The 40,538-nt window shown below is 72.4% G+C and carries 34 protein-coding genes and 1 riboswitch; of the genes, 24 read left to right on the forward strand and 10 right to left on the reverse strand.

Annotated elements, in window-relative coordinates:
* The first annotated feature begins 229 nt into the window (after positions 1–229).
* Positions 230–757, forward strand: coding sequence for a GNAT family N-acetyltransferase (locus ACWDCZ_RS25220; RefSeq protein ID WP_449817028.1), 528 nt, complete (start codon positions 230–232; stop codon positions 755–757).
* A 167-nt stretch (positions 758–924) separates the two neighbouring features.
* Here ACWDCZ_RS25220 and ACWDCZ_RS25225 read toward each other — a convergent pair whose 3' ends face one another.
* Complete coding sequence (locus ACWDCZ_RS25225) at positions 925–1,629, reverse strand: hypothetical protein (protein ID WP_449817029.1); 705 nt, start codon at positions 1,627–1,629, stop codon at positions 925–927.
* Positions 1,630–1,892: 263 nt separating this feature from the next.
* Between ACWDCZ_RS25225 and ACWDCZ_RS25230 the strand changes: the two genes are divergently transcribed.
* Together ACWDCZ_RS25230 and ACWDCZ_RS25235 are read left to right on the forward strand one after the other, a co-directional pair.
* Positions 1,893–3,050 carry an AAA family ATPase gene (locus ACWDCZ_RS25230; protein ID WP_449817041.1) on the forward strand — a complete coding sequence of 386 codons (1,158 nt, stop codon included), beginning with the start codon at positions 1,893–1,895 and terminating at the stop codon, positions 3,048–3,050.
* Between the two features lie 370 nt (positions 3,051–3,420).
* Positions 3,421–4,482, forward strand: a complete 1,062-nt coding sequence (locus ACWDCZ_RS25235; protein WP_449817030.1) for a methyltransferase domain-containing protein — start codon at positions 3,421–3,423, stop codon at positions 4,480–4,482.
* A 302-nt stretch (positions 4,483–4,784) separates the two neighbouring features.
* Here the strand turns inward: ACWDCZ_RS25235 and ACWDCZ_RS25240 are convergent, their stop codons facing one another.
* A complete protein-coding gene (locus tag ACWDCZ_RS25240; protein WP_049649075.1) occupies positions 4,785–6,044 on the reverse strand; it encodes a chymotrypsin family serine protease in 1,260 nt (419 codons plus the stop codon).
* 561 nt (positions 6,045–6,605) lie between these two features.
* Between ACWDCZ_RS25240 and ACWDCZ_RS25245 the strand changes: the two genes are divergently transcribed.
* Together ACWDCZ_RS25245 and ACWDCZ_RS25250 are read left to right on the forward strand one after the other, a co-directional pair.
* On the forward strand, positions 6,606–7,469 hold the full coding sequence (locus ACWDCZ_RS25245; protein WP_449817031.1) for a DMT family transporter: 864 nt from the start codon (positions 6,606–6,608) through the stop codon (positions 7,467–7,469).
* A gap of 1,027 nt (positions 7,470–8,496) precedes the next feature.
* Positions 8,497–8,997: a hypothetical protein gene (locus tag ACWDCZ_RS25250; RefSeq protein WP_449817032.1), complete on the forward strand. Its 501-nt coding sequence runs from the start codon at positions 8,497–8,499 to the stop codon at positions 8,995–8,997.
* A gap of 29 nt (positions 8,998–9,026) precedes the next feature.
* Here ACWDCZ_RS25250 and ACWDCZ_RS25255 read toward each other — a convergent pair whose 3' ends face one another.
* The gene (locus ACWDCZ_RS25255; RefSeq protein ID WP_387822111.1) at positions 9,027–9,641 is read right to left on the reverse strand and encodes a hypothetical protein; all 615 of its coding nucleotides are present in this window, start codon (positions 9,639–9,641) and stop codon (positions 9,027–9,029) included.
* A 90-nt stretch (positions 9,642–9,731) separates the two neighbouring features.
* Between ACWDCZ_RS25255 and ACWDCZ_RS25260 the strand changes: the two genes are divergently transcribed.
* Together ACWDCZ_RS25260 and ACWDCZ_RS25265 are read left to right on the forward strand one after the other, a co-directional pair.
* Positions 9,732–10,505 carry a class I SAM-dependent methyltransferase gene (locus ACWDCZ_RS25260; protein ID WP_117489609.1) on the forward strand — a complete coding sequence of 258 codons (774 nt, stop codon included), beginning with the start codon at positions 9,732–9,734 and terminating at the stop codon, positions 10,503–10,505.
* A 297-nt stretch (positions 10,506–10,802) separates the two neighbouring features.
* Entirely contained in the window at positions 10,803–11,285 is a 483-nt protein-coding gene (locus ACWDCZ_RS25265; RefSeq protein ID WP_449817033.1) for a nuclear transport factor 2 family protein, read from the forward strand.
* Between the two features lie 55 nt (positions 11,286–11,340).
* On the opposite strand, the gene ACWDCZ_RS25270 is transcribed toward ACWDCZ_RS25265, so the two are convergent.
* On the reverse strand, positions 11,341–12,096 hold the full coding sequence (locus ACWDCZ_RS25270) for a TetR/AcrR family transcriptional regulator (protein WP_387822119.1): 756 nt from the start codon (positions 12,094–12,096) through the stop codon (positions 11,341–11,343).
* Between the two features lie 150 nt (positions 12,097–12,246).
* Between ACWDCZ_RS25270 and ACWDCZ_RS25275 the strand changes: the two genes are divergently transcribed.
* A complete protein-coding gene (locus ACWDCZ_RS25275) occupies positions 12,247–12,900 on the forward strand; it encodes an NADPH-dependent FMN reductase (RefSeq protein ID WP_117489613.1) in 654 nt (217 codons plus the stop codon).
* A gap of 22 nt (positions 12,901–12,922) precedes the next feature.
* Positions 12,923–14,530 (forward strand): MDR family MFS transporter, encoded by a 1,608-nt coding sequence (locus ACWDCZ_RS25280; protein ID WP_449817034.1) that lies wholly within the window; start codon positions 12,923–12,925, stop codon positions 14,528–14,530.
* Between the two features lie 69 nt (positions 14,531–14,599).
* On the opposite strand, the gene ACWDCZ_RS25285 is transcribed toward ACWDCZ_RS25280, so the two are convergent.
* The 4 genes from ACWDCZ_RS25285 to gcvT all read right to left on the reverse strand — a co-directional run bounded on the left by ACWDCZ_RS25285 (position 14,600) and on the right by gcvT (position 19,079).
* The gene (locus ACWDCZ_RS25285) at positions 14,600–15,967 is read right to left on the reverse strand and encodes an L-serine ammonia-lyase (RefSeq protein ID WP_074001486.1); all 1,368 of its coding nucleotides are present in this window, start codon (positions 15,965–15,967) and stop codon (positions 14,600–14,602) included.
* 161 nt (positions 15,968–16,128) lie between these two features.
* Positions 16,129–17,397 (reverse strand): serine hydroxymethyltransferase, encoded by a 1,269-nt coding sequence (gene glyA / locus ACWDCZ_RS25290; protein ID WP_049649095.1) that lies wholly within the window; start codon positions 17,395–17,397, stop codon positions 16,129–16,131.
* Between the two features lie 80 nt (positions 17,398–17,477).
* Positions 17,478–17,858, reverse strand: a complete 381-nt coding sequence (gcvH, locus tag ACWDCZ_RS25295; RefSeq protein ID WP_049649096.1) for a glycine cleavage system protein GcvH — start codon at positions 17,856–17,858, stop codon at positions 17,478–17,480.
* A 99-nt stretch (positions 17,859–17,957) separates the two neighbouring features.
* The gene (gene gcvT, locus ACWDCZ_RS25300; RefSeq protein WP_049649097.1) at positions 17,958–19,079 is read right to left on the reverse strand and encodes a glycine cleavage system aminomethyltransferase GcvT; all 1,122 of its coding nucleotides are present in this window, start codon (positions 19,077–19,079) and stop codon (positions 17,958–17,960) included.
* A 230-nt stretch (positions 19,080–19,309) separates the two neighbouring features.
* A riboswitch (glycine riboswitch) is annotated at positions 19,310–19,411 on the reverse strand.
* Positions 19,412–19,620: 209 nt separating this feature from the next.
* Between gcvT and ACWDCZ_RS25305 the strand changes: the two genes are divergently transcribed.
* From ACWDCZ_RS25305 to ACWDCZ_RS25335, 7 genes are all read left to right on the forward strand, one after another.
* Positions 19,621–20,424 carry an enhanced serine sensitivity protein SseB C-terminal domain-containing protein gene (locus ACWDCZ_RS25305; RefSeq protein WP_049649098.1) on the forward strand — a complete coding sequence of 268 codons (804 nt, stop codon included), beginning with the start codon at positions 19,621–19,623 and terminating at the stop codon, positions 20,422–20,424.
* A gap of 116 nt (positions 20,425–20,540) precedes the next feature.
* On the forward strand, positions 20,541–21,464 hold the full coding sequence (locus ACWDCZ_RS25310) for an enhanced serine sensitivity protein SseB C-terminal domain-containing protein (protein ID WP_079271895.1): 924 nt from the start codon (positions 20,541–20,543) through the stop codon (positions 21,462–21,464).
* Between the two features lie 446 nt (positions 21,465–21,910).
* Positions 21,911–22,897 carry an ABC transporter permease gene (locus ACWDCZ_RS25315; RefSeq protein WP_049649099.1) on the forward strand — a complete coding sequence of 329 codons (987 nt, stop codon included), beginning with the start codon at positions 21,911–21,913 and terminating at the stop codon, positions 22,895–22,897.
* Positions 22,898–22,983: 86 nt separating this feature from the next.
* The gene (locus ACWDCZ_RS25320; protein WP_449817035.1) at positions 22,984–24,750 is read left to right on the forward strand and encodes an ABC transporter substrate-binding protein; all 1,767 of its coding nucleotides are present in this window, start codon (positions 22,984–22,986) and stop codon (positions 24,748–24,750) included.
* Between the two features lie 97 nt (positions 24,751–24,847).
* Entirely contained in the window at positions 24,848–25,858 is a 1,011-nt protein-coding gene (locus ACWDCZ_RS25325; RefSeq protein ID WP_049649101.1) for an ABC transporter permease, read from the forward strand.
* Positions 25,855–26,922, forward strand: coding sequence for an ABC transporter ATP-binding protein (locus tag ACWDCZ_RS25330; protein WP_049649102.1), 1,068 nt, complete (start codon positions 25,855–25,857; stop codon positions 26,920–26,922). Before ACWDCZ_RS25325 ends, ACWDCZ_RS25330 begins: the two co-directional genes overlap by 4 nt.
* Before the next feature lie 34 nt (positions 26,923–26,956).
* Complete coding sequence (locus tag ACWDCZ_RS25335) at positions 26,957–28,009, forward strand: ABC transporter ATP-binding protein (protein ID WP_449817036.1); 1,053 nt, start codon at positions 26,957–26,959, stop codon at positions 28,007–28,009.
* A 71-nt stretch (positions 28,010–28,080) separates the two neighbouring features.
* On the opposite strand, the gene ACWDCZ_RS25340 is transcribed toward ACWDCZ_RS25335, so the two are convergent.
* Positions 28,081–29,436, reverse strand: coding sequence for an acyltransferase family protein (locus tag ACWDCZ_RS25340; RefSeq protein WP_449817037.1), 1,356 nt, complete (start codon positions 29,434–29,436; stop codon positions 28,081–28,083).
* A gap of 129 nt (positions 29,437–29,565) precedes the next feature.
* Between ACWDCZ_RS25340 and ACWDCZ_RS25345 the strand changes: the two genes are divergently transcribed.
* The gene (locus ACWDCZ_RS25345; RefSeq protein ID WP_049660599.1) at positions 29,566–30,225 is read left to right on the forward strand and encodes a trimeric intracellular cation channel family protein; all 660 of its coding nucleotides are present in this window, start codon (positions 29,566–29,568) and stop codon (positions 30,223–30,225) included.
* On the opposite strand, the gene ACWDCZ_RS25350 is transcribed toward ACWDCZ_RS25345, so the two are convergent.
* On the reverse strand, positions 30,131–30,898 hold the full coding sequence (locus ACWDCZ_RS25350) for an IclR family transcriptional regulator (RefSeq protein ID WP_380781443.1): 768 nt from the start codon (positions 30,896–30,898) through the stop codon (positions 30,131–30,133). The two genes, ACWDCZ_RS25345 and ACWDCZ_RS25350, sit on opposite strands and share 95 nt — an antisense overlap.
* Positions 30,899–31,079: 181 nt before the next feature.
* Here ACWDCZ_RS25350 and ACWDCZ_RS25355 point away from each other — a divergent pair, with 181 nt between their 5' ends.
* The 7 genes from ACWDCZ_RS25355 to ACWDCZ_RS25385 all read left to right on the forward strand — a co-directional run bounded on the left by ACWDCZ_RS25355 (position 31,080) and on the right by ACWDCZ_RS25385 (position 40,512).
* Positions 31,080–32,261 carry a cysteine desulfurase family protein gene (locus tag ACWDCZ_RS25355; RefSeq protein ID WP_074001490.1) on the forward strand — a complete coding sequence of 394 codons (1,182 nt, stop codon included), beginning with the start codon at positions 31,080–31,082 and terminating at the stop codon, positions 32,259–32,261.
* 88 nt (positions 32,262–32,349) lie between these two features.
* The gene (gene mnmA / locus ACWDCZ_RS25360) at positions 32,350–33,486 is read left to right on the forward strand and encodes a tRNA 2-thiouridine(34) synthase MnmA (protein WP_049658857.1); all 1,137 of its coding nucleotides are present in this window, start codon (positions 32,350–32,352) and stop codon (positions 33,484–33,486) included.
* Positions 33,487–33,602: 116 nt separating this feature from the next.
* Positions 33,603–34,160: a Uma2 family endonuclease gene (locus tag ACWDCZ_RS25365; RefSeq protein WP_049658858.1), complete on the forward strand. Its 558-nt coding sequence runs from the start codon at positions 33,603–33,605 to the stop codon at positions 34,158–34,160.
* A 45-nt stretch (positions 34,161–34,205) separates the two neighbouring features.
* Positions 34,206–34,730 (forward strand): LOG family protein, encoded by a 525-nt coding sequence (locus tag ACWDCZ_RS25370; RefSeq protein ID WP_074001491.1) that lies wholly within the window; start codon positions 34,206–34,208, stop codon positions 34,728–34,730.
* A gap of 13 nt (positions 34,731–34,743) precedes the next feature.
* Entirely contained in the window at positions 34,744–35,433 is a 690-nt protein-coding gene (locus tag ACWDCZ_RS25375; RefSeq protein ID WP_049658860.1) for an SDR family oxidoreductase, read from the forward strand.
* A gap of 297 nt (positions 35,434–35,730) precedes the next feature.
* On the forward strand, positions 35,731–37,995 hold the full coding sequence (locus ACWDCZ_RS25380) for a right-handed parallel beta-helix repeat-containing protein (RefSeq protein WP_449817038.1): 2,265 nt from the start codon (positions 35,731–35,733) through the stop codon (positions 37,993–37,995).
* A 249-nt stretch (positions 37,996–38,244) separates the two neighbouring features.
* Positions 38,245–40,512: a right-handed parallel beta-helix repeat-containing protein gene (locus ACWDCZ_RS25385; protein WP_449817040.1), complete on the forward strand. Its 2,268-nt coding sequence runs from the start codon at positions 38,245–38,247 to the stop codon at positions 40,510–40,512.
* The last annotated feature ends 26 nt before the right edge of the window (positions 40,513–40,538 follow it).

Genomic DNA, 40,538 nt, shown 5'->3' on the forward strand with positions numbered 1-40,538 from the left:
TTGCGGTTAACGTCGCACGACGGGTTCGGGAGGAGGCCGCTGGGAAAAGGACCAGCCCACAGGCTGGCACCTCGCCCGGCGGTCCACCTCACACTCGCCCTCCCCACCCCGGCCAACCCGCACGGCTGAGCCCGCGACCTGCGGAGACGCGCAACTGGCGCTCCGCCGGAGCGCGTCCTGATCTTCGACGGCGTCGGCAACCGGCGCCCGAGAGGATCAGGAGACCTGTATGCGCCCGCTGCCCTGGCCGCCCGCCCCGATCAGGACCGAGCGGCTCGTACTCCGCGAGCCCGAGGCCCGGGACCGTGCGGCGTTCGTCGAGCTGCTGGCCTCGGCGGAGGTGAACACCTACCTCGGTGGCCCCAAGCCGCGGGACGAGGTCGAGCGCGAGATGCCCGGGGCGCCCAGCCGGAGCCCCGGGGTCTTCGCCGTCGATCTCGACGGGGAGACGATCGGCCAGGTCCTGCTCCGCAAGGAGGCGGGGCGCGTCGGCCGGGTCGGTGAGCAGGCCGAGCTCGGCTACCTGTTCCTGCCGCAGGCCTGGGGTCGCGGCTACGCCGCCGAGGCGTGCGCGGCGGTCCTCGACTGGTTCACCGGCGTGCTGCCCGGCGAGCCGGTGGTGCTCGCCACCCAGACCGCCAACCTCCCCTCGATGCGCCTCGCCGCGAAGCTGGGCTTCACCGAGGTGGAGCGCTTCGAGGCCTTCGGCGCCGACCAGTGGCTCGGCCGGTGGTCCCCGGAGCCGCACCGGGACTGACCGGCCCCGCCGCCGGTCCTGTCACCGGCCGCGCGAGAAGTCGGGTGGGCCGACTTCTCGCGCTCAACCCCCGTGGTGGGGGCGTCAGTTCCAAGGCTCCCGGTCCGGCTCCTCGCCCAGCATGTGAGCGGCGGCCCGGGCCACGGCGGTTCCGGCCGGACCGTCGATCAGTCCTTCGCCTCGACCTCGACGGCCGCCCGGATGTCCAGCGTGCGCCGGGCCAGTTCCCCGGGCTCGCTGGCGCCCGTCTCGTCGACGACGATGCCGACGGTGCTGCCGTCCGCCCAGGCGCAGGTGGTCTGGGGCACGGCCGGGAAGTCGAGCACCGCGCAGTCCATCGCGCCGCCGAGGGGGCCGGCCGGGTAGTCCTGGCGCCCGACCACCACCGGGTCGTCCGACGGGGCGCCCGCCGTCTGCGTCTCCGTGCCGAAGTACTTGTCCAGCTCCCGCCGGACGTCCGGGAAGCTGCCGGTTAGCCCGATCACGGTCAGCGTGGTTTCGGTCGACCCGGCGGGGCCGTAGCCGGCCACCGTCAGCTCCCGGTACGGCCGCAGGGCCGTCATCTGCCGCTCGTAGTCGGCGCGCAGGGTCAGGATGCTGTCCTCGTCCGGGAGCCGCACCTGGTCGCCGATCCGGTCCGCGAGCACGATCCGGTGCCGCGTCGGCGCGCCGAACCCGGTCACCGCCGCGACGGTCACCGCGGCGAACAGGCCGACGACCACGCCCGCCGCGATCACGGCATTGCGGGGCACCCGCCGGTACCAGGGCAGCGGAGCCACCGGCTCCAGGGTGTTCGCCCAGATCGCCCGGAGGCCGCTGGGCTCCTCGGCCCCCTGGACACTCTCGGACCCGGTCGTATCGTCACTCTGCACGGGCCCGGATCCTACGGCAGCGCCCAGAAGGCCCGCCGGGGTTTTCGCGGCGCCGACGCCACCGGTGGCACCCGCATCCCCGACCTCACGGGACGGAACACCCGGGGCCGTCGTGGGTGGCGCGGCCATCCGCCGGCCGCGCGAGAAGTCGGCCCGGCCGACTTCTCGCGCCAGTCGGGGGCCTCGGCGAGTGAGGTCTGTTCACTTGCACAGAAAGGCCCCACAGCCCGCGAAGGGGGGATCACAGATGCCACCGCTCGATCATCGATGCCCTGGCGTACATGACCAGGATGGTCGTCAGCTCGCATCGCGACGCGGAGCCGGACGGGGGCGTGGCCCGTCAACCCTTCCGGCTCGAAGAGGCGGCGCGCGGGGAACCGTCCTGGTACGTGGTGGACCTGCTGATCGACGGGATCCGCTACACCTACGGGTTCAGCGTGGACGACGACCGGGTGGTCGACGAATGGCTGCACAGCTTCCCCCACGGCAGGAAGCGCAAGATCTTCGAGCGTTCGGTCGACGGGCTGGAGATCGGTGACTCGCAGCACCGGCGAGAGCTGGAGCTGGTCGAGAACATCACCGAGCCCAACGTCCTCTTCATGTCCCTCGCGGCACGCTCCCGGCAGGACGACTTCCGCCCTGTGTACGACTGGTTCGCCCGAAGCCTCCAGTTCAGCCGGCGAATGCAGGGCCCTGGCCGCATCGGTACAGCGCGGATCCTCGAAAACCCGGACCGGCACCCTGAGTTCATCGCGCTCCTGCGTGCCGCAGACCTCGGGATCGCGGAATGCGGCACGGAGCGCGTGCTGCTCGACGAGGAAGAGCTGCGGAAGCGCTACGGTACGCGCATTCCGCCGTGGCGGCTGGAGGAACTCGAAGAGCACGGACCGCGTGAGGTCATGCGCCCCTGGATAGGCCATCGCGGGCGCGACGGGATCGTCAGGATGGACGTTTCCGAGGAGTCCGAGGGCACCCAGGCCCTCCTGCGGCAGGCACCTCTCTTCATGGGGGCGCTCCGTCGGGGTGGCACCTTCGTGGTGGACGAGATCGATTCGAGCCTCCACCCGATCCTGACAGCGCGCCTGATCGGGCTGTTCCAGAATTCCGCGACCAACCCGAACGGTGCCCAGCTGATCTTCACCTCGCACGATGCCAGCCTGCTCGGCCGAACCGACGGCGAGGACGTCCTGCGGCGGGACCAGGTCTGGTTCGTGGAGAAGAACGAGCACGGCGAGACGGAGCTGTTCGCCCTCGCCGACTTCAAGCCGCGCCAGGAGGAGAACCGCGAGCGGCGGTACCTCGGCGGGAGTTACGGCGGCGTGCCGTACATCGACGACGATTTTGCCAGCGCTGTGGCGGCGCGGGGGGACGATGATGGCAAGGGCGGCGAAGCCGAGCGGACGCAAGCATCCCTGTTTTGACACGTCACGGGCCTGATGCGCAGGAAGTCGGCCGGGTCGACTTCCTGCGCGCACGCGCCCCTGGCAGCTCCCGCACGCCTCTACCTCCTGGTGCGGTGCCGCGCCAGAGTGATTGCCGACCGTTGCACCCGACCGAAGGGGAAGCCGGGATGGGTGAGCACGAGAAGCCGCCGCCGGACCCCGGGCAGGGAACGCCCCCGCCCGGCAACGCCGATGGCGAGGTCCCGCCCCAGCCGCCGTCCGACGGAAAGCACCGCAAGTAGTGGCCGCTGACGAGGACTTGGCCGGGTGCCGGACGCGCCTGGACTCGGCGATGGAGCGGGGCGGGGCGTGGCCGGTCGACTCGCCATGGCTACGCGACGCCTTCGCCGTGCTGCCGCGTGACCGGTTCGCGCCGGACCGGTTGTGGCGGTGGGACGGTCGGGCCTACGTGCCGGTCGACCGCGCGGTGGATCCGGCCGGTTGGGCGGACGAGCTGTACTCCGGGGTCTACTCGGCGGCCGTCACCCAGCTCGACGGCGGCCGGCCGTCCTCGTCGCTGTCCGCGCCTTCCGTGGTGGCGGACATGCTGGACAGCCTCCGCGTGGAACCGGGGCACCGGGTGTGGGACCTCGGCACCGGCCAGGGCTGGACGGCGGCACTGGCCGCCTGGCGGGCCGGGCCCGGCCTGGTGGTCGGCACCGAAGTCGACGAGCGCTTGGCCGCGTTCGCCCGCACCCGGCTCGCGGCCGCCGGGCTCGACGCCGAGGTGACGGCGGGCGACGGCACCGACGGCGGGGTGCCGGGGGGTGGCCAGGTCGACCGGCTGCACGCCACCTACGCCGTCGAGACCGTCCCCTGGTCCTGGGTGAAGGCGGTACGACCGGGCGGACGGATCGTCTACCCCTGGGGCCGGCTCGGACACATCGCCCTCACCGTCGCCGACGACGGACAGTCCGCCACCGGCTGGGTCCAGGGCCTGGCCCAGTTCATGGGCGACCGGCACGCTCCGGCCCAGCCGGACGGTGGGCCCGCCGCCTATGCGCAGGTGCGCGGTGACACCGAACCCGAGACCAGCAGGGCGTTGAACCGCGACCCGGTCGGCCTGGAGGACTGGCACCTCCGGTTCGCGCTGCGCGTCGCCGTCCCGGACGCCGTGCTGCTCACCGCCCGGGATGCCGACGGCACCAACGCCTGGATCCACGACGGCCACCGGTCATGGGCCACCCTCGTCGCACGGAGCGACGGTGAGCTGCCGCAGCTCCTTCAGGGCGGGCCGCGCCGCCTCGGCGACGAGGTGCTGGCCGCCTGGTCCCAGTGGGAGGCGCTGGGCCGCCCCGACCTGTACGACTACGGCATCACCGTCACCCCTGACTCCCAGTGGGCCTGGCAGGGCGCCCCGGACACCGGCCCGAGATGGCCCATCGTCGGCCTGCACCCGGCCGCGCGGTGACCGTGCGACCTGCCAAGGAGCCCCGGCGCTCACGCCCGGGGCGGCCGCCGCGTCGCGCTGGTCGGGCCGCCCCCTCGGGCAACGGAGCCGCGCTGAACGACGTTCTCCGGCGGTTCGGGCCGGACGAGGGCTTCGCGGCGGATGTGGCGTCCGCTCGCGCCGAGTTCGCCGTGCTCGCCGTGTTCGCCGACGACGCGGCCAGGGCCGCCGTCACCGCCGCTGACCCTCTCTCCACCTGAGGGGCCTGCGCGAGAAGTCGGACCGGCCGACTTCTCGCGCTTCGGGGCGCGTCGATGACGCCCTCAGGAGATCGAGAAGCCCATCTGGTTGACCACCGGCGTCATCGGCACGTACAGCACCTGCGCGTAGCAGGTCGTCTGGTGCGCCGTCGATCCGGGCGGGCAGGCGACCTCCGAGCGGGCGGCGACGATGACGCCGCGGGCCTCCATGTCGCCGTTCGGGCCGGACGGGTTCGCCAGTGCGGGGCCGCCGCTGTCGCCCTTCGCGGCGACCGCCCGGCGGTCGCCGCCCTTCGACTCCGCGATGTCCACCGGCTTGATCTTGGTGCCCTCGTCGTTCGTCGTCTCCACGTCGACCCGCTTGACCTGCACGTCGCACCTCCACCCCGACTGGGCGCCGCTCAGGCAGATCAGGTCCCCGACGTTGTTCCGCCCGGCGCCGTACGTGTGCCGGGACGAGCCGCCGTTGTCCGACCAGGAACCGTCGTAGAACCGGCCGCCGCCGTTCCCGTTGACCGCGATCATGCCGACGTCCAGGCCGTTGCCGACCGCGGCCAGGTCGCCGATGTAGCTGCCGGTGCCGTTGTAGTACCGGCCGCCACCGCAGTGCGCGGCGGTCAGCACCACCTTCGTCCCGCCCTTCCAGCCGCTGAACGCCGTCGAGCAGAACGACGCCTTTCCGGTGTTCACCTCGGCGCCCGCGTAGTACGGCGCGCTGTCGGAGTGCCGGTTGCCGGACAGCGCCACCGGTGTCTCCTCGACGCCGGCCGACACCGGCATCCCGGCGATCTCGGCGGCCCGCGAGGAGTACGCCTGCACGGTCGCGTCGCCGCCGGTCAGCTGCTTCGCCGGCGCCGGCGCGTACGTGATCGCGATGGCGGTGCCGTCCTCCTGCGGGCCGATCGACGTCCACGCGTCGCGCGCCACCGCGGCCGTGAACCGGTCGATCGCGGCGCGCATCTCCGCGCGGGAGTACGGGCTCGGATGGACGTCGACGGTGTAGCCGGGGCCGACGTCCGCGGCGTTCGCGTCCAGCAGGGAACGGACCTGGGCCGGGGTCTCGCCCTTCCAGTAGATGTCGGCGTGCTGGTTCGCCGCGTCGATCACCGTCCCGGCGTAGCCGGCCGCCGCCGGATCCCGGGACTCCACCCACTCCTGCACCGGGTCCGTCATGTGGTGGAGCAGCTGCTGGGCCTTCGGATCGCGGAGCACCGGCAGGGTCACGGACAGGTAGGGCTCGTCCTTCACGACGTCGGCGGCCATCAGGGCGGAGGCGACCACGGTGGTCAGGGCCAGGGACAGCACGAGGCTGGAGCGGCGCACGAGCGGGTCCTTCCGGTGGGCCGATGGGGTCGACACTCAGCGTAGGGAGGAATGAACGGTCCGCTATGGTCCGGAAGTCGAGGGCGGGCCGCCGGTGGTTGCACGGCCGAGGAGACGCGCCCCCGGGAGGGGCGTGACGGCCTCCCGGGGGCGCGTGGGGCGGGCGGCCACCATCGCCCCGAACCCCGCGACTGCCGCGAGGAGACCGTTCCTGCGGGGTGAGGACGCGTCAACGGCCTTCGCCGCGTGAGAAGTCGGATCGGCCGACTTCTCATGCCCGCCGGTCGGTACCATCGACGCGTGAACCTGTACTGGCACGTCGTGCTGCCACCGCTCAGCGCCTGATCGGGCGCGCGCTTCGGTGGCTTGACCCCCCACGACCCCGGCTCGGCCCGACAGTGGCCGCCGTGGGTTGGCGGCGTGCGCCCGTTCTCGGAAACCCGTTCCCCTGACGGTCTTCGACGACGGAAGTTCACGACTGTGCCGAATCGTTTGCCCTCACCTGCCCGCACCCTCCCCACGGCCCCCCGCCGCGCCCGCCGCACCCGCCCGCGTGGCGGCGTGGTGCCGATCCTGACCGCCGCCGTGCTCTGGGGCACCACCGGGACGGCCAGTTCGCTGGCACCCGCAGGCGCCCCGGCCGCGGGAATCGGAGCCGCCGGGCTGGTCCTCGGCGGGCTGCTCCTCTTCCTCACCGACCGCACCGCCCGCGTACTCCCCCGGAAGTGCGGGCCGCACGAGCGGTGGCTGCTCGCGGCCGGCGCCATCGCGGTCGCCGGATACCCGGTGACCTTCTACCCGGCCGTGAGCCGTACCGGCGTGGCCGTCGCCACCGTCATCGCGCTCGGCAGCGCGCCGGTGTTCACCGGACTGCTCGGCTGGCTCACCCGACAGGGACGGCCCGGCGGACGCTGGGCCGGTGCCACCGCACTGGCCGTACTCGGCTGCGCCCTCCTCGTGCTCGGCCCCGAACTCGCGGGCGGCAGCGCGACGGTGGACCTGCCGGGCGTGCTCCTGGCCGCGCTCTCGGGACTCTCGTACGCCGTCTACTCGCTGATCGGCGGGCGGCTGATCGCCGGCGGACACCCCTCCGGCGGGGTGATGGGCGCGATGTTCGGCGGCGGAGCGCTGATCGTCCTCCCGGTACTGCTGTGCGGCCCCACGGGCTGGCTGCTCACGCCGCGCGGGGCAGGCGTGGTGCTGCACCTCGCGGTGATCACCACCTTCCTCGCCTACTGGCTCTTCGGCCACGGCCTACGCCACACCACCGCCCAGACCGCCACCACCCTGACCCTCGCCGAACCCGCCGTCGCCGCAGTACTCGGCGTAGCCGCCCTCGACGAACGCCTGCCCACCGCCTCCTGGTACGGCCTCGCCATCCTCGCCGGAGGCCTGGCCTTCCTGGCCCTCCCAGCCCGCCGCTAGCGGCCCCGGGGGTGCTCGCACTGCAGGAACCCTGCCAAGGGGACAACCGCGCGGTGTGGCCGGGCACTTTCCCCGGCTGCTGTCCCGGATCGCCTGTGGGGGCGCAGGTCTGTCGGTGAACTGACCGATGCCGTACGCCCGCTGAGGTTCGTCGTCCGTGCCGTTCCTACTCGACCTGCCCGGGGCGCCACACACGGTCCGCAAGGCCGAGTCGCCGTCGCGGGCTCGCCGTCCCGGCCGGAGGGCTGGCCTTCCTGGCGCTCCCGGCTCGGCGGTAGGGGCCTCGGCCCGCGCGAGAAGTCGGACCGGCCGACTTCTCGCGCGAGGGCCCCGGTTCGCTCGAGGTGCGGGAACTCTGCGGAGGGCGGTTTCCGGGGTCAGCTGGGGAGAACCGCGTGATGCGAAGGGGGCTCCGGCCGACCGCGTTCCCCTGTTGCTGTCCCGGATCGCCTACGGGGACGGGGGCGCGGCCCGCAGGGCTGTTGGTGAACTGGCCGATGCTGTCTGCGCGCTGGGGTTCGTTGTCGGCGAGGCGATGGCTCCCATGGTGCCGTTCCTGCTCGGACTGGTCGGGGTGCCACATGTGGTCGGCAACGGCGAGTTGTCGGAGGCGGTCGAGAGGTGGGCTGGTCGGTTGCGGGCTCGCTGATCTGGCCGGGGGTTGGCCTTCTTGGTGCTTCCGGGGTGGCGGTTGGTGCGTCGGCCCGCGTGAGAAGTCGGACCGGCCGACTTCTCACGCGAGGGCCCCGGGTCGCTCGCGGTGGGGGAAGGCTGCGGAGGGCGGTTTTCGGGGGCCGCCGGGGTGAGCTGTGGGATGCGACGGGGGATCGGGGCGGCGAGCTGTCGGCCGCAGCCCGGCTTGGAGGCGGCCGCGCGGAGGGTTGTCCTGGCGGGTTGGTCGATTGTGGGCTTGTCGTCTTGGCCGGGGGGCCTTCCTGGTGCTTCCGGGGCGGCGGTAGGAGTGTTGGGCCGCGCGAGAAGTCGGGCCGGCCGACTTCTCGCGCGAGGATCGGATGGAGGGGCAGGGGTGGGACGTCTGTTGAGGACGGTGTCCGGGGTTCGCTGGGGAGAGCTGCGCGATGTGACCGGGGCTCCGGCCGGCCGCATTCCCCCGCTACTGTCCCGGATCGCCTACGGGGACGAGGGCGCGGCCCGCAGGTCTGTCGGTGAACTGGCCGATGCCGTCTGCGCGCTGGGGTTCGTCGTCGGCGAGGCGACGGCTCCCACAGTCCCGTTCCTGCTCGAACTGGTCGGGGCGCCGCACGTGGTCTGCAAGGCCGAGTTGTTGGACCTGCTGGGAAGCATCTGCCAGGCCGACCAGTGGCACTCCGCCGCCGCGGCAGCCGGCGACCGGCACGGCGCGAGCCGTCGGCCGCAGGTCGACTTGGAGGCGGCCGCGAGGAGGGCCGTCCACGCGGGTTGGTCGGTCATCGTGGGTGTGGCCTCCTCCGTGCGGCCGGAGGAGGCTGGGGCTGCGCGGAGGCTGCTGCGGGTCATGGACGATGCTCCGCCGTTTCCGGAGGCGTGACCGGGGAACCGGTGGTCGCGGGGTGGTCCTCAGGTGTCGAAGGTGATGGCGGGCGTCCCGGAGTTCCGGGTGAGGAAGTGCAGCAGCTCGGCGAAGCCGCGCGCGTCGTCGAGGGCCTTGTGGGTGTGCCGCACGCCGCCGAGCCAGTGCGGGGGCAGTGCCGGTGCCGGGAGGTCCGCGGGCGGTCGGCCGGTCAGTGCCGCCGTGTACGAGCGCAGGCACAGGGCCGGGCCGTGGAAGAGGAGATCCTGCTCGTAGGGGCCCTGGTGCAGTCCGAAGGAGGTGAACCGGCGCAGGTAGTAGTCGATCCAGGTTCCGTCGAACGACAGGGGTGCCGCGGCGAACGCCCGCCGGCCGGGCAGGGACCGGACCCACTCGACGTACCCGGTCATGACGTCGGTGACGGGCTCCGGGTTCGTCGTCGCGGCCTCCCAGGCGCCCGGCTCGGAGTCGAACCACTCCTTCGTGCGCGGGTTCGGGGCCGATCCGGGAAGCGGTTCGAGGACGGCTTCGAACTCGCCGAAGGTCCGGCCGTCCATGGTCGTGGCCACGGACGCGAAGGACCGCATCGAGTTCGGTCCCGGCCACGGGCCGTCCACCTCGATGTCGGTCACCACGTAGGTCCAGTCGCTGAGTTCGGTCATGCGGCCGACGCTACCGCCACGGCCTCCCCCGTCGGTGCGGGTTCACGCGAAGCGGTTGCCTCCGGTGGTCCCGTTTGATGGGCTGGTCGGATGGGACACGCGGGGCAGGAGAGCCGGACGGCGAGGTACGACCGGATCGGCGTCGGGTACCGGCAGGTCCGTCGGCCCGATCCGCGGCTGCACGCGTTGATCGGGTCGGCGCTGCGGGGAGCGCGCACGGTGGTCAACGTCGGTGCGGGGGCAGGGTCGTACGAGCCGGAGGACGCCGAGGTCACGGCCGTCGACCCGTCGCAGGTCATGCTCGACCAGCATCCGGGGGAGCGGAAGGTCAAGGCCTCGGCCGAGCAACTGCCCTTCGAGGACGGTGCGTTCGACGCGGCGATGGCCGTCCTGACCGTCCACCACTGGTCGGACCCGCGGCGCGGGCTGGCCGAGCTGCGGCGGGTCGCGCGGCGGCAGGCGGTGTTCACCTGGGACCCGGCGCACCGGCCGCAGCTGTGGCTGCTGGAGGACTACCTGCCGGAGATCAGGGAGTTGGAGGACTCCCGCTTCACGCCGCTGGAGGAGGTGGTGGAGGCCCTGGACGCGCACACCGTGCTGCCCTTCCCCGTCCCCTGGGACTTCACCGACGGCTTCCAGATCGCCCACTGGCGGCGGCCCGAGCACTACCTGGACCCGGTGGTCCGGCAGGCCAGTTCGACCTTCGCGCAGCTGCCACCGGAGGTGGTCGAGCCGGCCGTCGAACGGCTGCGGGCCGACCTCGCCTCGGGGGCGTGGCACCGGCGGTACGCCGACCTGCTCGACCGGGACAGCATGGACTACGGCTACCGCCTGGTCCTCGCCGGCGAGCGGCCGGCCGGGTAGGCGTTGTCGGCGGCTGCCGCCACACAGGAAGTCGGACCGGCCGACTTCCTGTGCAGCGCGGCTGGTTGGCCGAGGGCCGTGAACGGAGCGCAGGACTCGCAGGTGTGGATCCCGGGGGTGCGAGGACGGCCCCTCGGTGCCGGGCGAAGCCTGCGGGGGCGCGGCGGCTGTCAGGTCGTCGAGGGGGAGCCGACTTCCGGCGGCTAGGGTTGGGGCCATCGATCGATGCGCGGGGGCCAAGTCGATTGCCGCAGAGGGATCCTGGCGTCCCCGTCCGCTGCCGAAGGGGCCGCCGTCATGCCGGATTCCGCCACGCCCAGCCCGCCCAGCACACCCAGCCCGCTCGACCTGCTCGTCCGCTACCGGCGGGCGATGCTCGACCTGGACGCGGACGCTCTCGCAGAGCTGTACGCCGTGGACGGGGTGCACGAGTTCCCGTTCCTGTTCCCCGGGATGCCGGAGCGGTACCGGGGGCGGGAGGAGATCCGGGCCGGCTACCGGGCCGCCTGGGGTGCGAGTGCGGCGCGGCCGCGGGAGATCCGGGAGGTGGCCGTCCACCTGGGGGCCGACCCGGAGGTGCTGACCGTCGAGCAGCAGGTGGTCGGGACGCTCGCCACCACCGGGGAGCCGTTCACCGTGCCGGGCCTGCTGGTGATGCGTGCCCGGGACGGCCTGCTGGTGCACGTGCGGGACTACATGGACGGCCTGGGCGTGGCCCACGCGATGGGCCGGCTGGGTGCCGTCGCCGCGCGGCTGGGGGCCGGGGCGGCCGGCAGGTAGGAAGGGCGGAGTGGGAAGTCGGACCGGCCGACTTCCCACTCCGTGGGCGGCCCGGTCAGAGGGCGAAGTGGGCGGCGATGCCGTCGAGGACGCAGTCGAGGCCGGTTTCGAACTGCCAGTCGGGGTCGTCCTTGCGGGTGGCCGCGTGGAGGTAGCGCTGGTAGTTGGGGTAGCGGCCGGTGCCCATCAGCCAGGTCATCCGGGGGGCGAGGCCGGCCCGGGTCTGGTCGCCGTCGGACCAGCCGCGCTCGCGGCGCAGGGTGTCCAGGGTGACCTCGGTGGTGACCGAGCCGTGGACGTAGCCGGTGACGGTGCGGAACACCGCCATGGTGGTGTCGGCGTCCAGGCCGTGCTCGGCCAGGGCGGCGAACGCGTGCTCGGGGACGGCGAGTTGGTTCGGGCTGAGGGAGAACGGGGTGGCCGCCCGGACGGTCCACGGGTGGGCCAGGTGCATGGCCCGCAGGTGGAGGGCGAGGGCGCGCATGGTCTCCCGCCAGTCCTCGGCGGGGGCGGCGTCCAGGGGGAGCCGGCCGTAGACGAAGTCGACCATCAGCTCGATGAGTTCGTCCTTGCCGGAGACGTACCGGTAGGCGGCCATCGGGGCGACGCCGAGTTCGGCGGCCAGTCGGCGCATGGTGACGGCGTCCAGGCCCTCGGCGTCGGCGACGGCGACGGCGGCCTCGGCGATCCGCTGCGGGGTCAGGGTGGTGCGCGGGGCGGGGGCCGGGCGGTCCAGGCGCTCCCAGAGTGACGCCGGGGGCCTGTCGTCGCCGGCGGGGGTGTCCCCGGTGGGGGCCTGCTGAGCGGGCATGGGGGCGGGCTCCTTCCGACTGGGGGTCGGTCCCACCGTAGCACCCTCCTGTGTACGGCGTATCGGCAGTGGACGCCGTACACGTCGATGTGTACGTTGTATTCGAGACGGATACGCCGTACACGCCAGCCATCCCGGAGGGGGACTCCCATGTCCACGGAGCAGAAGTCCAGCGAGCGGAAGTCCAACGAGCGGACGTCCAGCGAGCAGGCGTCCAACGAGCAGAACCTGAAGGTCGCCGTCCTCGTCGGCAGCACCCGCGACGGCCGCTTCGGCCCGGTGGTCGCCGACTGGCTGCTCGGCCACCTCGAGGCGCGCGGCGACCTGACCGCCGACCGGATCGACCTGGTGGAGACCCCGCTGCCCGTCACCTTCCCGTCCTTCGGCGGCGAGCTCTCCCCGGACGACGCCGCGCTGCTGGCCGCCGTGTCGCCCCGGCTGGAGGCGGCCGACGCCTTCGTGATCGTCACGCCCGAGTACAACCACAGCTTCCCGGCCCCGCTGAAGAACGCCATCGACTGGCACAACCGGCAGTGGCACGGCAAGCCGGTCGGCTTCGTCTCGTACGGCGGCCTGTCCGGCGGCCTGCGGGCGGTCGAGCAGCTGCGGGTGGTGATGGCCGAGCTGAACGCCGCCACGATCCGCAACACGGTCAGCTTCCACGGCGCCTCGCAGTGCTTCGACGCCGAGGGCAAGGCGATCGACCCGGCCGCCGACAATGCCGCCAAGACCATGCTCGACCAGCTCACCTGGTGGGCGCAGGCACTGCGGGACGCCCGCCGGGCCCGCCCGTTCGCGGCCTGAGCCGGGGAAGGGGGCGGACGGCATGGCCACGGAACAGAGCGGGGGCCAGAACAAGGAGCAGGCCGACGAGCGGCCCAAGCCGCCGCTGCTCGGCGTCGTCGGACTGATGCTCGGCATCTTCCTCTCGGCCCTCGACGGCCAGATCATCGGCACCGCGCTGCCGACCATCGTCGGCGACCTCGGCGGGCTGGAGCACCTCTCCTGGGCGGTCACCGCCTACCTGCTGACCTCCGCCGCCGCCACCCCGCTCTGGGGCCGGCTCGGCGACCTGTACGGGCGCAAGGGCGCCTACCAGTGGGCGGTGGTGGTGTTCCTGGCCGGCTCGGTGCTGGCCGGACTCGCCCAGGACATGGGGCAGTTGATCGCCTTCCGGGGCCTCCAGGGGATCGGCGCGGGCGGGTTGATGGTCGGTGCGCTCTCGGTGATCGGGGTGCTCGTCCCCGCCTCCGACCGGGCGCGGGTGCAGTCGGTGGTCGGCGTGCTGATGCCGATCGCCTTCGTCGGCGGACCGCTGCTCGGCGGCTTCCTCACCGAACGGCTGAGCTGGCGCTGGGCCTTCTACGTCAACCTGCCGGTCGGGCTGGTCGCGCTGCTCGCGGTCGGCGTCGGGGTACGGCTGCGGACGGAGCGGGTGCGCGCCCCGTTCGACTGGGCCGGGGTCGCCCTGCTGACCACCGGCATCCTCGCGCTCACCCTGGTGAGCAGCTGGGGCGGCACCGCCTACTCCTGGACCTCCCCGGTGCTCCTCGGCACGGCGCTCGTCGCGGTGGTCGCGCTGGGCTGGTTCGCCCGGACCGAACTGCGCGCCCCCGGGCCGCTGATCCCGCCCGCGCTGTTCCGCGACCGCAACTTCACGGTGGCGCAGGTGCTCGGCTTCCTCACCGGCGCGGTGATGATCGCCCTGGTCGGCTACCTGCCGCTCTACCTGCAGCTGGCCCGGGGCGCCTCGCCCACCGCCGGCGGGCTGCTCCTGCTGCCGCTGATGCTCGGCATGATGGGCACCCAGCTGGTGACGGCGCGGCTGATGGGCCGGCCCGGCGGCGAGCGGCGCTACCCGCTGCTGGGCGGCGCGGTCACCCTGGCCGGCGGCGCGCTGCTGCTGCTCCTGCGCACCGACACCCCGATCGCCGTGGCCTCGGCCCTCACGGCCGTCGCCGGGATCGGCCTCGGCCTGGTGATGCAGAGCACCCTGCTGACCTCGATGGGGGCGGTCCGGCCGCAGGACATGGGCGCGGCGATGGGCGTGGTCACGCTGCTGCGGAGCATCGGCGGCTCGCTCGGCATGGCGGCGCTCGGCGCGGTCTACACGGCGCGGCTCACCGACTCCCTCACGGAGCGCCTCGGGGCCGCCGAGGCCGGCCGGCTCACCGGCGGCGGGCTGACCCCGGCCTCCCTCGACGGGCTCCCGGCGGCCGTCCGCGACGCCGTCGGGGCGGCGGTCACCGGCGGCCTGCACGGCACGGTCGTGGGCGGGGTGCTGCTGGCGGCCGCGGCGACGGCCCTCGCCTGCCTGGTGCGCCCGCAGCAGGGAGCGGCCAGGGAGATCAAGCCGCCGAAGCCCGAGCCCGAGCCGACGAAGCCAGACCCGGAGCCGGCCGACACCCCCGCGAAGGCGGCCACGGCCGGGTGATCCGGAGAACGCGCAGGCCCCCGGGCGGAACGGGGGACCGCCCGGGGGCCTGCGGAAAAGCCGGTCAGCTCAGCACTCGATGACGTTGACGGCGAGCCCGCCGCGCGAGGTCTCCTTGTACTTGATCTTCATGTCGGCCCCGGTCTCCTTCATCGTCTTGATCGCCTTGTCCAGCGAGACGTGGTGCCGGCCGTCGCCGCGCAGCGCCATCCGGGCCGCGGTGACGGCCTTGACGGAGGCCATGCCGTTGCGCTCGATGCAGGGGATCTGGACCAGGCCGCCGACTGGGTCGCAGGTGAGGCCGAGGTTGTGCTCGATGCCGATCTCGGCGGCGTTCTCGACCTGCTCGGGGGTGCCGCCGAGGACCTCGGCGAGGCCGCCCGCGGCCATCGAGCAGGCGGAGCCGACCTCACCCTGGCAGCCGACCTCGGCGCCGGAGATGGAGGCGTTCTCCTTGAAGAGCATGCCGATGGCGCCGGCGGCGAGCAGGAAGCGGACGATGCCGTCGTCGTCGGCGCCCGGGATGAAGTTCAGGTAGTAGTGCAGGACGGCCGGGATGATCCCGGCGGCGCCGTTGGTCGGCGCGGTGACGACCCGGCGGCCGGAGGCGTTCTCCTCGTTCACGGCCATCGCGTAGAGGGTCACCCACTCCATCGCGTTGGCCGGCCCGATGCCCTCGGCGCGCAGCGCGCGGGCACCCGAGGCGGCCCGGCGGCGGACCTTCAGCCCGCCCGGCAGGATGCCCTCGCGGGACATGCCGGCCCGCACGCACTCCTGCATCACGGACCAGATCTCCAGCAGACCGGTCCGGATCTCCTCCTCGCTGCGCCAGGCCTTCTCGTTCTCCAGCATCAGGCCGGAGATCGACAGCCCGGTCTCCCGGCTGAGCCGCAGCAGCTCGTCGCCGGTGCGGAAGGGGTACTTCAGCACGGTGTCGTCGGGCTTGACCCGGTCCGCGCCGATCGCGTCCTCGTCCACCACGAAGCCGCCGCCGACCGAGTAGTAGGTCTTCTCCAGCAGGGTCGAGCCGTCCGCCGCGTACGCCCACAGGGTCATCCCGTTGGCGTGGTACGGCAGCGAGCGGCGGCGGTGCAGGATCAGCTGGGTGTCCGGGTCGAAGTCGATCGGGTGCTCGCCGAGCAGGTTGATCCGCTTCTCGGCGAGGATCCGCTCGACGTCCTTGTCGGCCTGGTCGACGTCGACGGTGCGGGGCGAGGCGTTCTCCAGGCCGAGCAGGACGGCCTTCGGGGTGCCGTGGCCGTGGCCGGTGGCGCCGAGCGAGCCGTAGAGCTCGGCCCGTACGCCCGTCACCCGGTCCAGCAGGTCCTCGGTGCGCAGTCGGCGGGCGAACATCCGGGCGGCGCGCATCGGGCCCACGGTGTGGGAGCTCGACGGGCCGATGCCGATGGAGAAGAGGTCGAAGACGCTGATGGCCACGGGGGACGTCCTTGTCTGGTCTCGTGGAAGGACTTGCGGGCAGGGAGGGGCCGACACGGGACGGGGCACCGCGCGCACTTCCAGTGTGCGCGGTGCCCCGGGGTGCCTGGTACGCCGGAGGGGTGAGGCCGGTCACCCCGCCCGAACGATCACCGGAGTGATCAGAGGTTCGGGTAGAGCGGGTACTTCGCGGCCAGGGCGGAGACCCGGGCCTTCAGCGCGTCGGCGACGGTCTCGTCGAAGGCGGGCTTGAGCGCCTCGGCGATGATGTCGGCGACCTCGCGGAAGTCCTCGGCCTGGAAGCCGCGGGTGGCCAGGGCCGGGGTGCCGATGCGCAGGCCCGAGGTGACCATCGGCGGGCGCGGGTCGTTCGGGATGGCGTTGCGGTTGACGGTGATGCCGACCTCGTGCAGCCGGTCCTCGGCCTGCTGGCCGTCGAGCTGGCTGTTGCGCAGGTCGACCAGGACCAGGTGGACGTCGGTGCCGCCGGAGAGCACGCTGGCGCCGGCCTCGGCCACGTCGGCCTGGAGCAGGCGCTCGGCGAGGATGCGGGCGCCGTCCAGGGTGCGCTGCTGGCGCTCCTTGAACTCCTCGGAGGCCGCGACCTTGAAGGCGACCGCCTTGCCGGCGATCACGTGCTCCAGCGGGCCGCCCTGCTGGCCGGGGAAGACCGCGGAGTTGATCTTCTTGGCGAACTCGGCCTTGGACAGGATGACGCCGCCGCGCGGGCCGCCCAGGGTCTTGTGGGTCGTGGTGGTGACCACGTCCGCGTAGGGCACCGGGTTCGGGTGCAGCCCGGCGGCCACCAGGCCGGCGAAGTGCGCCATGTCCACCATGAGCAGCGCGCCGACCTCGTCGGCGATCCGGCGGAACGCGGCGAAGTCGAGCTGGCGCGGGTAGGCGGACCAGCCGGCGATGATCAGCTTCGGCTGGTGCTCCTTGGCGAGGCGCTCGACCTCGGCCATGTCGACCTGGCCGGTCTTCTCGTCCACGTGGTACGCGGCCACGTTGTAGAGCTTGCCGGAGAAGTTGATCTTCATGCCGTGGGTCAGGTGACCGCCGTGGGCCAGGCTCAGGCCCAGGATGGTGTCGCCCGGCTGGATCAGCGCGAACATCGCGGCGGCGTTGGCCTGCGCGCCGGAGTGCGGCTGGACGTTGGCGTGCTCGGCCCCGAACAGGGCCTTGATGCGGTCGATCGCGATCTGCTCGACCACGTCGACGTGCTCGCAGCCACCGTAGTAGCGGCGGCCGGGGTAGCCCTCCGCGTACTTGTTGGTGAGCACCGAGCCCTGGGCCTCCATGACCGCCACCGGGGCGAAGTTCTCGGAGGCGATCATCTCCAGGGTGGTCTGCTGGCGGTGCAGCTCGGCGTCGACCGCGGCGGCGATCTCCGGGTCGAGGGCGTGCAGGGACTGGTTGAGAACAGTCATGGTGTGGTCTTCCCGGGAGGAGGAGGGAAAGGGGCCAGGGCGGGACGGACCGCGGTGCGGCGGCCCGTCCCGTCGGGGGCTCAGCCCTGGGGGTTGGTGAGCGCGTCGTACTCGTCGGCGCTGAGCAGCTCGTCGGTGGCCTCGACGCGCACCTTGAACAGCCAGCCGCCCTCGAAGGGGTCGCTGTTGACGAGGGCGTTGTTGTCCAGGACGTCCGGGTTGACCTCGGTGACCTCGCCGGTCACCGGGGAGAACAGGTCGCTGACCGACTTGGTGGACTCCAGCTCGCCACAGGTCTCGCCGGCGGTCACGGTCTCGCCGACCTCGGGCAGCTGCACGTAGACGATGTCACCGAGCGCGTCCGCGGCGTGCTTGGTGATACCGATCGTGGAGACACCGTCCACGGCGGCCGTCAGCCACTCGTGCTCCTTGGTGTACTGAAGGTGCTGGGGGTTGCTCATGGCGTCATTCTCCAGGATGGGAAGCGGGTACGACGAAGCGGGCCGCCGCGCGGACGGCTGCGACGTGCGCGTATGGGAAAACGGGGGGCGTGCGAGGGGTCAGCGGGCGCGCTTGTAGAACGGCAGCGCCACGACCCTGACGGGCTCGTGCTTGCCGCGCACGTCCACCGCGACGGTGGTGCCGGGGGCGGCGTGGGCGGCGTCGACGTAGGCCATCGCGATCGGCTGCCCCAGGGTCGGGGACGGCGCGCCGGAGGTGATCCGGCCGATCGGCTCGCCCTCGGTGGAGACCACGGTGTACTCGGCGCGCGGCACCCGCTTGCCGTCGGAGACCAGGCCGACCAGCACCTTCGGCGGGTTGGTCTCGGCCGCGGCGGCGGCCGCCTCCAGGGCCTTGCGGCCGACGAAGGCGCCCTCGTTGGTGGTCTTGTCGAAGCGGACGACCCGGCCCAGGCCGGCGTCGAACGGGGTCAGGTCGGTGGACAGCTCGTGCCCGTACAGCGGCATGCCGGCCTCCAGGCGCAGCGTGTCGCGGCAGGACAGGCCGCAGGGGACCAGGCCGCGGTCCGCGCCGGCGGCGGTCAGCGCCTGCCAGACCGGCTCGGCGTCGGCCGGGTGGCAGAAGATCTCGAAGCCGTCCTCGCCGGTGTAGCCGGTGCGGGCGAGCAGCACCTCGCGGTCGGCCACGAAGGCCGGGAGGATCGCGTAGTACTTCAGGCCGGGCAGGTCGGCGTCGGTGGTGTCGGCCAGGATGCCGGTGGCCTCCGGGCCCTGGACGGCGATCAGCGCGTAGGTGTCGCGGTCGTCGGTGACGACGGCGTCGAAGCCCTTGGCGCGGGCGATCAGCTCGTCGAGGACCAGCTGGGCGTTGGAGGCGTTGGCGACGACCAGGAAGGCGTCCTCGCGCAGGCGGTAGACGATCAGGTCGTCCAGGATGCCGCCGTCCTCGGCGCAGATCATGGTGTAGCGGGCGCGCAGCTCGCCCAGCGCGGAGACGAAGCCGACCAGGGCGTGGTCCAGCATCTCGCCGGCCTGCGGGCCGGTGACGGTGATCTCGCCCATGTGCGAGAGGTCGAACAGGCCGGCCTTGGTGCGGACGGCGAGGTGCTCCTCGCGCTCGCTGCCGTAGCGCAGCGGCATGTCCCAGCCGGCGAAGTCGGTCATGGTCGCGCCGAGGGCGCGGTGCAGCGCGTCGAGCGCGGTCAGGCGGAGGGACGACATGGCCAGGAACTCCTCGGTCGGGGCACTCAGGGGTGCACGCACCGGACCGGACCCGCTGGGGGGCCGACCCTGCGCGCGGGCATGCGGCGGCGTGGGTCTCCCCATCTGTCGTCGAACCTGAGAGCTTCACCGCCCCACCGCCCGCAGCCGTTTCCAGCTTGGGGGACAGCATGACGGCTTGCACCGTGGGTGGGCGCACGACAGGGCCGGGCGCCGCTTTCCAGATGTGCCTAACCCGTGCGGTAGGGGTGCCTGAGAGATTCCGGGGAGGACTTGCTCCTTCGGCGCCGGCTGTGCCTGAGCGGCACTCCGGGCTCTCCCGCGCGGGTTCGAGCGGCCGGTATGGAGTTGTGGGGGCCCGCGGCGCATGCCGTCGGACGGGCACATCATGGCACGTCCCGGACGACGAGGGGAGGGGGGACCCGGTCACACCGCGCGGGACCCGAACACGAGTCCTGACCGCACCCCCCGCACGCCTCTAGACTGCTGCGCGTCGGTGCGGCAGTGGGCGGCCGACGGCAGAGGGCGGAATCGGCGGCGCATGGGGTACCCGGTGGAGCAGCAGCAGGGGTGGGGCGGACCGGAGGAGGCGCCGGCGGGCGGCTCCTGGCCGGCCAACGAACTGGAGCAGGTGCTGACCGCGGCCCTGGGCGACCCGGGAGCGACCCCACGGGTGTTCGAGGTGCTGGCGCGCAGCCAGGTGTGGGTGCCGCTGCCGGCCGGGGCCGACCCGCAGGGCCAGGCGCTCGACCTGCCGACCATCGAGCTGGGCGGCGACCCGTACGTGCCGGTGTTCTCCTCGCAGGAGGTGTTCCTCCAGCAGGCGCCGGGGATGGCCTTCGCGATCGCGCCGGTGTGGGAGTTCGCCCGCGGGCTGCCGCTGGGCCTCGGCATCGCGGTGAACCCGGACGCGCCGGTGGGCCTCCCGGTGCCGCCGCAGGGGGTCGCCGAGCTGCGCCGCGGCCCGCGCGAGGACCGCTGGGAGCAGGCCGAGGGCACCGCGGAGCCGACCGGCGGCCGGGTGGCGCTGCGCGAGCCGGTGCCGGGCGAGGACCCGGAGCACTTCCTGGCCGCCTGCCGGAGCGAACTGTCGGCGCTGCCCGGTGTGTTGACCGCCCGCAGGGCGCTGGCCAGCATCGAGGGCGAACCGACCGTGATGTTCGTGGGCGTCCAGTTGGACCCGGCGGCCCCGGCCGACCCGGCCGCGGTGAACGAGGCACTCGGGCGAGCGCTGGGAACCGCGCCGCTGCCCGGGGGCGTCCACCTCGTACTGCTCGACCTCGCCGACGACCCGGTGGTCGAGTGGCTGCTCACCCGGGTACTGCCTTTCCACACGCGGGCGTGAGCGGGTCCGGATCAGAGGCACGTCGCCGTGGCGGTGGCCGGTGCCGCGCCATAGGGTGCGTGCAGACGGCCGACGGGTCGGCGGGTTGAGGGAAAGAGGCGCGGCGAGGTGGGCGCATGAGTGCGGGAACGGGAGCGGGCGGTGTGCCGGGGCCCTGGGGCCAGGCACCGGCCGGGCGCCCGGGAGCTGATCCCGGCGCGTTGGAGCGCGCCCTGCGCGACGTCGCGCCGGAGCGCTACGACGCGTACGAGCGGCTGCTGCACGCGCTGGCGGACGGCCGGGTCTGGATGCTGCTGTGGCACGGCACGCCGGGCAGCCCGGACGCGCAGTACGGGAACATGGAGATCAGCGGCCACGGCTACGCGCCGGCCGTCACCTCGCCCGAGCAGCTGACCGCCTCCGGCTGGGCGCGGGCCCACGAGGTCGTCTCCGGCCGGGAGATCGCGGCCTCGCTGTACCGCACCCGCTGGGGCCTGTGGCTCAACCCGCACGCCCCCGGCGGCGGCGTCGGGGTGCCCTGGGCGGACCTGCGCCGGGTCGCCGCGGGCCTGGACCGGCTGCCGGCCGGGCCGTTGAAGCTCAGCGAGCCGCAGTTGAACGCCCAGCCGTTCTTCGCGCTGCTGGAGCGGCAGGCCGCCGAGGTGCGCGCGGTCCGGGCGCTGCGCCGGGCCTGGGTGCAGCCCGCGGTGGGGGAGCCGTACCTGGCCATCGGCCTTGACCTCTACGAGAGTTCGCCGCCGGCGGTGGAGGCGGTGCGGGCGCTGATGCAGCGCGCGATCGCGGTGGCCCCGGAGGGGCTCGCGGTGTCCACGGTGGCGATGTCGGACGAGTACGACCCGGTGGCGCTGTGGATGCGCGCCAACGCGCGGCCGTTCTTCGACCGGGAGGCGGGCCGCCCGCCGACCGGCCCGTACCCGCCGGTGCCCCCGCCGCCGTACCCCGGGCAGTCGATGCCGGGCTACGCGTACGGCACCCAGCCGCCGGCGCAGGGCTGGCAGCAGCAGCCGCAGCGGCCGTGGCCCGGCTACCCCGGGCGCTGAATCCCAAAACCCATTCTCCGAAGCCGACTTGATTGTCCGTCAAGTCGGCTTCGATGCTTTCCGGACGAATTTCCGGATGTGCGGCCCGGTCATCTTGACATGGCAGTTACAGCCATGTGAAGAGGTATATGCCGAAGATCGGGGAGGTGCATGCACGCAGATCACAGTTGGGCATCTGTCGGTTGTCAGGGCTGGCGCAAGCCAGTTCGGATGGCAGAGAGTTCTGCGCAACGCACCGCGCGTGCTGGAACCCCACAAAGGTGAGCGCGCACGCCGACAAGCCCGTCCACGCGACGCCCATCCCGCGTGGTGGCAGTGCCTGTGCACGACGCACTGCCGTCAACACCCGCTCCTCCTAAGCACCTCCGCACGTCCGCAGCCGCACCGCCGAAGACGGCGACCGGCACCCGTGGGCCGGCCACCGTCGGCGAGGGGACCAACTGACCATGACATCCGTGACCACCGCCGGGAACGAGCCGGAGGCAGCAGCCGCCGCCGGACCGGCCAAGAAGATCGAGGGCCGCTCCCTCGGCCAGATCGCCTGGACCCGCTTCAAGCGGGACAAGGCCGCCGTCGCCGGCGGCGTCGTGGTGATCCTGCTGATCATGCTCGCCGTGCTGGCCAAGCCGATCGAGTCGATGTTCGGGCTCGACCCGGACGCCCTCCACCAGGACCTGCTGGACGCCGACCTCGGCGGTCTGCCGTTCGGCGACTGGGGCGGCATGAGCCTCGAACACCCGCTCGGCATCGACCCGCTGCAGGGCCGTGACCTGCTCACCCGCGTCATCGAGGGCTCCTGGGTCTCCCTGCTGGTCGCCTTCGGCGCGACCCTGCTGTCCAACACCATCGGCACCGTGCTCGGCATCATGGCCGGCTACTACGGCGGCTGGGTGGACACCGTGATCAGCCGGGTGATGGACGTCTTCCTGGCCTTCCCGCTGCTGCTCTTCGCCATCGCGATCTCGACCTCGCTCCAGGGCGGAGCCTTCGGCCTGCACGGCCTGCCGCTGCACATGCTGGTGCTGATCTTCGTGATCGGCTTCTTCAACTGGCCCTACATGGGCCGGATCGTGCGCGGCCAGACGCTCTCGCTGCGCGAGCGGGAGTTCGTCCACGCGGCCCGCAGCCTCGGCGCCCGCGGCCCGTTCATCCTGTTCAAGGAGCTGCTGCCCAACCTGGTCGGTCCGATCCTGGTCTACTCGACCCTGCTGATCCCGACCAACATCCTCTTCGAGGCGGGGCTGAGCTTCCTCGGCGTCGGCATCCAGCCGCCGCAGGCCTCCTGGGGCGGGATGCTCCAGGACGCGATCCGGTACTACCAGGTGGACCCCCAGTACATGGTGGTCCCCGGTCTGGCGATCTTCGTCACCGTGCTCGCCTTCAACCTGCTCGGCGACGGTCTTCGCGACGCCCTCGATCCCAAGAGCAACTGATCCCGCCGCACATGACCACGCATCATGTGATGCGCCGTCAAGGCTCTCCTTCACCGCCTCCCATCCCCAAGGGGTTGATCTCACCCATGCGTAGGTCCCGTACCGTCGCCCTGACCGCGGCCGCAGCCGCCGCCGTCCTGGTCGTGACCGGTTGCACCAGCTCGTCGAAGGACACCGGTTCCGCCTCGTCCTCCGGCACCGGAGGCGGCTCCGGCGCCAACGCCGCCACCAAGGGCATCGTCAACGCCTCGGACAAGAAGGGCGGGACGGTCACCTACGAGATGAAGGGCACCCCGGACTCGCTCGACCCGGGCAACACGTACTACGCGTACATCTACAACTTCTCGCGCCTGTACGCCCGTCCGCTGACCACCTTCAACCCGGCGCCGGGCGAGGAGGGCAACAAGCTCGTCCCCGACCTCGCCGAGTCGATGGGCCAGGTCAGCGCGGACGGCCTGACCTGGACGTACAAGCTGCGCAAGGGCCTGAAGTACGACGACGGCACCCCGATCTCCTCGAAGGACGTCAAGTACGCCGTCGAGCGCTCGAACTACGCGCTGGACGTGAACTCCAACGGCCCGGTCTACTTCCACGACCTGCTGGTCGACAACGCCACGCCGTACGCCGGTCCGTACAAGGACAAGGAGGGCGGCCTCGACTCGATCGAGACGCCCGACGACACCACGGTGGTCTTCCACCTGAAGCAGCCCTTCGCCGACTTCGACTACCTGGTCAGCGCCCCGCAGACCGCGCCGGTCCCGCAGGCCAAGGACACCGGCTCGGAGTACGTGAAGAAGATCGTCTCCTCGGGCTCCTACAAGTTCGAGTCCTACGAGGACGGCAAGCAGGCCGTCCTGGTCCCGAACACCAACTGGGACGCGAGCACCGACCCGATCCGCAAGCAGCTCGCGGACAAGATCGTGCTCCGGATGAACATCGACCAGTCCACCATCGACAAGGACCTGCTGGCCGGCAACGCCCAGGTCGACCTGGTGGGCGGCGGCGTCGACCCGCAGACCCAGGCGCAGATCCTCCAGAACCAGAAGCTGAAGGCCAGCACCGACAACGCCTACGGCGGCCGCCTGGTCTACATGGCGATCAACTCCAAGCTCGCGCCGTTCGACAACATCGAGTGCCGCAAGGCCGTGCAGTTCGCGGTCGACAAGGTCTCGGTGCAGACCGCCCTCGGCGGCCCGATCCGCGGCCAGATCGCCAACACGGTGCTCCCGCCGGACATCCCGGGCCACCAGGACTTCAACACGTACGAGACCAAGGACAACAAGGGCGACGAGGCCAAGGCCAAGGAGGCCCTGAAGGCCTGCGGCAAGGAGGGCGGCATCAACACCGTCCTCTCCGCCCGCACCGAGCGCGCCACCGAGGTCGCCGCGGCCACCTCGATCCAGGCCGCGCTGAAGAAGGTCGGCATCAACGCCGAGATCCAGCAGTACCCGCAGGGCAAGTACCTCCAGGACAGCGCCGGCTCCCCGCAGTTCGCGGCCGAGCACAACATCGGCCTGATGATGATGCAGTGGGGCGCCGACTGGCCGACCGGCTACGGCTTCCTCCAGCAGATCGTCGACGGCCGCACCATCAAGCCGTCCGGCAACAACAACCTGGCCCAGCTGGACAACCCCGCGGTCAACAAGCTGCTCGACGACGCCGCGATCAACCCCGACAAGACGGCCCGCGAGAAGATCTACGGCGACGTCGACAAGAAGGTCATGGACCAGGCGGTCTACGTCCCGCTGACCTACTTCAAGGTCTTCCTGTACCGCCCGGACAACGCCACCAACGTGGTCTCCACCTCGGCGTTCTCGGGCGAGTACGACTACCTGAACATCGGCGTCAAGTAAGAGCCTGGCTCCGCATCCCTGAAGGCAGGTGAAGGCAGCGGCGCCCGCCGCCGTCCGGAAGATCCCGGACGGCGGCGGCCGCCGGAGCCGCCCAACTGTGTTTGCCTACATCATCCGCAGGATCTTCGCGGCGGCGATTTTGCTGCTGGTCGTCAGCGCGGTCACCTTCGCGATCTTCTTCCTGCTCCCGCGCCTCGCGGGCGAGACGGCCGACCAACTGGCCGCCCAGTACATCGGGAAGAACCCGTCGCCGGACGCGATCGCGGCGGTCAAGCAGAACCTCGGCCTCGACCAGCCGCTGTACACCCAGTACTGGAACTTCCTGAAGGGGCTGGTCAGCGGCGCCGAGTACCACTTCGGACCGGAACCGGCCACCTGTCACGTGCCCTGCTTCGGCTACTCCTTCAAGAACCACCTGGAGGTCTGGCCCGAGCTGACCAAGCGGATCCCGATCACCATCTCGCTCGCCGCCGGTGCGGCCGTGCTCTGGCTGGTCTCCGGCGTCGCCACCGGCGTCGTCTCCGCCCTGAAGCCGCGGTCGATCTTCGACCGGCTCTCCATGGGCGTCGCGCTCGCCGGCGTCTCGCTGCCGGTCTTCTTCACCGGCGCGCTGCTGCTCACGCTGTTCAGCTACGAGTGGCCGATCCTGGACAACCTGCACTACGTCGACTTCACCGACGACCCGCTGATGTGGGCCCGCAACCTGATCCTGCCGTGGATCTCGCTGGCCTTCCTCTACTCCGCGCTCTACGCCCGGCTCACCCGCGCCGGGATGCTGGAGACCATGAGCGAGGACTACATCCGCACCGCCCGGGCCAAGGGCCTGGTCGAGCGCAAGGTCGTCGCCCGGCACGGGCTGCGCGCCGCGCTCACCCCGATCGTCACGATCTTCGGCATGGACCTCGGGCTGCTGCTCGGCGGCGCGCTGATCACCGAGCAGGTCTTCTCGCTCCAGGGCGTCGGCCAGTTCGCCGTCCAGGCGATCTCCGACAACGACCTGCCCAAGATCCTCGGCGTCACCCTGCTCGCCGCCTTCTTCATCGTCGCCTGCAACCTCGTGGTCGACCTCCTGTACGCCCTCGTCGACCCCCGGGTGAGGCTCTCGTGACCGACCTCCAGAAGGACCCGGCGGCCGCTCCCGCCCCGGCCGGCGACCCCTTCCTCTCCGTGCGCGACCTGCGGATCCACTTCGACACCGACGACGGCCTGGTCCGCTCGGTGGACGGGGTCAGCTTCGACCTGCACAAGGGACGCACCCTCGGCATCGTCGGCGAGTCCGGCTCCGGCAAGTCCGTCACCTCGCTCGGCATCATGGGCCTGCACCGCTCCAAGCGGGCCCGGATCAGCGGCGAGATCCGGCTGAACGGCGAGGACCTGATCGCGGCCGGCCCGGACCGGGTGCGCCAACTGCGCGGCCGCGAACTGGCGATGATCTTCCAGGACCCGCTGACCGCGATGCACCCCTACTACACGGTGGGGCAGCAGATCGTCGAGGCCTACCGGGTGCACCACCCCCAGGCCACCAAGAAGCAGGCCCGGACCCGCGCGGTCGAGATGCTCGACCGGGTCGGCATCCCGCAGCCGGACCGCCGGGTGGACGACTACCCGCACCAGTTCTCCGGCGGCATGCGCCAGCGCGCCATGATCGCCATGGCGCTGGTCAACGACCCCTCGCTGCTGATCGCCGACGAGCCCACCACCGCCCTGGACGTCACCGTCCAGGCGCAGATCCTGGACCTCATCCGCGACCTCCAGGAGGAGTTCGGCTCCGCGGTCATCATCATCACCCACGACCTCGGGGTGGTCGCCGAACTGGCCGACGACATCCTGGTCATGTACGGCGGCAAGTGCGTCGAGCGCGGCCCGGCCGAAACCCTCTTCGACGCGCCCGAACACCCGTACACCTGGGGCCTGCTGGGCTCGATGCCGCGACTGGACCGGGAACTCCAGGACCGGCTGGTGCCGGTCAAGGGCACCCCGCCCAGCCTGATCAACGTGCCGTCCGGCTGCGCCTTCCACCCGCGCTGCCCGTACGCCGCCCTGACCGACGGGCGCTCCACGAGCGAGGTCCCGGCACTGGCCGAGGCCGTGCCCGGGCACTTCGCGGCCTGCCACCTGGCGGCCGGCGAGCGGCACCGCATCTTCGCCGAAGAGATCGCGCCCCGGCTGTGAGCCCGGCCTCGTACCACCTTTCTGGAGAGAACCGATGACGGACACTCAGGCGGCTCCGACCCCGCGGTCGGCACCCGCCCCCGGCCGTGAGCCGCTGCTGAAGGTGGCCGGCCTGACCCGGCACTTCCCGATCCGCGGCGGGCTGCTGCGGCGCCAGACCGGCGCGGTGCGGGCCGTCGACGGCATCGACTTCACCGTCAACGCCGGCGAGACGCTGGGCGTCGTGGGCGAGTCCGGCTGCGGCAAGTCGACCATGGGCCGACTGGTCACCCGGCTCGACGAACCGACCGGCGGGACCATCGAGTTCGAGGGCACCGACATCAGCCACCTGAGCGTCGGGGCGATGCGGCCGCTGCGCCGCGACATCCAGATGATCTTCCAGGACCCGTACTCCTCGCTGAACCCCCGGCACACCGTCGGCACCATCGTCGGCGCGCCGTTCCGGCTCCAGAACGCGGTGCCCGAGGGCGGCCTCAAGAAGGCCGTCCAGGAGCTGCTGGAGCTGTGCGGGCTCAGCCCCGAGCACTACAACCGCTACCCGCACGAGTTCTCCGGCGGCCAGCGCCAGCGCATCGGCATCGCCCGGGCGCTCGCGCTGAAGCCGAAGATGATCATCGCGGACGAGCCGGTCTCCGCCCTGGACGTGTCGATCCAGGCGCAGGTGGTCAACCTGCTGGACGACCTCCAGCAGGAGCTCGGGCTGACCTACCTGATCATCGCGCACGACCTCTCGGTGGTCCGGCACGTCTCGGACCGGGTCGCGGTGATGTACCTCGGCAAGATCGTGGAGATCGCCGACCGGGACTCGCTCTACCGCAGCCCGATGCACCCGTACACCAACGCGCTGATGTCCGCCGTGCCCGTCCCGGACCCGCGCCGCCGCCAGCGCGCGGGCCGCGACCGGATCCTGCTCAAGGGCGACGTCCCCTCGCCGATCAACCCGCCCAGCGGCTGCCGCTTCCGCACCCGGTGCTGGAAGGCGCAGGACGTGTGCGCGAGCCAGGAGCCGCCGCTGGCGGTGCTCGAGACGGGGCACCAGGTGGCGTGCCACTTCCCCGAGAACGCTCCGGCGGACGCCAAGGCCTGAGGTCCCCGCACGTACGCGAGAGGCCGCCCGCCCCGGGCTTCCGGGGGCGGGCGGCCTCTCGCGTCCGGGCCTCAGACGCCCGCGGCCGACACCGGTCCGGGCTTCGGCGCCGGTTCGCGCGGGCCCGGGGCGGGGGCCGGGAAGCGGCGGTCCAGCGCCCGGACCACCCGGCGGCCGAGGCGCTGGAACGGGATCTCGACCAGCCGGTACGACAGGTAGGAGAGCACCACGAGCGCCCCCAGGTAGCCGAGGGTGAGCGCGGCCTGCCCCGTCGGCCCGACGATCGGCGGGTAGCCCTGGAGCCTCCAGCCGACGAAGTACATCAGCGGCCCGTGCAGCAGGTAGACCGAGAAGCTGATCGTGCCGAGCCCGCTCAGCCAGCGCGGGAAGCGGCGGCGGCGCAGCAGCATGGCCGTCGCGAACAGGGCCCAGGCGGCCAGGTAGGCGAGGGAGAAGGACTGCCACGAAGGGGTCCAGGTGTGCCAGAGCGCGGTGTCCCGGTTGTACAGGTAGCCGACCGTGACGCCGGCGACGACCACGAAGGCGCAGCAGAGCAGGGCCGGGAGCCGGTCGAGCAGGCCGTGCTCCAGCCGGTACAGCACGGTGCCGGCGAACATCGTCGCGAAGATCAGCATGGTCTCGAAGCCGGTGCTCCGGTTGTTCACCGTGATCAGGATCAGGCCCAGCCCGCCGAGCAGCAGCGCGCCCCAACGGGTCAGGTCCGGACGGGCGGTGGCGATGCACGCCATCGCCATCAGCACCACGATCCCGGCCACCGCCACCAGGTGCCTGGTGGCCGCCAGGTCCACCGAGATCCCGCCGATCGGCAGCCAGGTGCCGAGCACCAGGGCGACGGACGCGAAGCCGACCGCGATCGGCGCGCTGTTCCGGTGCCACCCCCGCACGAACAGCGCGCACACGAAGTAGTAGAAGACCATCTCGTAGGTGAGCGACCACATCACGCCGATGGCGCTGGGCACCCCCACCAGGTCCTGGAGCAGCAGGCCGTTGGCGGCGAGCGACAGCACCGGGTGGTCGAAGGGGAAGCTCTGGACGATCTGGCCGCCGCGGGGCAGCACCAGCAGGCTCACCACGATCGTGACGGCCACCGCGGGGTAGATGCGGAAGAGCCGTCCGGTCCAGAACGCCCGGACGTCGCCGCGCCGTTCCAGCGACGCCGGGATGATGTACCCGCTGACCAGGAAGAACAGCATCACGCCGAAGAAGCCGAGGTCCAGCTGGCGCGGCACCCGGTCCGCGTGGGGGATCTTGCCGAGCAGTCCGAAGTGGTGCATGGCGACGGCGAGGGCGGCGACGCCGCGCAGCGCGTCGAGCCAGCCGAGCCTGGCGGAGGCGGGCGGTTCCGGCGGCGACTTCGACGGCTCCGGCGGTGACGCCGGGGCCGACCTGGGCTTCACGAGCTTCACAGGCGGAGGCTAGCCGAGCAGGTCCGGCCGGACGGCGCGCAAGCCGTCCGGCACCCTTCCGGCGGTGCGTTCGCATCCGGAGAACGGACGTTCACCGGCACATCCGTGCACATCGGGTACACATGGACGGTGACATCCCAGCTCTTCCCGACCGACGTCCAGCAGTCGCTGGACCTCGTCGGCATCTTCGTCTTCGCCCTCTCCGGGGGCCTGCTCGCCGTCCGCAAGAACATGGACATCTTCGGCATCTGTGTGCTGGCGGAGGTCACCGCCCTCGGCGGCGGCGTGATGCGCGACCTGGTGATCGGCGCGACGCCGGTCGCCGCGTTCACCAACCTCGGCTACTTCGTGACCCCGCTGGGCGCCGCCCTGGTGGTCTTCTTCCTGCACCCGGAGGTCGAGCGGATCAACCGGGCGGTGCAGACCCTGGACGCCCTCGGGCTCGGGCTGTTCTGCGTGACCGGCACCGCCAAGGCCCACGACTTCGGACTCGGCGCCGTCGCCGCGATCGCGCTCGGCATGGTGACCGCGGCCGGCGGCGGCGTGATCCGCGACATACTCGCCGGGGAGATCCCCTCGCTGCTGCGCTGGGACCGGGAGATCTACGCCGTCCCCGCCCTGGTCGGCGCCACCGTCGTCGCCCTGCTGATCGCCACCGACCGGCTCACCGGCGTGACCGGCACCGCCGCCGCGCTCACCGCCTTCGGACTGCGGATGCTCGCCCTGAAGTACGGCTGGCGTGCCCCGCGGGCCTGGCACCGCAACGGTTCTCGCACCAGCGAGGAGTAGGCGAGCCGCCGTACGCGAGCGAGATCGCCTCGGCCGTGCAGAGCAGTTCCGGCACCATCCTGGCCAGTTCGGCCGGCGGAACCTCGCTCGCCGGGGCGCTCAGCGCGCAGGCCGCGACCGTCCGCCCGCCGCTGCCCGCGACCGGCGCGGCCACGCAGGTCACCGGCTCCCGGTGCTCGCGCGACTCGGCCGCCCAGCCCCGGCGGCGCACCGCCGCCAGCTCGGGCTCCGCGCGGGCGTCGTCCGCGGACAGCCCGGCGAGCAGCACCCGGCCGACCGCCGTCCCGTCGACCGGGGCCCGGCGCCCGATCCGGGACGGCTCCGCGCCCGGCGGCCCGGCCACCTCGTCCAGGTAGAGCACCTCGCCGTCGTGCAGCACGGCGAGCCGGACGGTGTAGCCGCAGCGGGCGTTGAGCGCGGCCAGGTACGGCGCGGCGACCTGCCGGACGTCGAAGTCCTCCAGCGCGCGGTGGGCCAGCGAGAGCACCCGGCCGCCGATCCGGTAGCGCAGGTCCGGCTGGCGGCGGGCGAAGCCGTGCTCCTCCAGGGTGCGCAGCAGCCGCAGGGCGGTGGACTTGTGCACCCCGAGGCTGCTGGCGGCCTGCTCCAGCGAGAGCGGTGCGTCGCCGAGCGCGTCGAGCAGGGTCAGCGCGCGGTCGACCGACTGCGACATGGCGTTCCCCGTGGATCCGGCTGACTGGTGGCGTCAGGCTAACCGCTGGGTGGCTCAGTGGTACAAACCAGTACCGGACGCGGCCGTCCGGCCGTGGTGCGTCCGGCCCGTGCGGGCGGTGGCTGGATCGGTGCCCCGGGCCGGAACCCCGCCCCGTGCGGCGCTCTACAATCGGATGGTTATGCCATACCTGGACCATGCGGCGACCACGCCGATGCTGCCCGAGGCGATCGCCGCGATGACGGCGCACCTGGGGGTGGTCGGCAACGCCTCGGCCCTGCACGCGGCCGGCCGCCGGGCCCGCCGGGTGGTCGAGGAGTCCCGGGAGTCGCTGGCCGAGTCGCTGGGCGCCCGCCCCAGCGAGATCGTGCTCACCGGCGGCGGCACCGAGTCCGACAACCTCGCGGTCAAGGGCCTGTACTGGGCCCGCCGGGACGCCGACCCGGCCCGCACCCGGGTGCTGTGCAGCCCGGTCGAGCACCACGCGGTGCTGGACGCGGTGCACTGGCTCTCCGAGCACGAGGGCGCCGCCGTCGAGTACCTGCCGGTCGACGAGCACGGCCGGGTGCACCCCGAGGCGCTGCGGTCCGCGATCGAACGCGACCCGGCGTCGGTGGCGCTGGTCACCGTGATGTGGGCCAACAACGAGGTCGGCACCGTCCAGCCGGTCCGCGAACTGACCGCCGTGGCGGCCGAGTACGGCATCCCCGTGCACGCCGACGCGGTGCAGGCACTCGGTCAGGTCCCGGTCTCCTTCGCCGAATCCGGCCTCACCGCGCTCACCGTCACCGGACACAAGATCGGCGGCCCGTTCGGCATCGGCGCGCTGCTGCTCTCCCGGGGCGCCGCGCCCGTACCGCTGCTGCACGGCGGCGGGCAGGAGCGCGACGTGCGCTCCGGCACCCTGGACGCCCCCGGCGCGGCCGGCTTCGCGGCCGCCGCCGCGATCGCCGTCGAACGGCGGGCCGAGCACACCGTCACGCTGGGCGCGCTGCGGGACGAACTGGTGGCCTCGGTGCTGGACGCCGTCCCCGACGCGATCCTCAACGGCGACCCGTCCGCGGCCGGGCGGCTGCCCGCCAACGCGCACTTCTCCTTCCCCGGCTGCGAGGGCGACGCCCTGCTGATGCTGCTGGACGCCCAGGGCATCGAGTGCTCGACCGGCTCCGCCTGCTCCGCCGGGGTGCCGCAACCCAGCCACGTGCTGCTCGCGATGGGCGTCGACCCGCTGCTGGCCCGCGCGTCGCTGCGGTTCTCGCTCGGCCACACCTCGGTGCGGGAGGACGTGACGGCGCTGGCGGCGGCCATCGGGCCGGCGGTGCAGCGGGCGCGCAACGCCGGGCTGGCCTCCGTCCGGCGCTGATCCCGGCCGTGCGGCGCCGTTCCCGGCCGTCCGGCGCTGATCCCGTCTTCCGGGAACAGCCGGGCCACCCCGTACCCTTGTTGCCATCATGACTGACTTCCCGGGTGCCCCGACCACTCCGTCCACCGGCCGTCTGCGCGTGCTCGCGGCGATGTCCGGCGGAGTCGACTCCGCCGTCGCCGCCGCCCGCGCCGTCGAAGCCGGACACGAGGTGACCGGCGTCCACCTGGCGCTGTCCAGCAACCCGCAGTCCTTCCGGACCGGCGCGCGCGGCTGCTGCACCATCGAGGACTCCCGGGACGCCTGGCGGGCGGCCGACGTGATCGGCATCCCCTTCTACGTCTGGGACCTCGCCGAGCGCTTCCGCGAGGACGTCATCGACGACTTCGTCGCCGAGTACGCGGCCGGGCGCACGCCCAACCCGTGCCTGCGCTGCAACGAGAAGATCAAGTTCGCGGCGCTGCTGGACAAGGCCGTCGCCCTCGGCTTCGACGCCGTCTGCACCGGCCACTACGCCCGGATCGTCGACCTGCCCTCCGGCGCGCGCGAACTGCACCGGGCCGTCGACTCCGCCAAGGACCAGTCCTACGTCCTCGGCGTCCTCGACGCCGACCAGCTCGCCCACTCGCTCTTCCCGCTCGGTGACACCACCAAGGAGGAGATCCGGGCCGAGGCCGAGCGCCGCGGCCTGGCCGTCGCCAAGAAGCCCGACAGCCACGACATCTGCTTCATCGCCGACGGCGACACCCAGGGCTTCCTCGCCAAGCACCTCGGCACCGCGCCCGGCGACATCCTCGACGCCGACGGCACCAAGCTCGGCGAGCACGACGGCGCGTACGGCTTCACCATCGGCCAGCGCAAGGGCCTGCGGATCGGCCGCCCGGCCGCCGACGGCAAGCCGCGCTACGTCCTGGACATCTCCCCGGTGAACAACACCGTGACGGTCGGCCCGGTCGAGGGCCTCGACGTCACCGGGCTGACCGCCATCCGCCCCCGCTGGTGCGGCACCGAGCCCCTCGCCGACGGGCGCTACACCGCCCAGCTCCGCGCCCACGGCGAGGAGGTGCCGGTGAGCGCCTCGGTCGTCGACGGCGAACTGCGGGTGCGGCTGGACACCCCGGTGCGTGGCATCGCCCCCGGCCAGGCCGTGGTCCTCTACGACGGCACCCGCGTCGTCGGCTCCGCCACCATCGCCACCACCGAGCGCCCGGCCGTCACCGCCTGAGCGGCAGCGGCCGGCGGCCGGGCCTCCTGTCCACGCAGAGGCCCGGCTGGATCCCGGTGTCGGCAGGCCGACCGGCAGCGGGTGAGATGTCGGCCCGGTCGGCCATAGTGGACGGCATGACCTTCTACGAGCAGCACCGCGAGTTCATCGAGGAGCTGGAGCGGATCACCCCGGAAGGCGTCCGGATCGAATGGTCCGGAGACACGCTGATCATGCAGGCGTCGCCGTCCAACATCCATCAGCTCAATGTGGCCCAGGTGCGCAGGCAGTTCGAGCAGCACGCTCCTGACGGCTACCTTCCCAGCGAGCGGAGCGAGATCGTCAGCCCGGACGTCTCCAAGGGGCGTGAGCCGGACCTGACCTACCTCCCCCTCGACGTCCTCTCCCAGCCGGGTAACAAAGCCCCTGCCGCCGAAGCCCTGATCGCCGTGGAGATCGTCTCGCCGTCCAACCCGGGCAACGACTGGATGGACAAGCTGCACGACTACGCCGTGATGCGCATCCCGCTGTACCTGATCGTGGACCCGCGCCAGCAGACGGTGACGCTGTTCTCCGAGCCGAACCACGACCGCTACCACACCCGCAGCGACCGGAAGTTCGGCGACGCGATCACCATCCCGGAGCCCTTCGGCTTCAGCCTGAGCCTGTCGAAGCTCGTGCCGTACACCGAGTAATGGCGGTGAGCGGTGGGCAGGGGGCGTGATAGACCAGACGACACTATGAACATTTCTGTCTTCTGCTCCGCGTACTCGCTCGACGACCGCTACTCCGCCCCCGCCGCCGAGTTCGCCCGGCTCCTGGGGGAGGGCGGGCACACCCTGGTGTGGGGCGGCTCGAACGCCGGGCTGATGGGGCTGCTCGCCGACGAGGTGAAGGCGGCCGGCGGCCGACTGGTCGGCGTGATGGTCGAGATGCTGCGGCACAAGGCGTACGTCGGCGCCGACGAGCTGGTGTGGACCGCCGACCTCCCCGAGCGGAAGGCGGAGCTGGCGGCCCGGGCCGACGCGATCGTCGTCCTGGTGGGCGGGCTGGGCACCCTGGACGAGGTGACCGAGGTGCTGGAGCTCAAGAAGCACGGGATGTTCGACAAGCCGGTGGTCGTGCTGGACACCGAGGGCTTCTACTCCGGCCTGCGCACCCAGATGGAGCGGATGGACGCCGAGGGCTTCCTGCCGCGCCCGCTCGCCGAGCTGATCACCTTCGCGGACACCCCCGCCGAGGTCTTCGCCCAGCTCAAGGCCTGAGAGGATCGGGTCCATGGCTGCACATCTGATCACCGGCGCCGGCTCCGGCATCGGCGCCGTCCTCGCCGAGCGACTCGCCGAGCGCGGGGACGAGCTCTGGCTGCTCGCCCGCGACGCCCGCCGGGCCGCCGAGCTGCGCGAGCGCTTCCCCGGGGCCCGCACCCTCGTCGGGGACCTCGGCGACCCGGGCAAGCTCTCCTGGGCCTTCGGCCACCAGCAGCTGCCCGTCGAGCTCGACTCCCTCCTGCACGTCGCGGGCGTCGTCGAGCTCGGCCCGGTCGGCGACCTGACCCCCAAGGCCTGGCAGGAGACGCTCAACGTCAACCTCGTCGCCCCCGCCGAGCTGACCCGCCTCCTGCTGCCGTCGATCCGGCTGGTCAAGGGCCACGTGCTCTTCGTGAACTCCGGCGCCGGCCTGAACGCCCACGCCGAGTGGTCGGCGTACGCGGCCAGCAAGCACGGCCTCAAGGCGCTCGCCGACGCGCTGCGCCACGAGGAGCACGCCAACGGCGTCCGGGTCACCTCCGTCTACCCCGGCCGCACCGCCACCGCGATGCAGGTCAAGGTGCACCAGCAGGAGGGCAAGGAGTACGACGCCGACCGCTGGATCGAGCCGGAGTCCGTCGCCAAGGCGGTCCTCGCCGCCCTCGACGCCTCCCGCGACGCGGAGATCACCGACATCACCGTCCGCCCGGGGCGCTGACGCGCCGCGCGGGACACCGGCGACGGCCGACGCCCCGCGCGCCCACCGGAGTTCGACACCACGTCCGCGTGCCCGACGGCCCCGGCACCGAGCCCTCCGCTCGGCGCCGGGGCCGTTCGCGCGGGGGTGCGGCGGCCTGCGGATTTGTCGTTGGCGCGCCCCCACCGGTTGTGGAATGATCCGCTCCGCCCTCCAGTCGATCAAGGACGGACCAACGGAGGGTAAAGGCGTCATTCGCGCTTCAAAGTGCCCAGGGGGGTTCCCATTTCCAGATTCCGTACGGCCCTCGCCGCCGGTGTGACGCTGCTCGGGGCGGTCGGTCTGCCGGCCGTCTCCGCGGGCGGCGCGGCCGCGGCCGACAGCACGCTCCACGTCAACAACGCCGCGGGTGCGCACTGCACCGACGGCGGCACGGGCGCCCAGTCGGCGCCGTTCTGCACCATCGGCGCGGCCGCGGCCGTCGTCCGGCCGGGGCAGACGGTGGACATCGCCGACGGGGCGTACCCCGAGGACCTGACCGTCACGAAGTCGGGCACGGCCGAGGCGCCGATCACCTTCCGGGCGACGAAGAACGAGAACAGCCCGGGCGGCGGTGCCCGCATCGGCGGGTGGAACCAGCAGACCAACGGTTTCCTCGTCACGGGCGCCCAGCACGTCCGCTTCGAGAACCTGACGTTCGACGCGGGCTACCTGAAGCCGTCGATCGTGGTGAGCGGCGCCCGGGACGTGGTGTTCGACAACACCTCCGTCCTCGGCGGCACCGGTGTCCGGATCACCGGCGCGTCCGACAAGGTGGTGTTCGGACGCGGCAGCATCGGCTCGGCGGGGCCGGGGATCACCGTCGACGGCGGCTCCACCGGAACCGTGTTGACCACCAACGTGGTGCAGCCCAACTCCGGCTACAACTCGACCGGCATCGTGGTGCAGGACTCGCCGGACACCGTCGTGGTGAGCAACTCGCTGAACACGAACTGCTTCGGCGGGATCGTGCTGGACGGCACCTCGACCGGTGCGGTGGTCGAGAACAACGTGGTGAACACGGCGGCCAACCTCGAGAAGTCCTGCGGGGCCAAGGCCACCGGCGCCACCGGGATCACCGTCGCGGTGAACTCCGTCCCGGGCCTCAAGGCCGACTACAACGTGGTCGACTCGCGCAGCGACGCCGCGGCCTACCACTGGGGCGGTACCCCGTACGCCGTCCAGCAGGCGTTCACCGCCGCCACCGGCCAGGGCGCGCACGACTTCTTCGCCCCGTCGTGGGTCCAGAAGGGGCCGAACGCGCCGCTGGACGTCACCGTCGACTCGGCGGACGAGAACGCCCCGGGCATGCTGCCGACCGACCGCGGCGGCTGGGCCCCGGCGGACGACGTGACGGTCGCCAACACCGGTACGGGCAGCGGCTTCCGCGACCGCGGTGCCTACGAGATGCTCGACATCGGCAGCGCGTTCACCCCGGCCGGTCCGACCCGGCTGCTGGACACCCGGGCGCCGATCGGCGTCCCGTCGGCCCAGGCGGTTCCGGCCTGGGGGACCGTCGACCTCCCGGTGACCGGTGTCGCGGGCGTTCCGGCGGAGGGCGTGACGGCCGTGACGCTGAACGTGACGGTGACCGAGCCGGGCGCCGACGGCCATCTGACCGTCTACCCGCACGGTGACGCCGCGCCGAACTCGTCGAACCTGAACTGGGTCGCCGGCCGGACGATCCCGAACCTGGTGACCGTTCCGGTGACGGACGGGAAGGTGTCGTTCTACAACGCCTCCGGCGGCACGGTGCAGCTGATCGCGGACCTCGCCGGCTACTACGGCACCAAGGGTTCGCTGTTCCACGCCCAGGGCCCGACGCGGCTGCTGGACACCCGGGCGCCGATCGGCGTTCCGTCGGCCCAGGCGGTCCCGGCCTGGGGCACCGTGGACCTGCCGGTCACCGCCGTCGCGGGCGTCCCGGCGGCCGGTGTCACCGCCGTGACGATGAACGTGACGGTCACCGACCCGGAGCAGGACGGGCACCTGACCGTCTACCCGCACGGCGGCAAGGCGCCGGACGCCTCCAACCTCAACTGGACGGCCGGGCGCACGATCCCGAACCTGGTGACGGTGCCGGTGAAGGACGGCAAGGTCTCGTTCTACAACGCCTCCGGCGGCACCGTGCACCTGATCGCCGACCTCGCCGGCTACTACAGCGCCGAGGGCAAGGTCAGCTACCGCCCGGCCGGCCCGTACCGGCTCCTCGACACCCGCCAGGACGCCAACTGGGACTCGGAGGCCCGCCCCGCGGGCACCGTCCCGGCCTGGGGCACGGTGGAGATCCCGGTCGGCGAGATCCCGAACGTCACCGCGGTGACCCTGAACGTGACGGTCACCGAGCCGGGCACCGACGGGCACCTGACCGTCTACCCGCACGGTGACGCGGCGCCGAACGCCTCGAACCTGAACTTCCTGCCGGGCGAGACGATCCCGAACCAGGTGGTCGTTCCGGTCAAGGACGGCAGGGTCTCGTTCTACAACGCGAGCGGTGCTCCGCTGCACCTGATCGTCGACCTGTTCGGCTACCAGGCCTACTGACCCGTACGCGCACCCGCGCCCGCCCCGACGGCCCCGAGCCGAGCCCCCGCGCTCGACTCCGGGGCCGTTCGCGTGCGGTGCGGTGGCCTGCGGATTTGTCGTTGGCGCGGCCCCTTCCGCTGTGGAATGATCCGCTCCGCCCTCCAGCCGATCAGTTCAGGACACAGGGGGGCCGGAAAGCGTCATCAGCGCTGCACAATGCCCAGGGGGGTTCCCATTTCCAGACTCCGTACGGCCCTCGCCGCCGGCGTGACGCTGCTCGGGGCGGTCGGTCTGCCGGCCGTCGTCGCGAGCGGCGCGGCCGCGGCGGGCGGCACGCTCTACGTCAGCAACGCCGCGGGTGCGAACTGCACCGACAGCGGCGGCGGCGCCCAGTCGGCGCCGTTCTGCCACGTCGCGGCCGCCGCGGCGGTCGTCCAGCCGGGGCAGACCGTCGAGATCGCGGCCGGGTCCTACGTCGACACCGCGGTGACCGTGACCCGCTCCGGCACCGCCGACGCCCCGATCACCTTCCGCAGCCAGGCCCAGCAGTACTCGTCGGGCGGCGTCGCCTCGCTCAGCGGCGGGGCGCCGAACCACCCGGACAGCGCCATCGTGGTCAAGGGCGCCGACCACCTGCGCTTCGAGAACCTGACGGTGCTGAGCAACCAGCGTCCGGCCGTCGTGGTCGACGGCGGGCACGACGTCTCCTTCACGAACATCGCGGCCTCGGGCGGCGGCGTGCGGATCACCGACGCCTCCGACAAGGTCACCTGGGCCCGCGGCGACTTCAGCTACGCGCCCGGCCCGCTGCTCCAGGTCGACGGCGGCTCCACCGGGACCGTCCTGACCACCAACGTGGTCCAGGCCAACTACGTGCCCGACATGACCGGGATCCTGGTCAAGGACGCGCCGAACACCGTCGTGGTGGCCAACACCGTCACCTCGTCCTGCTTCGCCGGGATCGTGCTGGACGGCGGCTCGACCGGCGCGGTGGTCGAGAACAACGTGGTGAACACCGCGAAGAACCAGAACGCGGCCTGCGCCACCCCGGCCGCCGCCACCGGGATCACCGTCGGGGCGAACGCCACCGCGGGCACCAAGGTCGACTACAACCTGATCGACCCGCGCAGCGGCGGCGCGCCCTACAGCTGGGCCGGCGCCGCCTTCGGCACCCAGGACCAGCTCACCGCGAACACCGGCCAGGGCGTGCACGACTTCGTCGCCCTGACCTACGTGCCGAAGGGCCCGGACGCCCCGGTCGACCACCGGATCGACTCGGCGGACGAGACCGCCCCGGGCATGCTGCCGACCGACCGCGGCGGCCAGGCCCCGGTGGACGACCCGACGGTCGCCAACACCGGTACGGGCAGCGGCTTCCGCGACCGCGGTGCCTACGAGATGCTCGACATCGGCAGCGCGTTCACCCCGGCCGGTCCGACCCGGCTGCTGGACACCCGTCAGCCGATCGGCGTCCCGACGGCGCAGCCCGTCCCGGCCTGGGGCACCGTCGACCTCCAGGTGGCCGGCGTGGCCGGGGTCCCGGCGTCCGGTGTCACCGCCGTGACGATGAACGTGACGGTCACCGACCCGCAGGAGGCCGGGCACCTCACCGTGTACCCGCACGGGGACGCGGCGCCCAACTCGTCGAACCTGAACTGGCCCGCCGGGCGGACGATCCCGAACCTGGTCACGGTTCCGGTGACGGACGGGAAGGTGTCGTTCTACAACGCCTCCGGCGGCACGGTGCAGCTGATCGCCGACCTGGCGGGCTACTACAGCCCGAAGGGTTCGCTGTTCCACGCCCAGGGTCCGACCCGGCTGCTGGACACCCGGGCGCCGATCGGCGCCCCGGCGGCGCAGGCGGTTCCGGCCGGGGGCACCGTCGACCTCCCGGTGGCCGGTGTCGCGGGCGTGCCGGCGACCGGCGTCACCGCCGTGACGATGAACGTGACGGTGACCGAGCCGCAGGCCGACGGTCACCTCACCGTCTTCCCGCACGGTGACAAGGCGCCGAACGCGTCGAACCTCAACTGGACGGCCGGGCGGACGATTCCGAACCTGGTGACGGTGCCGGTGAAGGACGGCAAGGTGTCCTTCCAGAACGTCTCCGGCGGTACCGTGCACCTGATCGCCGACCTCGCGGGCTACTACGCCACCGAGGGCAAGGTCAGCTACCGCCCGGCCGGCCCGATCCGGGTCCTCGACACCCGCCAGGACACCTACTGGGAGTCGGGCGTCCGCCCGGCGGCCACCGTCCCGGCCTGGGGCACGGTGGACGTCCCGGTCGGCGAGATCCCGAACGCCGCTGCGGTGACCCTGAACGTGACGGTCACCGAGCCGGGCACCGACGGGCACCTGACCGTCTACCCGCACGGTGACGCGGCGCCGAACGCCTCGAACCTGAACTTCCTGCCCGGCGAGACGATCCCCAACCAGGTGGTCGTTCCGGTCAAGGACGGCAAGGTGTCGTTCTACAACGCGAGCGGTGCTCCGCTGCACCTGATCGTCGACCTGTTCGGCTACCAGGCCTACTGACCCGTACGCGCACCCGCGCCCGCCCC

It is taken from the genome of Kitasatospora sp. NPDC001225, from assembly GCF_053597855.1.

What these genes read in the sequence shown, in the direction of transcription:
- ACWDCZ_RS25220 (WP_449817028.1), top strand. Translation starts at nt 230, where the DNA reads ATGCGCCCGCTGCCCTGGCCGCCCGCCCCGATCAGGACCGAGCGGCTC.
- ACWDCZ_RS25255 (WP_387822111.1), bottom strand. Translation starts at nt 9,641, where the DNA reads ATGACCGAACTCAGCGACTGGACCTACGTGGTGACCGACATCGAGGTG.
- ACWDCZ_RS25260 (WP_117489609.1), top strand. Translation starts at nt 9,732, where the DNA reads ATGGGACACGCGGGGCAGGAGAGCCGGACGGCGAGGTACGACCGGATC.
- ACWDCZ_RS25265 (WP_449817033.1), top strand. Translation starts at nt 10,803, where the DNA reads ATGCCGGATTCCGCCACGCCCAGCCCGCCCAGCACACCCAGCCCGCTC.
- ACWDCZ_RS25270 (WP_387822119.1), bottom strand. Translation starts at nt 12,096, where the DNA reads ATGCCCGCTCAGCAGGCCCCCACCGGGGACACCCCCGCCGGCGACGAC.
- ACWDCZ_RS25275 (WP_117489613.1), top strand. Translation starts at nt 12,247, where the DNA reads ATGTCCACGGAGCAGAAGTCCAGCGAGCGGAAGTCCAACGAGCGGACG.
- ACWDCZ_RS25280 (WP_449817034.1), top strand. Translation starts at nt 12,923, where the DNA reads ATGGCCACGGAACAGAGCGGGGGCCAGAACAAGGAGCAGGCCGACGAG.
- glyA (WP_049649095.1), bottom strand. Translation starts at nt 17,397, where the DNA reads ATGACTGTTCTCAACCAGTCCCTGCACGCCCTCGACCCGGAGATCGCC.
- gcvH (WP_049649096.1), bottom strand. Translation starts at nt 17,858, where the DNA reads ATGAGCAACCCCCAGCACCTTCAGTACACCAAGGAGCACGAGTGGCTG.
- gcvT (WP_049649097.1), bottom strand. Translation starts at nt 19,079, where the DNA reads ATGTCGTCCCTCCGCCTGACCGCGCTCGACGCGCTGCACCGCGCCCTC.
- ACWDCZ_RS25305 (WP_049649098.1), top strand. Translation starts at nt 19,621, where the DNA reads ATGGGGTACCCGGTGGAGCAGCAGCAGGGGTGGGGCGGACCGGAGGAG.
- ACWDCZ_RS25310 (WP_079271895.1), top strand. Translation starts at nt 20,541, where the DNA reads ATGAGTGCGGGAACGGGAGCGGGCGGTGTGCCGGGGCCCTGGGGCCAG.
- ACWDCZ_RS25315 (WP_049649099.1), top strand. Translation starts at nt 21,911, where the DNA reads ATGACATCCGTGACCACCGCCGGGAACGAGCCGGAGGCAGCAGCCGCC.
- ACWDCZ_RS25320 (WP_449817035.1), top strand. Translation starts at nt 22,984, where the DNA reads ATGCGTAGGTCCCGTACCGTCGCCCTGACCGCGGCCGCAGCCGCCGCC.
- ACWDCZ_RS25335 (WP_449817036.1), top strand. Translation starts at nt 26,957, where the DNA reads ATGACGGACACTCAGGCGGCTCCGACCCCGCGGTCGGCACCCGCCCCC.
- ACWDCZ_RS25350 (WP_380781443.1), bottom strand. Translation starts at nt 30,898, where the DNA reads ATGTCGCAGTCGGTCGACCGCGCGCTGACCCTGCTCGACGCGCTCGGC.
- ACWDCZ_RS25355 (WP_074001490.1), top strand. Translation starts at nt 31,080, where the DNA reads ATGCCATACCTGGACCATGCGGCGACCACGCCGATGCTGCCCGAGGCG.
- mnmA (WP_049658857.1), top strand. Translation starts at nt 32,350, where the DNA reads ATGACTGACTTCCCGGGTGCCCCGACCACTCCGTCCACCGGCCGTCTG.
- ACWDCZ_RS25365 (WP_049658858.1), top strand. Translation starts at nt 33,603, where the DNA reads ATGACCTTCTACGAGCAGCACCGCGAGTTCATCGAGGAGCTGGAGCGG.
- ACWDCZ_RS25370 (WP_074001491.1), top strand. Translation starts at nt 34,206, where the DNA reads ATGAACATTTCTGTCTTCTGCTCCGCGTACTCGCTCGACGACCGCTAC.
- ACWDCZ_RS25375 (WP_049658860.1), top strand. Translation starts at nt 34,744, where the DNA reads ATGGCTGCACATCTGATCACCGGCGCCGGCTCCGGCATCGGCGCCGTC.